The organism is Janthinobacterium kochi (genome assembly GCF_051380715.1).
Lineage (GTDB): Bacteria > Pseudomonadota > Gammaproteobacteria > Burkholderiales > Burkholderiaceae_D > Janthinobacterium.
Window position 1 is genome coordinate 170,854 of the sequence record NZ_JBNYXO010000009.1, and the last position, 57,671, is coordinate 228,524.

44 protein-coding genes and 1 pseudogene (2 of these 45 only partly in view) are annotated in these 57,671 nt (G+C 62.0%); 16 read left to right on the forward strand and 29 right to left on the reverse strand.

Going from position 1 to position 57,671, the window contains the following annotated elements; translation table 11 throughout:
* The 9 genes from ACQ4WL_RS19650 to ACQ4WL_RS19690 form a co-directional block, all read right to left on the reverse strand.
* Positions 1-489 carry the start of a PepSY-associated TM helix domain-containing protein gene (locus ACQ4WL_RS19650; RefSeq protein WP_436511248.1) on the reverse strand. 861 nt of this gene lie to the left of the window's left edge, so the window shows 489 of its 1,350 coding nt (coding positions 1-489); it begins with the start codon at positions 487-489; its stop codon lies off the left edge, out of view.
* Between the two features lie 8 nt (positions 490-497).
* Entirely contained in the window at positions 498-2,621 is a 2,124-nt protein-coding gene (locus ACQ4WL_RS19655) for a TonB-dependent receptor family protein (RefSeq protein WP_436511249.1), read from the reverse strand.
* Between the two features lie 77 nt (positions 2,622-2,698).
* The gene (locus ACQ4WL_RS19660; RefSeq protein ID WP_436511250.1) at positions 2,699-3,094 is read right to left on the reverse strand and encodes a DUF2946 domain-containing protein; all 396 of its coding nucleotides are present in this window, start codon (positions 3,092-3,094) and stop codon (positions 2,699-2,701) included.
* 47 nt (positions 3,095-3,141) lie between these two features.
* On the reverse strand, positions 3,142-3,738 hold the full coding sequence (locus ACQ4WL_RS19665) for a PqiC family protein (RefSeq protein ID WP_436511251.1): 597 nt from the start codon (positions 3,736-3,738) through the stop codon (positions 3,142-3,144).
* A complete protein-coding gene (locus ACQ4WL_RS19670; protein WP_436511252.1) occupies positions 3,735-5,375 on the reverse strand; it encodes a PqiB family protein in 1,641 nt (546 codons plus the stop codon). Before ACQ4WL_RS19670 ends, ACQ4WL_RS19665 begins: the two co-directional genes overlap by 4 nt.
* Positions 5,368-6,699 (reverse strand): paraquat-inducible protein A, encoded by a 1,332-nt coding sequence (locus tag ACQ4WL_RS19675; RefSeq protein WP_436511253.1) that lies wholly within the window; start codon positions 6,697-6,699, stop codon positions 5,368-5,370. Before ACQ4WL_RS19675 ends, ACQ4WL_RS19670 begins: the two co-directional genes overlap by 8 nt.
* 94 nt (positions 6,700-6,793) lie before the next feature.
* On the reverse strand, positions 6,794-8,149 hold the full coding sequence (locus ACQ4WL_RS19680; protein ID WP_436511254.1) for an amidase: 1,356 nt from the start codon (positions 8,147-8,149) through the stop codon (positions 6,794-6,796).
* A 63-nt stretch (positions 8,150-8,212) separates the two neighbouring features.
* A complete protein-coding gene (locus ACQ4WL_RS19685) occupies positions 8,213-9,445 on the reverse strand; it encodes a M20/M25/M40 family metallo-hydrolase (protein WP_436511255.1) in 1,233 nt (410 codons plus the stop codon).
* Positions 9,442-10,674: a urate hydroxylase PuuD gene (locus ACQ4WL_RS19690; RefSeq protein ID WP_436511256.1), complete on the reverse strand. Its 1,233-nt coding sequence runs from the start codon at positions 10,672-10,674 to the stop codon at positions 9,442-9,444. Before ACQ4WL_RS19690 ends, ACQ4WL_RS19685 begins: the two co-directional genes overlap by 4 nt.
* A 131-nt stretch (positions 10,675-10,805) precedes the next feature.
* Here ACQ4WL_RS19690 and ACQ4WL_RS19695 point away from each other — a divergent pair, with 131 nt between their 5' ends.
* Together ACQ4WL_RS19695 and ACQ4WL_RS19700 are read left to right on the forward strand one after the other, a co-directional pair.
* Positions 10,806-11,744, forward strand: coding sequence for a LysR substrate-binding domain-containing protein (locus ACQ4WL_RS19695; RefSeq protein WP_436511257.1), 939 nt, complete (start codon positions 10,806-10,808; stop codon positions 11,742-11,744).
* 73 nt (positions 11,745-11,817) lie between these two features.
* Positions 11,818-13,572, forward strand: coding sequence for an allantoate amidohydrolase (locus ACQ4WL_RS19700; protein ID WP_436511258.1), 1,755 nt, complete (start codon positions 11,818-11,820; stop codon positions 13,570-13,572).
* A 22-nt stretch (positions 13,573-13,594) separates the two neighbouring features.
* Here the strand turns inward: ACQ4WL_RS19700 and ACQ4WL_RS19705 are convergent, their stop codons facing one another.
* From ACQ4WL_RS19705 to aptA, 7 genes are all read right to left on the reverse strand, one after another.
* A complete protein-coding gene (locus ACQ4WL_RS19705; protein WP_436511259.1) occupies positions 13,595-14,830 on the reverse strand; it encodes a Zn-dependent hydrolase in 1,236 nt (411 codons plus the stop codon).
* A 15-nt stretch (positions 14,831-14,845) separates the two neighbouring features.
* Positions 14,846-16,237: a dihydropyrimidinase gene (gene hydA / locus ACQ4WL_RS19710; RefSeq protein ID WP_436511260.1), complete on the reverse strand. Its 1,392-nt coding sequence runs from the start codon at positions 16,235-16,237 to the stop codon at positions 14,846-14,848.
* A gap of 21 nt (positions 16,238-16,258) precedes the next feature.
* On the reverse strand, positions 16,259-17,743 hold the full coding sequence (locus ACQ4WL_RS19715; RefSeq protein WP_436511261.1) for an NCS1 family nucleobase:cation symporter-1: 1,485 nt from the start codon (positions 17,741-17,743) through the stop codon (positions 16,259-16,261).
* Between the two features lie 134 nt (positions 17,744-17,877).
* Positions 17,878-19,158, reverse strand: coding sequence for an NAD-dependent dihydropyrimidine dehydrogenase subunit PreA (gene preA, locus ACQ4WL_RS19720; RefSeq protein WP_436511262.1), 1,281 nt, complete (start codon positions 19,156-19,158; stop codon positions 17,878-17,880).
* Positions 19,158-20,525 (reverse strand): NAD(P)-dependent oxidoreductase, encoded by a 1,368-nt coding sequence (locus ACQ4WL_RS19725; protein ID WP_436511263.1) that lies wholly within the window; start codon positions 20,523-20,525, stop codon positions 19,158-19,160. Before ACQ4WL_RS19725 ends, preA begins: the two co-directional genes overlap by 1 nt.
* A 46-nt stretch (positions 20,526-20,571) precedes the next feature.
* Positions 20,572-22,074, reverse strand: coding sequence for a CoA-acylating methylmalonate-semialdehyde dehydrogenase (locus ACQ4WL_RS19730; protein ID WP_436511264.1), 1,503 nt, complete (start codon positions 22,072-22,074; stop codon positions 20,572-20,574).
* Positions 22,075-22,188: 114 nt separating this feature from the next.
* Positions 22,189-23,505, reverse strand: a complete 1,317-nt coding sequence (aptA, locus tag ACQ4WL_RS19735; protein ID WP_436511265.1) for an omega-aminotransferase AptA — start codon at positions 23,503-23,505, stop codon at positions 22,189-22,191.
* A 359-nt stretch (positions 23,506-23,864) separates the two neighbouring features.
* On the opposite strand from aptA, the gene ACQ4WL_RS19740 reads away from it, so the two are divergent.
* The 6 genes from ACQ4WL_RS19740 to ACQ4WL_RS19765 all read left to right on the forward strand — a co-directional run bounded on the left by ACQ4WL_RS19740 (position 23,865) and on the right by ACQ4WL_RS19765 (position 28,794).
* Positions 23,865-25,334 (forward strand): aminotransferase-like domain-containing protein, encoded by a 1,470-nt coding sequence (locus ACQ4WL_RS19740; protein ID WP_436511266.1) that lies wholly within the window; start codon positions 23,865-23,867, stop codon positions 25,332-25,334.
* Positions 25,335-25,344: 10 nt separating this feature from the next.
* Positions 25,345-26,022: a TetR/AcrR family transcriptional regulator gene (locus ACQ4WL_RS19745; RefSeq protein ID WP_436511267.1), complete on the forward strand. Its 678-nt coding sequence runs from the start codon at positions 25,345-25,347 to the stop codon at positions 26,020-26,022.
* A 91-nt stretch (positions 26,023-26,113) separates the two neighbouring features.
* Entirely contained in the window at positions 26,114-26,629 is a 516-nt protein-coding gene (locus ACQ4WL_RS19750) for a hypothetical protein (RefSeq protein WP_436511268.1), read from the forward strand.
* A 137-nt stretch (positions 26,630-26,766) separates the two neighbouring features.
* Entirely contained in the window at positions 26,767-27,036 is a 270-nt protein-coding gene (locus ACQ4WL_RS19755; protein ID WP_436511269.1) for a hypothetical protein, read from the forward strand.
* A 160-nt stretch (positions 27,037-27,196) separates the two neighbouring features.
* On the forward strand, positions 27,197-27,619 hold the full coding sequence (locus tag ACQ4WL_RS19760; RefSeq protein WP_436511270.1) for a VOC family protein: 423 nt from the start codon (positions 27,197-27,199) through the stop codon (positions 27,617-27,619).
* Between the two features lie 11 nt (positions 27,620-27,630).
* Positions 27,631-28,794 (forward strand): dipeptidase, encoded by a 1,164-nt coding sequence (locus tag ACQ4WL_RS19765; protein WP_436511271.1) that lies wholly within the window; start codon positions 27,631-27,633, stop codon positions 28,792-28,794.
* On the opposite strand, the gene ACQ4WL_RS19770 is transcribed toward ACQ4WL_RS19765, so the two are convergent.
* From ACQ4WL_RS19770 to xapA, 7 genes are all read right to left on the reverse strand, one after another.
* Positions 28,791-30,002, reverse strand: a complete 1,212-nt coding sequence (locus ACQ4WL_RS19770) for a nucleoside deaminase (protein WP_436511272.1) — start codon at positions 30,000-30,002, stop codon at positions 28,791-28,793. The two genes, ACQ4WL_RS19765 and ACQ4WL_RS19770, sit on opposite strands and share 4 nt — an antisense overlap.
* Before the next feature lie 10 nt (positions 30,003-30,012).
* The gene (locus tag ACQ4WL_RS19775) at positions 30,013-30,420 is read right to left on the reverse strand and encodes a cytidine deaminase (RefSeq protein ID WP_077400044.1); all 408 of its coding nucleotides are present in this window, start codon (positions 30,418-30,420) and stop codon (positions 30,013-30,015) included.
* A gap of 82 nt (positions 30,421-30,502) precedes the next feature.
* Positions 30,503-31,825, reverse strand: a complete 1,323-nt coding sequence (deoA, locus tag ACQ4WL_RS19780) for a thymidine phosphorylase (protein ID WP_436511273.1) — start codon at positions 31,823-31,825, stop codon at positions 30,503-30,505.
* Positions 31,826-31,941: 116 nt separating this feature from the next.
* On the reverse strand, positions 31,942-34,323 hold the full coding sequence (locus ACQ4WL_RS19785; RefSeq protein ID WP_436511274.1) for an aldehyde dehydrogenase family protein: 2,382 nt from the start codon (positions 34,321-34,323) through the stop codon (positions 31,942-31,944).
* A gap of 12 nt (positions 34,324-34,335) precedes the next feature.
* On the reverse strand, positions 34,336-35,295 hold the full coding sequence (gene deoC / locus ACQ4WL_RS19790) for a deoxyribose-phosphate aldolase (protein ID WP_298406685.1): 960 nt from the start codon (positions 35,293-35,295) through the stop codon (positions 34,336-34,338).
* Positions 35,292-36,485 (reverse strand): phosphopentomutase, encoded by a 1,194-nt coding sequence (locus tag ACQ4WL_RS19795; protein ID WP_298406683.1) that lies wholly within the window; start codon positions 36,483-36,485, stop codon positions 35,292-35,294. The genes deoC and ACQ4WL_RS19795 overlap by 4 nt, the downstream gene beginning before the upstream one ends.
* A gap of 117 nt (positions 36,486-36,602) precedes the next feature.
* On the reverse strand, positions 36,603-37,442 hold the full coding sequence (xapA, locus tag ACQ4WL_RS19800) for a xanthosine phosphorylase (protein WP_436511275.1): 840 nt from the start codon (positions 37,440-37,442) through the stop codon (positions 36,603-36,605).
* 368 nt (positions 37,443-37,810) lie between these two features.
* Here xapA and ACQ4WL_RS19805 point away from each other — a divergent pair, with 368 nt between their 5' ends.
* The 7 genes from ACQ4WL_RS19805 to ACQ4WL_RS19835 all read left to right on the forward strand — a co-directional run bounded on the left by ACQ4WL_RS19805 (position 37,811) and on the right by ACQ4WL_RS19835 (position 45,946).
* Positions 37,811-38,968, forward strand: a complete 1,158-nt coding sequence (locus ACQ4WL_RS19805; protein ID WP_426054449.1) for a carbohydrate kinase — start codon at positions 37,811-37,813, stop codon at positions 38,966-38,968.
* Positions 38,969-38,971: 3 nt separating this feature from the next.
* Complete coding sequence (locus tag ACQ4WL_RS19810) at positions 38,972-39,901, forward strand: pseudouridine-5'-phosphate glycosidase (protein WP_436511276.1); 930 nt, start codon at positions 38,972-38,974, stop codon at positions 39,899-39,901.
* A gap of 87 nt (positions 39,902-39,988) precedes the next feature.
* The gene (locus tag ACQ4WL_RS19815) at positions 39,989-40,891 is read left to right on the forward strand and encodes a LysR family transcriptional regulator (protein ID WP_436511277.1); all 903 of its coding nucleotides are present in this window, start codon (positions 39,989-39,991) and stop codon (positions 40,889-40,891) included.
* Positions 40,892-41,287: 396 nt separating this feature from the next.
* The gene (locus ACQ4WL_RS19820) at positions 41,288-42,283 is read left to right on the forward strand and encodes a BMP family lipoprotein (protein WP_426074210.1); all 996 of its coding nucleotides are present in this window, start codon (positions 41,288-41,290) and stop codon (positions 42,281-42,283) included.
* An 81-nt stretch (positions 42,284-42,364) separates the two neighbouring features.
* The gene (locus ACQ4WL_RS19825) at positions 42,365-43,894 is read left to right on the forward strand and encodes an ABC transporter ATP-binding protein (protein ID WP_436511278.1); all 1,530 of its coding nucleotides are present in this window, start codon (positions 42,365-42,367) and stop codon (positions 43,892-43,894) included.
* Complete coding sequence (locus ACQ4WL_RS19830; protein WP_141171837.1) at positions 43,891-44,970, forward strand: ABC transporter permease; 1,080 nt, start codon at positions 43,891-43,893, stop codon at positions 44,968-44,970. The genes ACQ4WL_RS19825 and ACQ4WL_RS19830 overlap by 4 nt, the downstream gene beginning before the upstream one ends.
* Before the next feature lie 4 nt (positions 44,971-44,974).
* Entirely contained in the window at positions 44,975-45,946 is a 972-nt protein-coding gene (locus ACQ4WL_RS19835) for an ABC transporter permease (RefSeq protein WP_086145100.1), read from the forward strand.
* Between the two features lie 419 nt (positions 45,947-46,365).
* On the opposite strand, the pseudogene ACQ4WL_RS19840 reads toward ACQ4WL_RS19835, so the two are convergent.
* Positions 46,366-46,950 (reverse strand): annotated as a pseudogene (locus tag ACQ4WL_RS19840) (ADP-ribose pyrophosphatase); the annotation flags it as partial.
* Positions 46,951-47,036: 86 nt separating this feature from the next.
* On the opposite strand from ACQ4WL_RS19840, the gene ACQ4WL_RS19845 reads away from it, so the two are divergent.
* Entirely contained in the window at positions 47,037-47,801 is a 765-nt protein-coding gene (locus tag ACQ4WL_RS19845; protein ID WP_436511279.1) for a DeoR/GlpR family DNA-binding transcription regulator, read from the forward strand.
* Between the two features lie 36 nt (positions 47,802-47,837).
* On the opposite strand, the gene ACQ4WL_RS19850 is transcribed toward ACQ4WL_RS19845, so the two are convergent.
* From ACQ4WL_RS19850 to ACQ4WL_RS19870, 5 genes are all read right to left on the reverse strand, one after another.
* The gene (locus ACQ4WL_RS19850) at positions 47,838-48,908 is read right to left on the reverse strand and encodes a S1/P1 nuclease (RefSeq protein ID WP_436511280.1); all 1,071 of its coding nucleotides are present in this window, start codon (positions 48,906-48,908) and stop codon (positions 47,838-47,840) included.
* Between the two features lie 2 nt (positions 48,909-48,910).
* Positions 48,911-50,140, reverse strand: coding sequence for a phospholipase D-like domain-containing protein (locus ACQ4WL_RS19855; RefSeq protein WP_436511281.1), 1,230 nt, complete (start codon positions 50,138-50,140; stop codon positions 48,911-48,913).
* A 16-nt stretch (positions 50,141-50,156) separates the two neighbouring features.
* The gene (locus tag ACQ4WL_RS19860; RefSeq protein WP_436511282.1) at positions 50,157-51,863 is read right to left on the reverse strand and encodes a bifunctional metallophosphatase/5'-nucleotidase; all 1,707 of its coding nucleotides are present in this window, start codon (positions 51,861-51,863) and stop codon (positions 50,157-50,159) included.
* Positions 51,864-52,018: 155 nt separating this feature from the next.
* Positions 52,019-55,465: a TonB-dependent receptor gene (locus ACQ4WL_RS19865; protein WP_436511283.1), complete on the reverse strand. Its 3,447-nt coding sequence runs from the start codon at positions 55,463-55,465 to the stop codon at positions 52,019-52,021.
* 794 nt (positions 55,466-56,259) lie between these two features.
* Positions 56,260-57,671: the 3' portion of an adenosine deaminase family protein gene (locus tag ACQ4WL_RS19870; RefSeq protein ID WP_436511284.1), read on the reverse strand. The gene runs 85 nt beyond the window's last position; only the last 1,412 of its 1,497 coding nucleotides appear in the window; its start codon lies off the right edge, out of view; its stop codon occupies positions 56,260-56,262.

A 57,671-nucleotide genomic window follows, 5' to 3' on the forward strand; every position in this document is an offset into this window, starting at 1 on the left:
ATGCAGCTTTTTCGCCCAGTTGCCGAAGCGCTCACTGCTGGCCAGGCTGCCCAGCACGCGCGCATCATACGGATTCACGTAGACGATGATGGCTTGCGCGGGCAGGCCGAACTTCGGCCTGGGGGGTGTGGCCGGCGCGGCATGTCCGCCATGTCCCGCATGCTCGTCCTGCGCGCCGCCGGGCGGGGCGAACGCCACCTGCACCGCGTCGTCCTGTTGAAACGGCGGCACCACGTGCTGCACCGCCCAGCCGCGCGGCGCCGCCCGTTCGGCTGCCGCCACGGCGGCGTCCAGCGGCAGCATGGACGCCTGCGGCGTCACATGATCGAGCTGCTGGTACAGCCGTGCCTCGATCTGCGGCGTAAATACATACAAAATGCCCGTCAGGGTAGCCACCAGTGCAAACGGAGAAGCGATCAGCGCGGCCCAGAAGTGGATACGCCAGTACAGGCTTTTGCGCCGTGCGATGAGAAAGGTGTGATCGTCCATGACCATCCTCACAGTGCGTTGAAGGTATAGCCCAGGCCCAGCATCACGCTGCGCGGCGCACCGGGCGTGTACTGATTCTGGCTGTTCGGCGCATAGTTGCCCACGCCCGCGTAACTGCTGCTGGCCGAATCGGCATAGCGTTTATCGGCCAGGTTGCGCACCTGCGCCCACGCTTCCAGCCCGCGCGCGACCTGATAGCTGGCGCGCAGGTTCAGCAAGGCGTGGCCCTTGTACTCCACCGTATTGGCATTGTTCATCCAGTAACGGCCCTGGTGCACGGCTTCGAGCGCGATACGCGCGCCGGCCATGGGCTTGTAGCCGATCTCGAACGAGGTGATGTCGCGCGGCGCCTGCGGCATGGTGCGGCCGCTGTAATCGAGGCTGGCAGACACCTGGTAGCGCAGGTAGCGGTGGCGCGCGATGGCCGTGGCGAAGCGCGCGTCGAACGGGCCGCTGTCGTAATTCAGCCCAAGCTCCAGGCCTTCGCTGCGCGTGCGTCCCGCATTGCGGTTTTCGCTGCTGCCCGGCGAAAGCGTATAGCTGACGATGGTGTCACGCCCGTCGAGGCGGTACAGGGCCGTGTCGAGTTTCAAGCGGCCCTGCAAAAAGGCCCAGCGCAAACCCAGTTCATAGTTGTTGTAGACGGACGGCTGCAGGTCGGCGATGCCCGTCTTGCCATACAGCTGGCTGACCTCGGGCGGGGTAAAGCCCTGGCTGACGTTCGCATACGCGCTGCCCGCCTGGCCGAGGGCGTAGGTGGCGCCCAGCTTCGGGCTGACGTGCGAAAAGCTGCGCGACTCGTCGGGCGCGCCGTAATTGACGCTGCCGCCCGGCGCCAGCTTGTTGTGGTAATCGTAGCGGATGGCGTCCGAGCGTCCGCCCAGCACCACGCGCGTGCCGGCCAGCGGAGAAAATTCCCATTGCGCGAAGACGGCCGTGTTGAGGATATCCGTCTGGTAGTCGCGCACGCCCTGCGGATTGGACGCATTGGCCAGCGTATAGCGCAGATAGCGGCCCGTGGCCGCATCGCGCACAATGGACAGGTTATCGCTGACAAAGGGATTATCACTCTTGTCGACATACACGCCGGCAATCAGGCGCGAACGCAGCCACGTGAATTCCTGCTGGTGTTTCACGTCCAGCCCCAGCGAATCGACGTGGTTGTTGTTGATGACGCCCTTGCACAGCATGCCTGCGCAGCTGCCGATGGAATACGCGGGAATCTGCCCATGGTCATTTTTGCGCGTAAACACGGTAACGGTGCTAGTGCCATTGGCCGTCGTCGCGCCCTCCCACGCCAGATTCATGCGCGTGGTCTTGTCCTTGCGGTAGGTGAACGTGTTCAGGCTCTTGCCCGGATTGGCGCGGTAGTCATTCTCAAACAGACTACCCGTCATGGCCGCATCGAGATCCGTGTGGACGATGGTGGCGCGCAGCTGCGAGGTGGGGCTGAGCGCATAATCGGCGCGCAGCGAGAACGAATCCTTGTCGCCATAGCTGTACTCTTGCCAGTTGTCGCGCGAACGGCGCGAGCTGTAATGAGAAAAGCGCAATCCCAGCGGCCCCCAGGTATCGCTGGCGGAGGTGTCGTAGCGGGTAAAACCGCCCACGTTATCGCGCCGCACACCCACCTTGGCCGTCGGCGTGGCACTGGCGCCGGCCGTCAGGAAATTGACGGCGCCACCCACGGCATTGCTGCCATACAGCGAGGAAGCAGCGCCCTTCACCACTTCCACGCCGCTGGCCCCCGCCATGTTCATTTCATTGAGCGAGTTGTGGTTAAAGACGCCCAGCGGACGGATGGGGATGCCGTCTTCCAGGTACTGGTAGACGGCATTCGTACCGATGGGCTGGCGGATGCTCATGCTGTGCTGCTCGTTGCCCAGGTCATTCCAGTACACGCCGGCGATGCGGTTGAGGATATCGCCCATGGTCTTGGGCTTGTCGCGTTCCAGGGTTTTGGCATTGACGACGCCGATGGCCTGCGGCGTCTCGGACAGCCATGATTGCGCGCGCGAACCGGAAACGACGACGGTGTCGATGGCGTGGTCGGTTTGGTCAAGTTGCTGCGCCCGCGCGCAGGGGTAGGCCAAGGTGATGGCGACGGCCAGTACCAATAATTTCTTGTTCATGTGATTCTCGTATAAGTGTGCGGATGCGGCGCGTCACACCGCAAGGTGGACAGCGCCAGCACTAAAAATGCAAAGACTTAGACGAGGGTGGGCGGCGCGCGAGACTGCGCGGTGGACCAGATGAACAGCGGGGATGGCGACTGGTAATACAACGCCGGGAAAATCGCCGTACCGCTGGCAACGGGCAGCGGCAACACGGGACTGGGCGGCAGGCCCACGGAACCCGCATGCGTGGAACAGAAGGCGCAATGCTCCATCTGCATGGCCTTGGCGCCCGATTTTTCATCGGCGGCGCCATCATCGACCTGGACAAAACGGATGCCGGCCACCGAGCAGATTTCCGCCCAACCGGAACCCGACTCCTGCTTGGCGTTGGCGACGGCTTGGGAAATCGATGGCGCGAGCGCCGCCAGCAGGATCGCAAAGCAGGCGATCCAGGCGGCAAAGCGGCGCGTGAACAAGGTCATTCCCATGGCCGCATTTTACCAGCGGCCGCCGGGACTGGGTAGCGAAAAGCGGCTCAGGCGGCCGGGCAGGCGGCATTGCCGATGTCGAAAGCACGCACCACGCTCGCAGTATCGGCGGCGATGCGGCCCACGGCGCGGCGGTGGCCCAGCACCAGTTCATCGTAGCCGGCACCCACCTTTTCATTGGCGATCGTGCGGCAAGTGACTACCTTGTTGCTGGCCAGCTGGCGCACGCTCCACACGGCGTCGATCAGCGCGTACTGGCCCATCACGGATTCGAAGCGCTGCACATTGGTGCTGATACGGTACACGGGCAGGTTGTCGGGGTGCGGCGTGCGGAACACATCGATGGCGCCCAGGTCGTTCGTCACGGCCGTCGACAAGGCCTGGCCGATTTCGCCGGCCAGCGGTCCCGCCCAGCGCTGCTGCTCCAGCAATTCGATGCGTCCCGACGGCGCCGTGACGACAAACTGGTTGCGGCTCACCTGCTGCGGCACGCTGACGGCCAGCACCTCGACATAGTATTTGACGGGTTTGGCCGGCTGCGCGTCGGCGCCGCCGCTGAGCGTATAGAAATGCTCGGGCTGGGGCGTGGAGCAGGCGCCCAGCAGGACGGTCGCCAGCAGCGCGGAAAAAATCGGTTTCATCATTTTTTTTCATCTCCTTTTTTACCGCGGATCAGGGACTCGGGGTGACGCTCAAGGTAGTCCGACAGGGCATTGAGCGATTGCAGGGTTTGCGTCAGTTGCTGCAAGGCCTGGCGCACGTCTGACTGCAGCGGCGAATCTTTTTGCAGCACCTGTTCGGCCGTGCCGAAGGTCTGTTTCGCCGCCGTCAGGGTATCGCGCATTTCCGGCACAACCTGGCCATCGAGCTGCTTGAACAGGGTATTGGCCTGCTTGATGGTGGCGTTCAGGTTATTGCCGATCTCCGCGTATGGCACCTGGTCGAGCTTGCGGGCGATGCTGGCGATCTGCGTCTGCAGTTCGTCGAGGGTATTGGGCACGGTGGGCACTTCCAGCGGATACCTGTTCAAGTCCAGCGCCACCTTCGGCGCTTTCGGGAAGAAGTCCAGCGCGATGTACAGCTGGCTGGTGAGCAGGTTACCCGTGCGCAGCTGGGCGCGCAAGCCACGGCTGACCATGCGTTCGAGCAGCTGGTGGCCAGCCGAGCCTTCCGCATCGTCGACGGCCGTCTTGAAGCGCATCCCCAGGCGGGCAGGATACAGATTGACGGTAACGGGCATGCGGAAGTTCTTCTTCACGGGGTCGAACTCGATACCCACCGAGCGCACTTCGCCCAGCACGATACCGCGGAAGTCCACCGTGGCGCCGGGCTGCAAGCCACGCAGGGACTGGTCGAAATAGAATACGGTGGTGATCGCCTCTCCATCGGGTTCGCGCATGGCGCTGGCCTCGTCGGCCGCCAGACGGAAATTGGTATTGGCCGGCGCCGGCTCCTCGGGCTTGCGGCCGTTTTCCGCCTCGAAGGCGATGCCGCCTACCAGCATGGCCGCCAGCGACTGCGTATTCAGTTTGAAACCGCTCGAATCGAGGCGCACGTCGACGCCGCTGGCATGCCACCAGCGCGCATTCTTGCCGACGAACTGGTCATACGGGGCGTTCACGAAGACTGACATGGTGATGCCGTTGCCATCCTTGTCCAGCGCGAAGCTGACCACCTTGCCCACGCGCAGGCGGTGGAAGAACAGGGGCGAGCCTACGTCGACGGAGCCGAGGCTGTCCGCATGCAGCGTGTACAACTTGCCCTTCTGGTCACCGGCCACGGCGGGCGGGTTTTCCATGCCGACGAAGTTCTCTTTTTTGGCTTCCGACTTGCCCGTATCGACGCCGATGTAGGCACCCGACAGCAAGGTACCCAGCCCCGTCACGCCGCTGGCACCGATCTGCGGGCGCACCACCCAGAAGCGCGAATCGGCGGTGGCGAAGCGCCGCGCTTCCTTGCTCATGTCGATCGTCACCAGCACCTTGCTCAAGTCCTCGCCGAGGGTAATGGCGCGTACCTGGCCGATGTCGACATCCTTGTACTTGACCTTGGTCTTGCCCGGCTCCAGCCCTTCGGCGCTCTTGAAGCTGACCGTCACCGTGGGGCCCTGGTCAAGGATGGACTTGGCGGCCAGGCCGGCGCCGATCAGCGCGGCCAGCAGTGGAATGAGCCAGACCAGCGATGGCAGCCAGCGGCTGCCCTGTTCCACATCGGGTTCCGGCAACGGGGGGACGCCCTGGCCACCCGTTTCGGCAAGGTCGCCTGCTTCTTTGTCAGACATGCTGTTCTCCAATCACTGTATTGTTTCCGGTATTTTCCACCACCACGGGTTCTTCCTCTCCCGGTACCTGCCCGTCGACGGGGTCCCAGATCAGGCGCGGGTCGAACTGCATCGCCGCCAGCATGGTCAGCACCACCACGGCGCCAAAGGCCAGCGCGCCGGGGCCGGCCGTGATCACGGCCAGCGACTTGAAGCGCACCAGCGCCACCGTCAGGGTGACGACAAAGATGTCGAGCATGGACCAGCGGCCGATGAATTCGACCATGCGGTACAAGATGGTGCGCTGGCGCGGCCGCCAGCGCGAACGCCGCTGCGCCGTAAACGCCAGCAGCGCCAGCACGCCCAGTTTCAACATCGGCACGACCACGCTGGCAATGAAAATGATGATGGCCAGGCCTTTCGAACCGCTGGTCCAGAACAGCACCACGCCGCTCATGATGGTGTCGTTTTGTGCGCCAAACAAGGAATAGGTCACCATCACGGGCAGCAGGTTGGCGGGAATGTAGAGGATCATGGCGGCGATCAGCAAGGCCCAGGTGCGGTTGATGCTGTCCGGTTTGCGTACGTGCAGGGCCGTGCCGCAGCGCACGCACGCCAGGTGCTTGCCCTTGCCCAGCGGCGGCGCCACCAGGCCGCAGGCGTGGCAGGGCACGACCTTCGCGCCCGGCGCGAAGGCCTTGTAGCGGATGCCGGGCAGCGCCTGACGGGTCAGGTCGTCGCCCAGGTTCCACAGGGCCTTGGGATCGAACGAAACGACGATGGCCAGCATCAGGGTCAGCGCGCCAAACGCGAACAAGCCCGGTTGCGGCAGCACTGTGGCCAGGCTGGTCATCTTCACGACGGTGATCAGGATGCCTATCATCAGCACCTCCGTCATACCCCATTCGCGCGCCGTCTGCACAGCGCGCAGCACGCGGTTAAAGCCGGGCACCTTGACGCCGCCGCGCAAGCCCAGCGCCACATACAGCAGGGAACCGAGTTCGATGGCGGGAAAGAGGATGGTAAACAGGAAGACCATCGTCGCCACGATGTGCATCTGCTCGGACCACAGCACGCGGATGGAACCGAGCAAGGTGGCGCTGGAAGTGAGTCCATTGACGTCGAGTTCGACGATGGGGAAAAACTGGGCGATCAAAAAGACGAAGGCGGCGCCCAGGGTCAGCGCCACCACCTTGCTCAATTCGGCCGAAGCGCCCCGCGCGTGGGCGCCCCGGTATAGCACCGAGCGGCAACGGATGCAGCGCGCCTTTTCGCGGGGACGCAGCGGACGTTTGCGGTACAGCACGCCGCAGTCATGACAGCTAATCAGCTCGTATCGGTGCACAGTGTGAAGTTTGCCGGCGCAGGAAAGCGCGACTATCCCATGTCAATGCCAGCCATCATGACAGAGTTGGCATTTTCCTGCACCTCAGCACTATTTATTGTTGTGCGCCTAACAATGTCTCGACCGCCCGGCCAATTTGCAGCACTCTTTCATCGGCGCCGGCCAGGCCGCAAATGCCCAGTCCCACGGGCAGTTCACCGTCGGCATGGCACGGCAGCGACAGCGCGCAGCCATCGAGGAAGTTGATCACGCTGGCATTGCGCAGCACCAGGCCATTCGTGGCAAAGAAGGTGGCATCGTCCGCTTCCAGCGGCGCGACTTCCGGCGCCAGAATAGCCACGCTGGGCATCAGCCAGGCGTCGAACGGCGCCAGACGCCGCCGGGCGATGGCGATCAGGCGCGCGCGCGCATCGAGCAAATCGATGTAGTCAAACGCGCCTTGCTGCTGGCCGCGGCGGATGCGCGCCGCCACGCGCTGGTCGTACTGCGCGCCCTTCTCTTCAAGTAGTACCCTGTGCCAGTGCCACGCTTCTGCCGCCACCAGGCCGCCGCCGCCATTGATCGTTGGCAGCTCCAGCAATTCCGGGAAATCGAACTGTTCCACCAGGGCGCCGGCTTGCCGCAGCTTGTCCAGCGCGGCGTCGAAAGCCTGCTGCACCTGCGGCTCCAGGTGCGTGCCGACGTAGTCAAGGGTAAAACCGAAGCGCAAGCCTTTCAGGGCTGGCGCGCCATCGGGGATATCGTGGCCGGACAAGGCCGCATACAGGATGGCGCAGCAATCGACGCTGTGTGCGATGGGGCCAGCCGAGTCGAGGGAGCGCGACAAGGGCACCGTGCCCGCCAGCGACACGGAAGCCGCCGTCGGCTTGAAGCCCGTCAGGCCACAAAAGGCGGACGGAATGCGGATAGAGCCGCCTGTGTCCGTGCCCAGCGCGCCAGCCGCCATCGCCAAGGCCACCGTGACGGCGCCGCCCGAGGTGGAGCCGCCCGCCACGCGCGCGTCGTCGTGCGGATTGCGCGGCGTGCCGTAATGGGGATTCAAGCCCAGGCCGGAGAATGCAAATTCGCTCATATTGGTGCGGCCCAGCAGGACGGCGCCAGCCACGCGCAGGCGCGCCACGGCAAGCGCATCGGCTGCGGCGGGTGGCGCGTCGGCCAGCGCCAGCGAGGCGGCGCTGCTGACCTGCCCCCTGACATCGAACAGGTCCTTGATCGAGATGGGCACGCCGGCCAGCGGCGAGGCAACGATGCCCGCAGCGCGCGCCGCATCGCTGGCACGCGCTTCCATCAACGCCTGTTCGCCATCGAGGCTGACATAGGCATGGCCACCCTGCGCCCGGTGCACCTCGGCGCGCGCCAGCATCTGCTGTGTCAGTGCCACGCTGGTGATGCGGCCGGCGGCCAGGTTGGCCGCCAGTACCCTTATCGTCGTCTTGCCAGTCAACTCCATGCTGCCTCCTCGATTTTCCAGGCATGCATCTTACCGGATGCAAGCTGCATGGTCGCCGCCCGGTCAGGCGGCCAGGAAGTCGAGCAGGGTCAGGGCGACGATCTTGCTGGCCTTGCGCAAGTCGTCCAATGCCAGGCGTTCATCGGCCTTCTTCGCATTCGATTCGGGCACCGTGCGCGGACCGGCGCCATACAGCACGGCGGGGATGCCCCGTTCGCCATACAGACGCGCATCCGCATACAGGGGCGTGCCGACGGCGGGAATCGTCTCGCCGAGGATGGCTTGCGCATTTTTCTGCAGGCTGCCGACCAGCTGCTCGGAGCCGGGCAAGGGCCGCAGCGCGTGCGACAGCAGCAGGCGGCGGATCTCGATGCGGATGCCAGGCTCGCCGCGCACGGCGTCTTCGATCAGCGCGCGCACCTGTGCTTCCACCGCCACCGGGTCTTCTTCCGGGATCATGCGGCGGTCCATCTTCATGACCACCTTGCCTGGCACCACATTGGTATTCGTGCCGCCGTCGATACGGCCCACCAGCATGGTGGGCGAATCGATACCCGCCACCCTGGACTTGATCTTTTTCAGCTCAGGCAACTGGCCATAGATGGCGTTGAGGATCTTGTTGGCCGCCTGCAGGGCGTCATGCCCCGTCTCCGGCATGGAACCGTGGCCCGACTTGCCGTGCACGGTAATTTCCAGCTGCAGGCAGGCGTTGTGCGCGGTAACGATGCCGTAGCTGAAACCGGCGGCGATGACGAAATCGGGCTTCGTCAACTGCTGTTCCAGCAGCCAGCCAGGTCCCAGCAAGCCGCCGAATTCCTCGTCGTACGTAAAATGCAGTTCCAGCTGGCCTTTGAGTGGAATGCCAAGCGCTTCGAGCGCGCGCGCGGCAAATACATAGGTGGCGAAATCGCCCTTCGAGACAGCCGTCGCGCGGCCATACATATAGCCGCCGTCGATCTGGCCGCCATATGGCGGATACGTCCAGTTGTCGCCGGGCGGCACCACGTCACCATGCGCGTTCAGGGCCACGGTCGGCCCGCCCTCGGCATACGGGCGGCGCACGATCAGGTTGGTGATGCTCTGCATGCCATACGCCACCACTTGGTCCGCAGGCACCGCATGCTTTTCGGCGGTCCAGCCATACGCCTGCAGCAGCTGCGCCACCAGCTCCGCATGCGGCGCGTTGTTGCCGGGCGGCGTATCCGTCGGCTGCTGCACCACCTTCTGTAAAAAGGCGACTTCTTCCTCGAAGTGAGCGTCGATCCAGGCCGTGATCCGTTCTGCGTGCGTTGTCATTTTGCTCCTTGCATGGTCTGTTGCAGCCAGGCGCCAAGTTCACTGCGCTCGGCCTCCGTCATATTGGTCAGGTTCCCGATCGGCATGGCCTTCAATTCGATGGCCTGCTTGTAGATTTGCGCCACGTGCTGGCGAATTTCACCTTCATTGTCCAGCATCATGCCGGCCGGCGCCGTGGCGAAACCCGCTTGCGTGGGCTGGGCCGAATGGCAGGTGGCGCAGCGCTGGGCGATGATGGCATGCACGCGCTTGAACTGCGCTGCCTGGTCCACTGCAGGCGCAGCCCTCACGGCCACGGGCGCTTTCGGCGCGATGGCCACGGCCACGGCCACCAGCAAGGCCAGACCGATGACCGGATAGCGCCACTCGACCCGGCCCTTGTGGCGCAGGTTGAAGAAGTGGCGAATGAAGACGCCAGCCGCCATGATCAGCGCCAGCACCAGCCAGGCGTGATCGTTCCGGTAGGTCATCGCATAGTGGTTGCTGATCATGATGAACAGCACGGGCAAGGTAAAATAATTGTTATGCACGCTGCGCTGCTTGGCCTTCAGGCCGTATTTGGGGTCGGGCAGCTTGCCGGCGGCCATGGCTTCGACCATCTTGCGCTGGCCGGGAATGATCAGCATCAGCACATTGGCCACCATGATGGTGCCGATCATGGCACCCACGTGGATATAGGCGGCGCGCCCGCTGAGCAGGTGCGTGAGCACATACGCAGCGCCGACGATCAGCGCGAACACCGTCACGCCGAACCACAGTTCATATTGCGCCAGCTTGGACCGGCACAGCAGGTCGTACACGGTCCAGCCGATGACGAGGGTGGCGATGCCGATGCCGATGGCCTGGACGCTGGACAAATCAGCCACGGCTTTGTCGATCATCATGGCCTGGGCATTGAAGTAATAGGCGATCGTCAGCAGCGCAAAGCCGGACAGCCAGGTCGAATACGCTTCCCACTTGAACCAGTGCAGTTCCTGCGGCAGTTCTGCGGGCGCCACCAGGTATTTCTGCGGGTTGTAGAAGCCGCCGCCATGCACGGCCCACAACTCTCCCGAGACGCCCTTCTTCGCCAGCTCGGAGCCGGGCGCGGGCGGGCGGATCGAGTTGTCGAGCCAGACGAAATAAAAGGAAGCACCGATCCAGGCGATGCCCGTGATGACGTGCAGCCAGCGGACGATCAGGTTCAGCCACTCCAGGCCGTACGGAATCAGGTAGGCAAATACTTCCATAAATTTCCTCTAGTCAGACCGAAGCCATATTCATGCCAATCTACACAAGATAAACGGATTTACCGCCCTTCACATGAAAAATATCGTATATTTGACATATTCAAATCGATATACAACAGAGGCGCCGCCACATGTCCAGCCTGCCGCAACACCTCGACCTGCACCTGATCCGCATCCTCTACCTGCTGCTGGTGGAAAAAAACGTTTCGCGCGTGGCGCTGAAACTCAATCAGCCGCAGCCGTCGATTTCCGCCTCCTTGCGCAAGCTGCGCGAATTGACGGGTGACCCGCTGCTGGTGCGCGGCGCGCGCGGCATGGTGCCCACCCAGCATGGCGAAAGCCTGCTCAATCCGGCCAAGCGCATCCTCGACCAGACGGAGAGCCTGTTCATCAAGAAGACGCCGTTCGTGGCGCAGGAAGAGGCACGCACCTTCCATATCGCCGCGCCCGACTACCTGGACAGCCAGTTCCTGCCCAATGTGGTGGCCCAGTTGCGCCGCGGCTCGCCGAAAAGCCGCGTCGTGCTGCACAGTCTGGGACCGGGCATCGATCATATCCGGCAATTGTCCGACGGGGGGCTGGATCTGGTCATCGCCAACTGGGATGAACCGCCCGCCCATCTGCACATTTCGAAGCTGTTCGAAGATCCCATCGTCTGCGCCATGCATGCGGAAAACGCCTATGCGCGGCGCACGGCCAGCGACGCCATGACGCTCGACGATTATTTGAGCCTGCCCCACGTGGCGCCGTCGCCCATGATGCCGGGCTACCACGGCGTGATCGATTCCTTCCTCGAACGGCAAAACCTGCAGCGCAACGTGGTGGTGGAATCGGCATATTTCGGCCTGATCCCTTACATGCTGACGCAGACGGACCTGGTACTCACCACGGGCCGCCAGTTCATGCGCTTCTATGAAAAGACCCTGCCGCTGAAAACGTATACCGTGCCCTTGAAATTCCCGCCGATGCGCTTTTACCAGCTGTGGCACCAGCGCGTGCACCAGGCGCCCGAGCATAAATGGCTGCGCGACCAGGTCAGCGCGGCGGCCAAGGCGCTGGTGCAGCGATAGCCGCTATCAGCACGCGCATATAATGAACGCAGGAACGGGGCGCTATCATCACCGCTTGCATGATCGGAAAACCATGACCACCCTTTCAGACCTGAACGCCGGCAGCCAGGCAGATTTTATCGCGCAGCTGTATGGCATCTACGAACATTCGCCCTGGATCGCCCAGCGCGCAGCCCCCGCACGCCCGTTTGCCAGCCTGACGGCGCTCAAGACGGAGCTGCAACGCGTGCTGGCCCTGGCCTCGCCCGAAGAACAACTGGGGCTGATACGCGCCCACCCCGAACTGGCCGGCAAGGCCGCCATCGCGGGACAGCTGACGGCCGAGTCGACGCGCGAACAGGCCAAGTCCGGCCTGAACCTGTGCAGCGCCGACGAATTTGCCACCCTGCAGCGCCTCAACAGCGAGTACAACGCCAAGTTCGGCTTTCCCTTCATTCTGGCCGTCAAGGGCCCGACGGGCGAAGGCTTGACACGCCAGGACATCATCGCCACGTTTGCGCGGCGCCTGAAAAACCGGCGCGCCGATGAACTGGCCGAATCGCTGCGGCAGATCAAGCGCATCGCCGAGCTGCGCCTGAACGACCTGTTCGATGTGCGCCTCGATTTCGGCCCGGCCATCATGCAGCAGGCGGAAACGCTGGCCGGCTGGAGCGACAGCGATTACAACCTGACGTGCGCCTACCTGACGCCAGCGCACCAGAAAACGGCCGCGCAACTGGCCGACTGGATGCGGGAAGCGGGCATGCAGGTGCACATCGACGCCGTCGGCAATGTGGTCGGCCGTTATCTGTCCGACGTACCCGGCGCAAAAACCCTGATGACGGGATCGCATTACGACACGGTGCGCAATGGCGGCAAGTACGATGGCCGGCTGGGTATCGCACTGCCGATCGCCGTCGTGCGCCACCTGCACGAACGGGGTGAAAAGCTGCCCTTCCACCTCGAGATCGTCGGCTTCGCCGAGGAGGAAGGCGTGCGCTTCAAGAGCACGTTTTTGGGTAGCACGGCCGTCACGGGCAGGTTCGACTTGTCGCTATTGGAACAATGCGACACGGATGGCGTGAGCATGCGCGACGCGCTGGCCGGCGCCGGTCACGAGGCGAGCGCCATCGGCGCCATCGCGCGTGACCCTGCCAGCTTGCTCGGCTATGTGGAAGTGCATATCGAACAAGGCCCCGTGCTGCTCGAGCGCGACCTGCCACTGGGCATCGTCACGGCGATTGCCGGCAGCTCGCGCTACCTGGTCAATCTTGGTGGCGTGGCCAGCCACGCGGGGACCACGCCCATGAACATGCGCAAGGATGCTGCCAGCGCTGCTGCCGAAATCATCCTGCTGGTGGAACAGCGCTGCAGCCAGGGCGAAGCGCTGGTGGGCACCGTGGGCCAGTTGCAGGTGCCCAATGGCTCCGTCAACGTGATCGCCGGCGCCTGCACCCTGTCGCTCGATATCCGCGCAGCCGTTGACGCCGTGCGCCAGGCGGCCGTCGACGATATTTTGGATGGCATCACCGCCATCTGCGCGCGGCGGCAGATCGACTATCAGCTGGAACTGCTGCTGTCGGCGCCTGCGGCGCCATGCGCGCCATGGCTGATGGCGCAGCTGGCGCAAGCCGTGGAATCGGTGGGCATCGAACCGTACGCGCTGCTGTCGGGCGCCGGCCACGACGCCATGGCCATGGCCGCCATCACCGATGTGGCCATGTTGTTTACCCGCTGCGGCAATGGCGGCATCAGCCACAATCCGCTGGAAACCATGACGGCGGACGACGCCGACATCGCGGCGCGCGCGCTGCTGGCGTTTTTACGCAACTTCCAGCCCAAGCCCTGAGTGGGGACGTGGGCCGATGTCGCTACACGGCCACGGCCCGCTCCAGCATCGCGTGCAGCAGCACATTGCAGCCCGCTTCCAGGTGCTCGGGCTTGGCGTCCTCGATTTCATTGTGGCTGATGCCGTCCTTGCATGGCACGAAGATCATGCAGGCCGGCGCCAGCCGGGCCGCGTAGATGGCGTCGTGGCCGGCGCCTGACACCACGTCCATCACGGAGTAGCCCAGCTTTGCCGTGGCGTTGCGCACGGCGCCCACGCAATCGGGGTGGAACGGGCATGGCGGGTAATAGGAAACCCGTTCAAGAGATATATCCAGTCCCGTGCCGGTGCGCGTGGCGTCGATGAAGGCCGTGATTTCGCCATGCATGGTGTCGAGCAGTTCATCGTTCACGTTGCGCAGGTCGATGCTGAATGTCACTTCACCGGGGATCACGTTGCGGCTGTTCGGAAAGACCTGCACCATGCCCACCGTGCCACGGCCATACGGCGGATAGCGGTTGGCAATGGCCACCACCTCCTGCATGATGCTGGTGGCTACCTGCAGCGCATCCTTGCGCAAGCCCATGGGCGTGGGGCCCGCATGCGCTTCCATGCCGGTCACCACGCAGTCGTACCACGACAGGCCCATCACGGCAGGCACCACGCCGATGACTTTATCGGCGTCTTCCAGCACGGGGCCCTGCTCGATATGCGTTTCGAAATAGGCGCCGATCGGATGCTCGCCCGGTACCTGCTCGCCCTTGTATCCGATGCGCGCCAGCTCCTCGCCCACCGTTTTCCCCTCCGTATCCTTGGCTGCATACGCGGTTTCGAGCGAGAAGGCGCCGCAAAATACGCCGGACCCCATCATCACGGGCACAAAGCGCGAACCTTCCTCGTTGGTCCAGAACGCCACCTCGATGGGTGCCCGCGTCTTGATATTGAGGTCGTTCAAGGTGCGCACCACTTCCAGGCCGGCCAGCACGCCGTAATTGCCATCGAACTTGCCGCCCGTAGGTTGCGTATCGATATGGCTGCCCGTCATCACGGGCGGCAGGCTATTGTCGGTGCCGTCACGGCGCATGAAGACATTGCCGATCTGGTCGATGGTGATGCTCATGCCCGCGTCCGTGCCCCAGCGCACCACCAGATCGCGCCCCTGCTTGTCCAGGTCTGTCAGGGCCAGGCGCTTGACGCCGCCCTTCACTGTCGCGCCGATCTGCGCCAGTTCCATCAGGGCTGCCCACAATCGTTCGCCATTGATGCGTAGATCATCCATTATTGTCTCCTGACTTCATGCGGTGGTGGCGGCAAACGCCGGGCGCTCGATATAGCGCCCTGCCCCTTCGACGGCCGTCAGCTCGCCCTGGTGGAACACCACCTTGCCGGCGGCAATCGTGGTGCGGGGAATGCCGCGCACGGTGCGCCCTTCGAAGACGTTAAAGCCCCCTTTGGCAAACTGCGTGGCGGCGGAAATGGTGCGCGTGCCCTGCGGGTCCCACAGCACGATGTCGGCATCGCTGCCTGCGGCGATGACGCCCTTGCGCGGATACATATTGAAGATTTGCGCGGCATTGGTCGACGATACCTTGACGAATTCGGAGGGCGTGAGCATGCCGGAATTGACACCCGCATCCCACACCACGGCCATGCGCTCCTCGACGCCGCCGCAGCCGTTCGGGATGCGCGTGAAGTCCTGCTTGCCGGCCGCTTTCTGCTCCACGCAAAAGGTGCAATGGTCGGTGGCCGTCGTGTGCAGGTTGCCGCTTTGCAGACCGTGCCACAAGGCCGCCTGATGGTGCTTGCCGCGGAACGGCGGGCTCATGACGTGGCCCGCAACATAATCGAAATCATCGCTCTGGTAGACGCTGTCGTCGATCACCAGATGGCCCGCCAGCGCTTCGCCATACACGCGCTGGCCGTTGGCGCGTGCCCGCGTGATGGCGTCGAGCGACTCGGCGCACGAGACGTGCACGATGTACACGGGGGTATTGAGCACATTGGCAATGGCGATGGCGCGGTTGGCCGCCTCCGCTTCCACGGCGGGAGGGCGCGACAAGGGGTGCGCCTGCGGCCCGGTAATCCCCTTTTTCAGCAAGGCTTGCTGCAACTGAAAAACCAGCTCGCCATTTTCCGCATGCACGGTGGGCAGCGCGCCCAGCTCCAGCGAGCGGGTAAAGCTATTCACCAGCGTTTCATCGTCGGCCATGATGGCGTTTTTATAGGCCATGAAGTGCTTGAAGCTGTTCACGCCATGCTCGCGCACCAGCACTCCCATCTCTTCATGAACCTGCTCGCTCCACCAGGTGATCGCCACGTGGAAGGTGTAGTCGCCGGCCGCCTTGGCCGACCATACGCGCCACTGGTGATACGCCTCGATCAGCGACTGCTTCGGGGCAGGAATGACAAAATCCATGATGGTGGTGGTGCCGCCCGCCAGTCCCGCCGCCGTGCCCGTAAAAAAATCGTCGGACGTCACGGTACCCATGAAGGGCAAATTCATGTGCGTGTGCGTGTCTATCCCGCCCGGCATCAGGTACAAGCCGCCCGCGTCGATCACGGTGGCGCCAGCTGGCACCGGCAAGTTCTCGCCGACGGCGGCTATCGTGTCGCCCTCGATCAGCACATCGGCGCGGAAGGCCCGGTCGGCGTTGACGACAGTACCGCCACGTATCAGTGTAGTCATCTTGTCTCCTTCTCGAAAAGATCAGGACTGCGGCGCCTGCTGCACGCGTGCCGCTACCTTGCCCTTCATCATGACGCCGTAGACGACGGCGGCGATGGCCACGCCCACGAACCAGGCGTAGGTGTAAATGGTTTTAAAGCCTTCGGCCACGTCGGGAAACGCCGTGGGAAAGGCCGCGTTCAGAAAGCCCGGGATATTCGGCAGCACGGCGATGACAAAGGCGATCAGCGCCGCCATGTTCCAGCCATTGCCATACGAGTAGATGCCATCGTCGCGGTACAACTGCCTGACATCGAGCTGCGTCTTGCGCACAAAGTAGTAGTCGACGATGAGGATGCCGGCGATGGGGCCCAGCAGGGCCGAATAGCCGATCAGCCACGTGAAGATATAGCCCTGCGTCGATTCGAGCACCTTCCACGGCATCATGACGATGGCGATGAAGGCCGTGATGTAGCCGCCCATCTTGTACGAAATCTGCTTCGGCGCCAGCGAGGAAAAGTCGTACGCCGGGCCCACCAGGTTGGCCGCCAGGTTGACGCTGACCGTGTCGATCAGCAGGATGATCAGGGCGATCAGCACGGCGGCGCCCGTCATGCGGCTGGCCAGGTCGACCGGGTCCCAGATGGCCTTGCCGTACATGACCACGGAGCCTGCCGTGACGATCACGGCCAGCATGGCCAGCAATCCCATGGGCACGGGCAAGCCGATCGACTGGCCGAGCACCTGATCGCGCTGCGTCTTGGCGAAGCGCGTGAAGTCGGGAATGTTCAGTGCCAGGGTGGCCCAGAAACCCACCATGGCCGTCAACGATGGCCAGAAGACGCTCCAGAACTGGCCCGCCTTCTTACCGCCCGGGATGAATTGCGATGGCTGGTCCAGCAGGCTGGCCACGCCGCCGGCCTTGCTGTGCACCCAGTACAGCAGCACGAAGCAGATGAGGATTTTCAAGGGCGCCGTATAGGTTTCGAGTTTGCGGATCGACTCCATGCCGTGGAGGATGTAATAGAACTGGATGGCCCAGAAAGCCAGGAAGCACAGCAACTGGCTGCCGTTGATGCCCAGGCCTGCGATCTTTTCGCCGCCCAGCTCATGGCCCATCAACACGCCCATCAGGGTGTAGATCATCTGGCCGCCAAACCAGGTCTGGATGCCGTACCAGCCGCAGGCGACGATGGCGCGCATCAGCGCCGGCAGGCGCGCGCCCATGGTGCCGAACGAGGCGCGCGCCAGCACGGCATACGGGATGCCGTACTTGGTGCCCGCATGGCCGATCAAGAGCATGGGCAAGAGCACGATGGCGTTGGCGAGAAATACCGTGAGCACGGCCTGGTAACCGGACATGCCGCTGTCGATCAGGCTGGCCGACAGGGTGTAGGCGGGAATGCACATCACCATGCCCACCCACAGCGCGGCAAAGTGATACCAGCGCCAGGTGCGCTGCGCTGCCGTGGTGGGCGCAAGATCTTCATTCCACAGCTGCGTATTGCCTGAATAGTCGTGGTTCACAGGTATTCTCCATCGGTTAGGCCGCCGGCATCTTGAATGACGCCAGGGATACGGCATTGTGTAAACTGCGGCAGTCTAGCTTACTGCAAAGACAGGCAACAGTTTATAAAATAAACGTACGCAAAAAACGTGCCCTACGCCGTTTCCGCCAATGCCCGTGGATTCCTGGGATCCTGCGTCCAGTTCATGTATGGCTTGCCCGTGGCCTGCGGCACCATCGTGATGCAGCCCTGCACCGGACAGGTGATTTCGCACAGGTTGCAGCCTACGCATTCCTCCTTGATCACCTCATATGTGCGCGTGCCGGCAGCGTCGATCAGTTGCGCAATCGACTGGTGCGAGGTGTCTTCGCAGGCCACATAGCACTTGCCGCATTTGATGCAGTCATCCTGGTTGATGTGCGCGATGACCTGGTAATTCATATCCAGGTATTTCCAGTCGGTCGTGTTGGCCACGGCCTTGCCGGAAAAATCGCTGATGCGCTCGTAGCCCTTCTCGTCCATCCAGCGCGACAAGCCATCCTTCATCTCTTCGACGATGCGAAAACCATGCAGCATGGCCGCCGTGCACACCTGCACGCAGCCGGCGCCCAGGGCGATGAACTCGGCCGCGTCGCGCCAGTTGCCGATGCCGCCGATACCGGAAATGGGCAAGCCGCGCGTCTGCGGATCGCGGGCGATTTCCGCCACCATGTTCAGGGCGATGGGCTTGACGGCCGCGCCGCAATAGCCGCCGTGCGTGCTGGCGCCGCCCACGATGGGCAAGGCCACCATGCGGTCCAGGTCGAGTGAGGTAATCGAGTTGATGGTGTTGATCAGCGAGACGGCGTCGGCGCCGCCTGCCTTGGCGGCGCGCGCCGGCATGCGCACGTCCGTGATGTTCGGCGTGAGCTTGACGATGACGGGTAGACGGCTGTGCTTCTTGCACCAGGCGGTGACCATCTGCACATACTCGGGCACCTGGCCCACGGCCGCGCCCATGCCCCGCTCCGGCATGCCGTGCGGGCAGCCGAAATTGAGCTCGATGCCGTCCGCGCCTGTCGCTTCCACCTTCGGCAAAATGTCGGCCCAGTAGTGCTCTTCGCACGGCAGCATCAGCGAGACGATCATGGCGCGGTCGGGCCAGTCCTTCTTCACCTGCGTGATTTCGCGCAGGTTGATCTCCAGCGAGCGGTCGGTGATCAGTTCAATGTTATTGAAGCCCACCACTTCGCGGTTCTTGCCATACAGGGCAGAATAACGCGACGAGACGTTGACGGCGGCCGGGTCTTCACCCAGGGTTTTCCACACCACGCCGCCCCACCCCGCTTCGAAGGCGCGCACCACGTTGTAGGCCTTGTCGGTCGGCGGTGCGGACGCCAGCCAGAAGGGATTCGGCGCCTTGATGCCGCAAAATTCGATGCTGAGATCAGCCATTATGCAGCCTCCACTTTATTCAATAAATCGGAATGGATGGCCAGTGCGGCCAGCTTGCCATGCTGGACGGCTTGCACCGTCAAGTCCTGCCCCGGCGCCACGCAGTCGCCACCCGCGTAGATCCCCGGCAGCACCGTGCGAAAACCCGCATCGACGGCGATCTTGTCGCCTTCGCGCTGCAGCAGCGACGCCATCGGGTCGTGCAGCACGCCGGTGTCGAGGCTCTGGCCGATGGCCTTGAAGATGGCGTCGGCCGCCACATCGAACGTTTCGCCCGTACCCGCCAGGCGCGTGCCCTGTATGCGCGTTTTCTCGAAACGCATGCCGGCGACATGGCCAGCCGCGTCGAGCAGCACCTGTTGCGGCTGGGCCCACGTCAGCATGCGAACCTGGTTGGCCTTGGCGATTTCCTGCTCATGGCGGGTGGCCGTCATGGCGTCGAAGCCGCGCCGGTAGACCAGGGTGACTTCCTCGGCGCCCAGGCGCTGGATCTGCACGGCCATGTCGATGGCCGTATTGCCGGCGCCGATCACGATGGCGCGTTTCGGCACGGGCAGCGCGGCCAGGTCGGCGGCCTGGCGCAGCGCGGCGATGTAATCGACGGCGGCCAAAAGACCCGGCGCATCCTCGCCCGTCAGGCCCAGCTTGCGGCTGGCGCCCAGGCCCAGGCCGAGGAACACGGCGTCGTACTGCGCGTGCAGGTCGCGCAGCTGCAGGTTCTCGCCCAGCACCTGGCGACATCGGATCTCGATGCCGCCGATGTCCAGCAGGAAGTCGATTTCCTTTTGCGCGAAGTCGTCCGTCAGCTTGTACTTGGCGATGCCGTATTCGTTCAAGCCGCCGGCCTTGCCCTCTTTTTCAAAGATCACCACGTCGTGGCCCAGCATGGCCAAGCGGTGCGCGCAGGACAGGCCCGCCGGTCCCGCGCCGACGATGGCTATCGTCTTGCCCGTGCTGGCCGCCCGCTGGAACGGGTGCGCCGCAAAATGCATGTGGTCGACGGCGTAGCGCTGCAACAGGCCAATCTTGACGGGCTGGCCTTCGGCATCGTGGTTGCGCACGCAGACGTCTTCGCAGAGGATTTCCGTGGGGCAGACGCGGGCGCAGCTGCCGCCCAGGATGTTCTGTTTCAGGATGCCGGCGGCGGCGCCGTTGATATTCTTGTCGTGGATGTTGCGGATGAAGCTGGCCACGTCGATTTCCGACGGACAGATGCGGCTGCACGGCGCGTCATAGCAATACAGGCAGCGGGCGCTTTCGATGGCCGCCTGGCGCGGCGTCAGGGGCGGCGCCAGGTCGGTGAAATGACCCGCCAGTTCCTCGTTGGGCAGGGCGGGATGCGGCAAATAGTTCAAAGACTCGATCATCGCGTATTCCTCTTGTTATGTGCGGCCGGCTCGTAATTTGAAACCTTTACTTCATCTGGGGAAAAGCAAATTCCACACCAGCGCTTGCCGTGTTCGGCCAGCGCTGCATCACGGCCTTGTGGCGCGTGTAGAAACGCACGCCTTCAGGACCATAGGCGTGGTGATCGCCGAACATGCTGCGCTTCCAGCCGCCAAAGCTGTTGAAGGCCATCGGCACGGGCAAGGGGATGTTGACGCCCACCATGCCAACCTGGATCTGGCGCACGAACTCGCGCGCCACGCCGCCATCGCGCGTGTAGATGGCCACGCCGTTGCCATACTCATTGGCGTTGATCAGCTCCACCGCATGCACCACGTCAGGACACCGGAGCACGCACAGCACGGGACCGAAAATCTCTTCCTTGTAGATGCTCATGTCGCGCGTGACGTGGTCAAATAAAGTACCGCCGACAAAGAAGCCGTTCTCGCGGCCCGCCACCACATGGTTGCGGCCATCGACCACCAAAGTCGCGCCCTGCTCCACGCCCGAAGCGATGAGCTTTTCGATGCGCTGCTTGGCGGCCAGCGACACGACCGGTCCCATTTCCGCACCGTCAGCCATGCCGTCGCGCACTTTCAGTGCGGCCGTGCGCGTTGCCAGTGCATCGATCAACTTGTCGCCAGCGTCGCCCACGGCCACCACCACCGAGATGGCCATGCAGCGTTCGCCCGCCGAACCGTAGGCCGCACCGATCAACGCATCGACCGTCATCTCCATGTCCGCGTCGGGCATCACCACCATGTGATTCTTCGCGCCACCCAGGGCTTGCACGCGCTTGCCGCTGGCGCTGCCGCGCGCATAGATGTATTCGGCGATCGGCGTCGAGCCGACAAAGCTGATCGCCTGCACGACAGGGTGGTCGAGCAAGGCATCAACAGTGACTTTATCGCCCTGCACCACGTTGAAGACGCCGTCGGGCAAGCCCGCCTCCTTCAGCAATTTCGCGTGCAGCAGGGAGGCCGACGGATCGCGTTCGGACGGTTTCAAGACGAAGGTATTACCGCAGGCGATAGCGACGGGGAACATCCACATCGGCACCATCACGGGAAAATTAAATGGCGTGATGCCGGCCACCACGCCCAGCGCCTGGCGCATGGACCAGGCGTCGATGCCGCGCGAAATCTGGTCCGTGAATTCGCCCTTTAACAATTGCGGGATACCGACGGCAAATTCCACCATCTCGATGCCGCGCGCCACCTCGCCCTGGGCATCGGCAAACGTCTTGCCATGCTCGCGCGTGAGCATGGCGGCAAAGTCGTCCGTGTGCTGCTGGCATAGCTGCAGGTAGCGAAACAGCACGCGCGCGCGGGTCAATGGCGGCGTGGCCGACCAGGAGGGAAAGGCTGCGGCGGCGGCCTGCACGGCCGCATCCACGTCTTCCACAGTACCGAGCGCCACGCGGGCCACGGGTACGCCCATTGCGGGGTTGTAGACGTCGCCGTAGCGGCCACTCCGGGTGTCGACGTTGGCGCCGTTGATGTAGTGGGTGATGGTGTCGAGAGTGTTCATGGTGTTCCTGTTTTTTTAACCCAAGGGCAAAGGCTGGGGTCAGACCCTCAATACCGCTAACGCAAAGGTCGACGCTAAAGGATGAGGGGGTCTGACCCCGGGTTCAATCGCAGTTCAATCGAGATTTTTGAGTACCTTGGCCAGCTTGCCGAACAGCTCGTCGACATGCTGTTTTTCCAGCACCAGCGGCGGCGACAGGGCGATGATGTCGCCCGTCGTGCGTATCAACACGCCGTCGGCAAATGCCTGCTTGAAGGCGTTGAAGGCCCTCGTGCCCGGTTTGCCGGCGATGGGGGCCAGTTCGATGCCGGCGATCAGGCCGATGCTGCGCAGGTCGATCACGTGCGGCAAGCCTTTCAGCGAATGCACGGCATCCTGCCAATACGCCTGCATCGCTTTAGCGTGGCCCAGGATGTCCTGCTCCTCGAACACTTGCAGGGTGGCCAGCGAAGCGGCGCAGGCGAGCGGATGGCCTGAATACGTGTAGCCGTGGAACAGTTCGATGCCGGGTGGCGCATCCATGAAGGCGTCGTAGATATACTTTTTGCTGAACACGGCGCCCATCGGTACCATGCCGTTGGTCAGGCCCTTGGCTGTCGTCATCAGGTCCGGCTCGACGTCGAAATAATCAAAGGCGAACGGCGTCGTCATGCGGCCGAAACCCGTGATCACTTCATCGAAGATGAGCAGGATGCCGTGTTTGGTACACAGCTCGCGCAAGCGTTTCAAATAGCCTTTCGGCGGGATCAGCACGCCCGTGGAACCGGCCACCGGCTCGACGATGACGGCGGCAATCGTTGACGCGTCGTGCAGGGCGACGATGCGTTCGAGTTCATCGGCCAGGTGGGTGCCGTATTCGGGCTCGCCCACCGTATAGGCGTTCTTGTCCAGGTTGTGCGTGTGCGGCAGGTGGTCCACGCCCGGCAACAAGGGGCCGAAGGTCTTGCGGTTGCCGCCGATACCGCCCACGGAAATGCCGCCGAAGCCCACGCCGTGATAACCGCGTTCGCGGCCGATCAGGCGCGTGCGTGCGCCCTCGCCACGTACGCGGTGGTAGGCCAGCGCGATCTTCAGGGCCGTGTCGACGGCTTCGGAGCCGGAGTTGGTGTAGAAGACGTGGCCAAATTTATGCCCCGTGTAGTCCATCAGTTTTTCCGCCAGGTCGAAGGCGGCCGGATGGCCCATCTGGAAGGTGGGAGCGAAATCGAGCTGGCCCACCATCTCGCGGATGGCGCCGACGATTTTTGGCTGCGCATGGCCGCACGGCACACACCACAGGCCGGCCGTGCCATCGAGGATGGCGTTGCCATCGACATCCTTGTAGTACATGCCTTCGGCCGAGACCAGCAGGCGCGGATGGGCCTTGAAATCGCGGTTGTTGGTAAATGGCATCCAGAATGCCGACATCGATTCTGGCCTGGTTTCGTTCATGACCTTCTCCTTGGGATGGGCTGGCGCAGGGCCAGGATCGTTTTTTGACGATGCGTAAAATAATTTACCAGTTGGCAAAAAGCTGATGTAATAATAGACAGGCCATCCCCAATGGCACAGATACACAAACGGCAAAGTATCCCAACCGTACAGGTCGAAAAACCACTACAGTTTTGTGTTAAGTAATCCTCGGGAAATTATTGTGAATTTATGACGAACAGAACCGGATGCTATGCAAGGCGCCTGTTGCGACGCAGTGCGAGCACTGCTAGCAGCAGGCAACGCTGCAGAGCGCAGGTTATGGAAGTCAGAAAGCACAAGAATTTATTGGGGGTTACTTGAGCAGCAAAGGAGCCACCGTGAAGCACAGCGACAGCACAGACGATGCCCCCGAGCAAGGCAGTGGCTGGCCCGTGCTGGACATCGACCGCCAAAAAAAGGGCGGCCTTGTCGAGCAGATCGTCATCGCCATCAGCGTCATGGTGGGCAGCCGCGCCCTGCGCATCGGCACGCGCATGCCGTCCGTGCGCCAGTTCGCCCGCTGCAATGGCGTGTCGACGTTCACCGTCGTCGAATCGTATGACCGCCTGGTCAATCTGGGCCTGCTGTCGTCGCGGCGCGGCTCCGGCTATTTCGTCGCGCGCCACGATATCGCCGCCTCGCCGCAGGCAGCCCTGATTGCCAACACCCTTGCGAGCCCCACCGCCATCGACGCCCTCACGCCGGACCTGTATTCGGGCGTATCCGATGCCCTGCCCGTGGGCGCGGGCTGGCTGCCGCCCGAGATGTATGGCGAAGCGACCGTGCTCGATGCCGTGCGCCAGGCCATGCGCATTCCCGCCAGCCGCCTGCGCGGCTATGGCCATCCGCTGGGCTTTGCTTCGCTGCGCCAGCACCTGGCCGCCAGCCTGTCGGAAGAGCTGTTCCAGGTGGAGCCGGACCAGGTCTTGCTGACGCATGGCGCCACGCACGCTTTTGACTTGATCCTGCGCAGCCTGACCAAGCCGGGCGACACGGTGCTGGTGGAGGACCCCGGCTACAGCAATCTGCAGTCGCTGATACGCCACCACGGCTGCATCCCCGTGGGCATTGCGCGTGGCGAGGCAGGCCTCGATCTCGATGCGCTGGCCGTTGAAGCCGCGCGCACGCAGCCCAAGCTGATGTTTGTCAACACGGTGCTGCAAAATCCACTGGGTACCTCGCTCAGCCAGGCGCAGACGCACCGCCTGCTGGCGCTGGCCGAGCAATTCGATTTCTGGCTGGTGGAAGACGATATCTACCGCGAACTGGCGGCGCGCGGCGACGCCTCGCTGGCGGCGATGGACGGCTTGCGCCGCGTGATCCGCGTGGGCAGTTTTTCCAAGACCCTGTCGCCCGTGCTGCGCGTGGGGTCGATTTGCGCCTCACCGCCGCTGGTGGCCGAACTGGTGCGCGTGAAAATGCTGGCGGGACTGACGACGTCGGAAATCAACGAGCGCGCCGTCTACCACGCCATCTCCGCGCGGCCCTACAAGCGCATGGTCGAGCGCCTGGTGGCGCAGCTCGAGGCGGCCCGCGAGCGCAGCATCGATTGCCTGGCGCAAACGGGCATGGCGCCGGTGGCGCGACCGCGTGGCGGCATGTTCGTCAGCGCCGGCTGGCCCGACCTGCAGACGCCGGAATGGAGTGGCAAGATCATCGCCGACATGGCCTTGAAGGCCGGCATCCTGCTGTCGCCGAACGAATTTTTCATGCTGCGCGCGCCCGAGACGGTATGGTTCCGCTTCAACGTAGCCTACACCGACAACCCCGTGCTGCAAGCCTTCCTGCAATCGATACGCCCACGCTAAAGAATCCGCCATGGCCAGCGAAAAATCCCCTGCCCTTCCCTTGAAAAATGCCGGCGGCCGGCGCCTGCAAAACCGCGACCGCCTCGAAGCGGACATCCTGGAGCAGGCAGTGCGCGCGTTCGCGGAAAGCGGCTACGAGGGCGCCTCGATCGCCACCATCGCCGAGCGGGCCGGCCTGTCGAAGCAAAACCTGATGTATTACTTCCCGTCCAAGCAGCTGCTGTACCAGCGCGTGCTCGACGATGTGCTCGACGACTGGCTGGCGCGCATGGCGTCGCTGGCCAATGAACACGACGAGCCGCGCGACGTGCTGCGCGCGTATATCGGCGCCAAGCTGCGTTTTTCGCGCGAGCAGCCATGGGCCTCGCGCGTGTATGCGCTGGAAGTAATCAATGGCGCTCCCCTGTACGGCGCGCAGATACGCGACAGGGTCGTGCCCCTGCTGCGCAAGGATATCGCCGTCTTCGAAGCCTGGATCGCCACCGGCCGGATCGCGCCCGTCAACGCCACGCACCTGATGTTCGCCATCTGGGCCATGACGCAATCGTATGCGGATTTTTCAGCGCAGATGGCCCTGGTGCTGGAACGCAAGCAGCTCACGCGCAAGGATTACGAGGACGCTGAAGTCCTGCTCACGCACATGGTGCAAGCGGCCATCGCCCTGCCTGCGGCAGCGCCCGGCACGTGATGAAATTTCCAATGAACAATCCAGCAGTGATAGCATGGCGCGCTGGAGCGTTTGCAATCGCGGCGCCATAGCGACAGGATAAGGAACAGGCATGAAACAATGGTCATCGGCGCGCACCGCGTCATTGCTGAGCAAAGCTGCCTGCGCGGCGCTGCTGGCAGTGGCTTCCACGGCGCAGGCGCAGACAGTGGGCATGATAGAGAATCAGCCGCTGAGCGAAACCTGGCTCAACGCGGGCTTTTATTCGTATCACTTTCAGCGCGACAAGAACCTGAACGACAGCAATCCGGGCCTGGGCGCCGAATACCGTTTTTCCACGGTCGCCTCGGCCACGGCCGGGCGCTTCTACAATAGCGACCGCGCCTACTCGAACTACCTGGGCGTGTACTACCAGCCCATCAAGGTGGGCCCGCTGCGCATCGGCGCCGTCGTTGGCGGCTTCAGCGGCTATCCAAAGATGCGCGATGGCGGCTGGTTCCCGGCCCTGGTCCCCACCATCAGCTATGAATACCAGCGCGTAGGCGTGAATATCGCCATCGTGCCTTCCTACAAGGACCGCCTGTATGGCGCCCTCAGTTTCCAGCTGAAACTCAAGGTGTTTGAATAACCGCTTGTCCTAGCCTGTCGCCGTTCGCTCCGCCATTCCTGCCATTCGTCGCATACGCGATGTTCGGCAGCAAGGTTTTGCCTATAGTGGATTCATCGCCAGCCTGCATACGGCAGCGGCAACCACAGGAGAACGGCATGAAAGACATCAATTCGGCACCGGGCAGCACTTCCTTCAGCGCTTTCTGGAGCGAGCTGTGCGCTTACGCGCGCCAGGGCATGGCCGCCCTGCGCGCCATGTCCTGGCCCATGTTGCTGGGGTGCTGCCTGGGACTGGCGTTCGTGATCACCATCTTGCCACTGGCCATCATGCTGTTTGTCCTCGTCATGCTGCTGAGATGGGCAAGCAACAGCGACGACACGGGCAAGGACACGAAGGCGGCAAATTCTCCGCAATCAACGCAATAAAAATTTGCGTCGTGGCAAGAGTGCAATGATTATTCTATGGCACTATGAGTGCGCGCAGCATTGACGGGCATCAAACCCATCCCGATGGATGGGTTTGATACGGAACGCTACGCTGGATAGACGATCAAAGCTACTCCCCCTCAGCCATAGGAGTTTTCTGATGACCACGACAGCAAAAGCTACAACAAACACGACCATTCCCTGCCTGCGCTACCGCGATGCACCCGCCGCCATCGAATGGCTATGCTCCGCGCTCGGTTTTGAAAAACAATTAATCGTGCCTGACGGCAATGGTGGCGTCGCCCATGCGCAACTGAGCTTTGGCAATGGCATGGTCATGGTGGCACCGGCCCTCGACAGCGACTATGGCCGCCTGATGAAGCTGCCTGGCGACGTCGGCGGCGCCAACACGCAAAACTGCTACCTGGTCGTCAACGATGCCGACGCCGTCTACCGCAGCGCGCGCGAAGCCGGCGCCGAGATCGTGCTCGACATCAAGGATGAAGATTACGGCGGACGGGGTTTTACGTGCCGCGACCCGGAAGGCCATATCTGGAGCCTGGGCACCTACGATCCATGGTAAAACGGAGAACAATGATTATCAGTACCCTCACCGCCGCCGGCCTTGCGCTGATCGGCGGCTTCCTGTCCGCTCCCGTCCTCGTCGACGAACATCTCAACCGCATTCATCCCCCCTCCGGCAAGGCGCCGTCGACAGCCACTGTTGCCCTGCACCAGAGCCTGTGGATCGCCGACCTGCACGCCGACAGCCTGCTGTGGCAACGCAATCTGAACCGCGACAGCCAGCGCGGGCATGTCGATTTTCCCCGCCTGCAGCGGGCCAACGTGGCGCTGCAAGCCTTTTCCGTCGTCACCAAGACGCCGCGCAAGATGAATATCGAGCGCAATGGCAGCGACACGGACAACATCACGGCACTGGTGGTGGCACAAGGTTTGCCTCCCGCCACCTGGAACAGCCTGCTGGCGCGCGCCACCTACCAGGCCGACGAACTGCGCCAGCAAGCGGCCAAGAGCCATGGCAAGGTCCGCGTGATCGGCAGCCGCGCCCAGCTGCGCAGCTTCATCGCCGCGCGCGAGAACGATCCCGGCCTGCTGGCCGGCTGGCTGACACTGGAAGGCGCACATGCGCTCGAAGGCAAGCTGGACAACCTCGATACCTTGTATCGGGCGGGCTTCCGCATGGCCGCACCCACGCATTTCTTCGACACGGAGCTATCCGGCTCGCAGCATGGCCTGAAAAAAGGCGGCCTGACGCCGCTGGGCCGGAAATGGTTGCGCGCCATGGAGCAGCGCAAGATGATCGTCGACCTGGCACACGCCTCGCCGGCCACCATCGACGACGTGTTAACTTTGGCGAAACGCCCCGTGATGGTGTCGCACACGGGTGTGCGCGGCACCTGCGCCAACGGGCGCAACCTCAGCGACGGCCAGTTGAAACGCATCGCCGCCCAGGGTGGCCTGGTGGGCATCGGCTTCTGGAATACGGCCGTCTGCGGCAAGGACGTGGCGTCGATCGCGCGCGCCATTCGCTACACGGTCAAGCTGATCGGCGCGGAACATGTGGCCTATGGTTCGGACTTCGACGGCGCTGTTACCACCGCCATCGATGCAAACGGCCTGCCGCGCCTGACGCAGGCGCTGCTCGATGCGGGCTTGTCGGAGGCGCAGATCCGCCGCGTGGCGGGCGAAAACGTGCGCGACTTTTTACTCAAGAACCTGCCCGACGACGACGCCTAGGACAGGGCAACGATCAGGCCCTGGTCCGCCACCTGGCGCGGCCGGATGCGTATCAGCTTGCGGTACAGCGGCGGCATGGCGTCGCACAACGACAGCAGCGCATCTTGCGCCATGGCCGCGTGCACGTACTGGAATTGCGCCGGATTATTCTCCGGCAGCGCCCCTTCCATGGTGGAGCCGTAGGCACCCAGAGTCATGAAACTGGCGGCGCTGTCGTCCGGGCCGATGGCCAGCACGAAAGTGCCGTGCTTGGGGTGGCTCAGATAGCTTTTGATTTCTTCCTGCAGCGCCGGCTCGGCATTCGCCATCAATTCAAAGCGCAATTGCGCGTACTGGCGTGTGCATTCCATGAACGGCGTGCGGATGGCCGACTGCGCCAGTTTTCCCGGCATGCACAGCAGCAAGTTGCCAAAGGAATCGAGCAAGGCGGCTGCGTCGCCCCGACCGCCATCGCGCATATCCTGCTCCATGGCAGCCTGCAGGAATGGCGCCAGGCCCGCGTCGGGCGCATGCGGCTCGCAGCGGTAGGTCAGGGCGTCGGGATAGCGGCGGCGCAGAGCGCGCACCACGGCATGCTCGGACGGCAAGGTGGCGGGATCGCGCCGGTGCACGTCGTCGCCGGCGTTCAGCAACTGCATTACCTGCGCCGATGTCGCTTCGAACACGAGCGAGCACAGTGCCTGCGTCGCCTCGTGGATGCTCTTGCCGATGAAAAAAGATTTGGGCGCGGCGCCGGAAGGCAGGCGCGCATACTCGGTGGCGCCACGCACGGCCGGATAGCAAAAGCTGCGGCCGGCCTGCGCCTGCAGCGGCGCCGGCAAGGCCGCAAACGTGGCGCCGCCATCGTAATTGATACCCGCCTTGACGTCGGGCGCGGCCACCACCACGTTGAAGCCGGCCGCCAGAATCGCCCCCGTGCACATGCAGCACGGGTCGAGCGAAGTGACGATGGTCAGTTCACCGGGCGGCGGCAAGGGCGTGCCCTTGGCCCGCTCGGCGAAATACCAGTCCACCAGCTGGCGCTCGCCATGCGCGGTGGGATCGAACACCAGACCCTGGCGCACGACGTTGTTATGCATCGATTGCAGCACATTGCCGGCGCCGTCGAGCAGCACCCCGCCCACGCCGAAGGTGCCCTGCGTCTTGGCTGCCATGGCTTCGGCCGCGGCAATCGCCACGGCGGCCTGGATGTCGATCGTCTTGTTCAAGCGTATCCTGTTACTGCATGTCCAGGTCGGAATTGCCGAAGCCGTGCGGCAGCAGCCAGCCCGCCGTCACCTCCATGACGTCGTTTTTCAGGTTCGTCAGGATCACCGGCAGGTCGGCGCCGCCCATCTCGAAGATCACCTGGCGGCAGGCGCCGCATGGCGAGATGGGTTCTGCCGTGTCGCCCGTGACGGCCAGCCTGGCGAAATCGCCTGGTTTACAGCCATGCGCAATGGCGCTGAAAAACGCTGTGCGTTCGGCGCAGTTGCACAGACCATACGCGGCGTTTTCCACGTTACAGCCACGGAAGACCCGGCCATCCTTGCACAGGAGCGCTGCGCCCACCTTGAAACGCGAATACGGCGCGTAGGCCAGTTCACGGCCGGCATTGGCTTCGGCGATCAGTTCTTGGTTGTTCATTTGCTTATCTATCTGTAAAACCCGCGAAAGGCCGGGGTCAGACCCTCAGGGTCTGACCCCAGATTTTGCTTCTAGGGTTAAGTTATGGTCGAATCGTACGGTAAATCACCGGCTTGGCCGCCAGCGCCACCGCGCTGATGGCATACGCGTCCTGTATTTCCCTGACGGCTTGCTGCGCCGCCGCTGCCGTGCGCGCATGCACCATGGCCAGCGGCTGGCCGACGGATACTTGCTCGCCCAGGCCCACCAGGTCCGTCAGGCCGACAGCGAAATCGATGCTGTCGGTCGGACGGCGGCGGCCACCACCGAGAGCGACGACGGCCAGGCCGATGGCGCGGCAATCGCGTACGTTGGCAAAGCCGGCGGTGAGCGCCGGTGCCGGCACGACGAACGGCGCTTTGTCCAGGTGCTTGTCCGGATGTTCGACCAGATCAGACGGGCCGCCCAGGGCGGACACCATGCGCGAGAAGCGCTCGGCCGCTGCGCCCGAATCGAGGGCCGCCATCAATTTCACGCGCGCTTCCTCTTCGGTGGCGGCCAGGCCGCCCAGCACCAGCATCTCGGCGCACAGCGACAAAGTGACTTCGTGCAGGCGCGCGGGACGCGAACGGCCCGTCAGGTAATCCATGGCGCCCCGCACTTCCAGCGCATTGCCCGCGTATGGCGCCAGCGATTCATTCATGTCCGTCAAAATCGCCGACGTCTGCATGCCCGCGCCATTGCCGACGGCGACGATGCTCTCGGCCAGTTCCACCGATTTGTCGTAGGTCGGCATGAAGGCGCCCGTGCCCACTTTGACGTCCATCACCAGCGCATCCAGCCCGGCCGACAATTTCTTCGACAGGATGGAGCCGGTAATCATGGCCACCGATTCCACCGTGGCGGTGACGTCGCGGATGCTGTAAAAACGCTTGTCGGCCGGCGCCAGCTGGGCCGTCTGGCCGATGATGGCCACGCCAACTTCCTTGACCACCTTGCGGAACAGTTCATTGTCCGGCACCGTGCAATAGCCGGGAATGGCGTCGAACTTGTCCAGGGTGCCGCCCGTGTGGCCCAGGCCACGGCCCGAGATCATCGGCACGTAGCCGCCGCATGCGGCGACCATGGGGCCCAGCAGCAGGGAAACCACATCGCCCACGCCGCCCGTCGAATGCTTGTCGACGACGGGGCCAGGCAGGTTCAGCGAACGCCAGTCCAGCACCTGGCCGGAATCGCGCATGGCCAGCGTGAACGCCACGCGCTCGTCCATGTTCATGTCGTTGAAATAGACGGCCATGCCCAGCGCCGCGATCTGGCCTTCGCTGACGCTGCCGTCAGTGATACCGCGCACGAAAAACTGGATTTCCTCGGCGCTCAGCACGCCCTTGTCGCGCTTCTTGCGAATGATTTCCTGGGTTAACAACATGGAATAACTCCAATAAAAATAGGTTTGGGGTCAGTCCCTGCGGGATCGGGATACGCCCATTGGCGTATCCCCCCGACGGGTCTGACCCCAGCTTTACAATTCCAATTATCAGTCAGTTAAACACCGTAAGGTATCCACACGTTTTTCACTTGCGACGCATGCGCCAGCACGGCACGGCCGCCGCTTTGCGCGGCGCTGTACCAATCGCGGCCTTTGCCGCCGCCGACCCAGGTGCGCTTCAGGGTGCCGGCCGACAGGCGCTCGACTTCCGCGCAACCGTCAAGCGAGCCGTCATGGCGCCAGACGGCGTCGATATCGGCGTGCGTGGCCAGGGTGCGCGCCAGTTCATCGGCGTTGCCGCTGATGATGTTGACGACGCCGCCCGGCAAGTCGGACGTATCGAACACCTGGTACAGGTCCAGCGCGGAGAGCGGATGCGCTTCCGACGGCACCACCACCACGCGGTTGCCCAGCGCGATGGCCGGCGCCACCAGCGAAATGAAGCCGAGCAAAGGCGCTTCATTCGGGCAAACGATGCCGATTACGCCGACCGCTTCGTTCAGCGCCACGGTGATGCCCTTGGTAGGCGGCTGGTGCGCCAGGCCATCGTACTTGTCGGCCCAGGCGGCGTAGTAGAACAGGCGTTCGATCGATGCCTGCACTTCCTTCTCAGGATTTTTACTGCCCGTCATGGCGGCGATGCGGGCGGCGAATTCGTCGGCGCGTGCTGCCAGATTTTCAGCGATGTAGTACAGCACTTGCGCGCGGTTGTGCGCCGTGGCGCTGGTCCAGCCAGACGCCTTATGCGCCGCTTCGACGGCATTGCGGATATCCTTGCGGCTGCCCACGCCCACTTCGGCCAGCAGGGCGCCATTCGCGCCGAACACAGGTGCGCTGTAGGCGCTGTCAGGGCGTGCCTGCTTGCCGCCGATGTACATCTTGGCCGTGCGATCGATGGCAAACGGATCGGCTGCCGCCGGCTTCACATTGGCCTTGGCCTTCGCTTCCACCACCGGCAAGGCCGGGCGCGCATCTTCGGCCAGGGCCGTCATGTATTCCAGCATGCCTTCGCGGCCGCCTTCACGGCCGAAGCCCGATTCGCGGTAGCCGCCGAAGCCGCAGGCCGCATCGAACTGATTCGCGCTGTTGATCCACACCACGCCAGCCTTGATGGCGGGAGCGATGTCCAACGCGAGACTGATCGACTCGGTCCACACGCTGGCGGCCAGGCCGTACACCGTGTTGTTCGCCAGTTGCACCGCTTCGGGCGGCGTGCGGAAGCTCATGGCGACGAGCACGGGGCCGAAGATTTCAGCCTGCGCCACGGCGGCAGAGGTCGACGCGCCCGTGATCAGGGTGGGTGGGAACCACGAGCCGTCAACGGGCAATTCGCACGCCGGTTGCCACACGTCGCAGCCTTCGGCACGGGCGGTATCGACCAGCGCGGCGATGCGCTGACGCTGCACGGGGTCGACCAGCGCGCCCACGTCCATCGATTTATCGAGAGGCGAACCGAGACGCAGGTTTTCCATGCGCGCGCGCACCTTGTTCAGGAAACGCTCCTGTATCGATTCCTGCACCAACAGGCGCGAACCGGCGCAGCACACTTGTCCCTGGTTGAACCAGATCGAATCGACCAGGCCTTCCACGGCGCCGTCCAGGTCCGCATCTTCAAAGACGATGAATGGCGACTTGCCGCCCAATTCGAGGGACAGCTTCTTACCGCTGCCAGCTGTCGCCTCGCGGATCAAACGGCCCACTTCGGTGGAACCCGTAAACGCGATCTTGTCGACGCCAGGATGGTTGACGATGGCCGAACCCACGCGGCCGTCGCCGGTGACGATATTGACCACGCCGGCCGGCACGCCCGCCTGCACGCACAATTCGGCGAACAGCATGGCGGTGAGCGACGTGAATTCGGCCGGCTTGAAGACCACCGTGTTACCGGCCGCCAGGGCCGGGGCGATTTTCCACGACAGCATCAGCAGGGGGAAATTCCACGGCACGATCTGCCCCACCACGCCCACGGCGCGGTAGTCGGCAAATTCTTCCGACTGCAGCTGCGCCCAGCCGGCGTGATGATAGAAATGGCGCGCGGCCAGCGGCAGGTCGATGTCGCGCGTTTCGCGGATGGTCTTGCCGTTGTCCAGGGTTTCGAGCACGGCGAACAGGCGCGCATGCTTTTGCAGCAGACGGGCCAGCGCGTACATGACTTTCGCGCGGCCGTGGCCACCCATGCCCTGCCATACGGGCAGCGCGCGGCGCGCTGCTGCCACGGCGCGTTCCACATCGGCGTCGGTGGCTTGCGTCAGTTCGGCCAGCTGGCTTCCATCGGCGGGATTGGTCGAGGCGAACAGCTCGGCCGGCTCGCTCCAGGCATTGTCGATGAACAGACCGAATGTGCGCTGGTGGCCATCGAGCCACGCCTGCGCTTCTTTTTGACTTTCGGGAGCAGGGCCGTAGTCCATAGTAGTGAGAATCTCGTTAATTGTTGGCATGACGATTGTTCTTTAAGGTTGTGCGTGACGATGATTGGCCGAGTAGCTGCCGGTGACGTAGTGCTCGAGCTGGCGCTCGATGTCGGTCAGCAGGCTGGAAGCGCCGATGCGGAACAGGTGCGGCTGCAGCCATTCGTTGCCCAGTTCTTCCTTCATCAGGGTCAGGTATTGCAGCGCGCTCTTGGCCGAGCTGACGCCGCCGGCCGGCTTGAAGCCCACCTGGAAACCCGTCTGCTCGTGGTATTCGCGGATCGTGCGCACCATCGTCAGGGCCACGGGGATGGTGGCGTTGACGCCCTCTTTACCGGTGGAGGTCTTGATGAAATCGGCACCGGCCATCATGCAGACCCACGACGCCTTGGCCACGTTTTCCATGGTCAGCAAGTCGCCCGTGGCGAGAATCGCCTTCACGTGCGCGTCACCGCAAGCCTTGCGGTAAGCCAGCATTTCGTCGTACAGCACTTGCCAGTTGCCGTTCAGGACGTGCTGGCGCGTGATGACGATATCGATCTCGGAAGCGCCGGCGGCGACCGACAGTTCGATCTCGCGCAGCTTCGTTTCCATGCTCGTCAAACCGGCCGGGAAACCCGTCGACACGGCGGCGATGGGCAAGCGCCCCTGGATGACCTTCACGGCCGGGGCAATCATCTCGTGGTACACGCACACGGCGCCGGTGCTCAGTTGCGTCAGGCCCAGCGCGTCCATCAGGTCGGCGCGCAGCGGGCGCATGGCCTTCATGCACAGGCGTTCCACGCGGCCCGGCGTATCGTCGCCGCCCAGGGTGGTCAGGTCGATCATCTGGATGGCTTTGACCAGCCAGGCAGCCTGGTATTCCTTTTTCACCGTACGGCGGTTCGCCAGGCTGGCCGCGCGGCGGTCCGTCGCGGCGCGGTTGACGCGGATCTGGTTGATCCAGCCCAGGTCGAGGCCAACGGCCTCGTTACGCTTGAATTCGGGGTGCATGAGTGTCATAACAAGCTGGTTCCATTAGCAAGTGGTGGTACGCCAAGGTGCTTGGCGAGGGTTTGGCCAATATCGGAGAAGGTCTCGGAAATACCCAGTGCGCGCGGGGCGACGCCGGGGCCGAAGAAGATCATCGGAATGTGTTCGCGGGTGTGGTCGGAGCCGTGCCAGGTGGGGTCGCAGCCATGGTCGGCGGTGATCACGACCAGGTCGCCTTCCTTGAGCTTGGCCATGAATTCCGGCAGGCGACCATCCATTTCGCGCAGCGCGTCAGCATAGCCTTCGACGTTGCGGCGGTGGCCGAAGGCCTGGTCGAAATCGACGAAGTTCACGAACGTGAGCGACTTGTCCTGCACTTCATCGGCCGTCTTCAACAGCGCTTCGAACAGCGCCATGTTGTCGACGCCCTTCACGACGCGCGAGATGCCCTGGGTGGCGAAAATGTCGCTGATCTTGCCCAGGCCGACGACTTCGCCGCCCGCATCCTTGACGTGGTCGAGCAGGGTCTTGCTTGGCGGCGCCACCGCATAGTCGTGGCGATTGGACGTGCGCGTGTAGTTGCCATTGCTGCCCGTGAACGGGCGGGCGATGACGCGGCCGATGTTGTACGGTTCGACCAGCTTGAAGGCCATTTCGCACACTGCATACAGGCGTTCAAGGCCGAACGATTCTTCGTGCGCGGCGATCTGCATCACCGAGTCGCCCGAGGTATAGATAATCAGCTTGCCGGTGGCGACGTGCTCGTCACCATGCTTGTTGATGATGTCCGTGCCCGAGGCATGGCAGTCGCCGAGGAAGCCGGGCACGCCGGACAGGGCTTTGAGTTTGTCGGTCAGGTCGGCCGGGAACGATGGCGTGGTGCGGGGAAAATATCCCCAGTCGAATTCGACGGGCACGCCGGCGATTTCCCAGTGGCCGCTCTGCGTGTCCTTGCCGGTGGAGCGCTCGCGCGCCGCGCCGTAGGCGCCGGTAAAACCGTCGCGCTGGTCGAAGCCAGCGGCCCATTCGCCGCTGGCCAGGTGCGCCGCGGCGCCCAGGCCCAGGCGTTCCATGTTCGGGAGTTTCAAGGTCTTGCCGCTTTTGGCGACAGTGCTGGCAATGTGGCCAAAGGTATTGGCACCTGCGTCGCCATACTTGGCGGCGTCTGGCGTCGCGCCAAGGCCGAAGGAATCAAGCAGGAGGATAAATGCGCGTGACATGATAAGGCTCGCTTTATGGAGTGATGCAAAGATGATGCGGACAGTGTAGGCCGGATTTTCCCGGCCTGCCGCGCGGCAGCGCCGGTGGCCGGCACGCCGCTACTGCGTAAAAAGTACTCAGGCTTGCGGCTTTTCAGCAACCTTGGCGAGGAAAGCGAGGATCAGCTTGACCAGGTCTTTCGCGCCGATGGCCGCGTATTTCAGGGTTTGTTCGTGCGACAGGGCGAATGGCGACATGCCTTCGGCCAGGTTGGTGATGACGGATACGCCCACCACTTTCAGGTCGCAATGACGGGCCGAGACCACTTCCGGCACCACGGACATGCCGACCGTGTCGGCGCCCAGGCGGGCCATCATGCGGATTTCGGCGGCCGTTTCGAAGTTCGGGCCCGGGTAGGCGACGAACACGCCTTCGTGCAGGGTGATGCCGCTGGCGGCCGCCGTGTCCTTGACTTGCTGGCGCAGATCGGCATCGTAGGCGTTGGCCATGCTGAAGAAGCGCGGGCCGAAGCGGTCGTCGTTCGGGCCGACCATCGGCGTGCCTGGCAGCAGGTTGATATGGTCGCTGATGGCCACCAGGCTGCCGGCGTCCACTTCAGGGCGCAGGGAACCGGCGGCGTTGGTGACGAACAGCATTTCGCAGCCCAGCAGCTTCAGGGTGCGGATGGCGCTCGTCATCACGCCCATGCCATAGCCTTCATAGAAGTGGCCACGGCCCTTCATGCAGACGACGGCGACGCCCGACAGGGTGCCGATTACCAGTTCGCCGGCATGGCCGTGCACGGTGCTGATCGGGAAACCTGGCAATTCGTCAAAGCTGATGCTGACGGCGTCCGTCATCTGCTCGGCCAACACGCCCAGGCCGGAGCCGAGGATCATCGCCACGCGCGGCTTGAAATTTTCAGGAGCGCGGGCACGGATGATTTCGGCGGCGTGGAAAGGGGTGTTGTTCGACATGGTTATCCTCTGATTGACTAATGATGATGGTTGCTGCCTGCGCGGCAGTACAAGGCAAAATGCTGCGGCCCAGGTATCGGGTAAGTATGGTGTTACAGGTATATCGAAATGCGTATTGCCACTATTTGCCGCCACTATGCATCAAACGAAATATGTATGGCAAATACCATTTTTCTTGCCCATTTATACAATTCAAATATAAATGGCCGATATTATAGTCGAGGCTAGCCCAGGCCTGCCAGGCCCGGGAAATCCATGCATACAAGCTCCATACGAAGGTTTTTTATACCCACTTGGCACAAGCTTGACACCAAACAGACAAATGTTTACAGTTTCAGACAAATGTTTAATCCTTCAGCGAAACCCTTGTGACCGATACCACTAAAAAAGACCAGCTGTACGCACTGATCCGCAACAATCCCTTCATCTCGCAGCAAGACCTGGCGAGCGAGCTGGGCTTGTCGCGCTCGGCCGTGGCCGGCCACATCGCCGGCCTGATCCGCGAGCGGCGTCTGCTGGGACGCGCCTATGTGCTGCCCGACAGCCGCCCCGTGCTGTGCATCGGCGCCGCCAACCTCGACCGCAAGATGCGCACCCTGGCCACCCTGCAGATGGGCACCTCGAATCCCGTGCGCTCGGAAGAGGTGTTTGGCGGCGTGGGCCGCAACATCGCGGAAAACCTCGCCCGCCTGGCCATCCCCGTGGCCCTGCTGACGGCGCTGGGCGACGACGCGGCCGGCCACGCCCTGCAGACGCACGCGGAAGACGCGGGCATCGACATGCGAGGCAGCTTGCATCTGAGCAACACCAGCAGCGGCACCTATACGGCCGTGCTCGATGAGCATGGCGAAATGCTGCTGGCGATGGCCAACATGCAACTCTACGAACAGCTGACCCCGGCCTTCTTGCACAGCCGCCAGCCGCAGCGCGCCGCCGCCGCCCTCACCGTCTGCGACCTGAACCTGGGCCACGACAGCGTGCAGGCACTGCTGGCCGATGCACGCCAGGACGCCGCCCACGCGACGCCGCTGGTCATCGTCGCCGTCTCGCAGCCGAAGATGGCGCATTTGCCGCAAGACCTGACGGGCTTGCATCTGCTGATCCTGAACCGGGGCGAACTGGAAACGCGCGTGGCGCGCGCCTTGCCCACGGCATTCGAGGTGCGCGCCGCCTGCCGCGAAGTGCAGCGCCAAGGCGCGCGCCAGGTGATCGTCACCTGCGGCGGCGAAGGCGTGTACTTCACCGATGGCGACGGCCCGGACGCGCCTGTCGTGCACCTGGCCGCGCGCGAAGTGGACGCCGTCGACGTGACGGGCGCCGGTGACGCGTTTTCCGCCGCCGTCTGCTGGTCGCTCTACCACGACAGCAGCGACTTGAAACTGGCGTGCCGGCGCGGCCTGAAGCTGGCCGCCATGACCCTGGAATCGGCCGCCACCGTCTCCCCCCAGATTTCCGCCGGCGCGCTCGACGACATCGACGATGCCGACCTGGCGCCGCCTCCCCCTACCCTCTTTCAACAGGATTGACACATGACCCAATTACAGAATTTCCTCTTGTTCTCGCAAGAAGTGCTCGCCGCGCGCGCCGCCGGCAAGGCCATCGTGGCGCTGGAATCGACCATCATTTCGCATGGCATGCCGTATCCGCAAAACGTGGAAATGGCGCGCGAAGTGGAACAGATCATCCGTGACGGCGGCGCCGTGCCGGCCACCATCGCCATCATCGGCGGCAAGATCTGCGTGGGCCTGTCGCCCGAGCAGCTGGAATTGCTGGGCACCTCGCCCGACGCCATGAAGGTCAGCCGCCGCGACCTGCCGTTCGTGCTGTCGCAGGGTAAACTGGGCGCCACCACCGTGGCCGCCACCATGATCTGCGCGGAACTGGCCGGTATTTCCGTGTTCGTCACGGGCGGCATCGGCGGCGTGCACCGCGGCGCGGAAACCAGCTTCGACATTTCCGCCGACTTGCAGGAGCTGGCGCACACGTCGGTGGCCGTCGTCTGCGCGGGCGTCAAATCCATCCTCGATATCGGCCTGACCCTGGAATACCTGGAAACCCACGGCGTGCCCGTCATCAGCGTAGGCCAGGAAGGTTTTCCTGCCTTCTTCACGCGCGAAAGCGGCTTCAAGGCCGATTTCCGCCTCGACACGGCCGCCGAGCAGGCTGCTTTCATCGATACGAAATGGCAGCTGGGCTTGAAAGGCGGCGTGATCGTCAGCAACCCCGTGCCGGCCGCGCAAGCGATGCCCAAGGAAGAAATCGATGCCATCACCACGCAGGCGCTGCAGGAAGCGGACGCGGGCGGCGTGAAGGGCAAGCAAGTCACGCCGTTCCTGTTGTCGCGCATCAAGCAATTGACGGATGGCCGCAGCCTGGCGACGAATATCGCGCTGGTCAAGCACAATGCCCAGGTGGGCACCGCGCTGGCCATTGCCATGCAGGCAGTGGTGGCACGATAATAGGACCGCTGTAAAGAAAGCGCGCATGCCTGCATCAAGGTCTGCGCGCCGTTCCATCGCCAGGCACCACGCAACGCCAAGGAAAGCATGTCCATCGATCTGAAACAGTTAAAGTATTTTCTTGCCGTCGCCGAGGAGAAAAGCTTCAGCCGCGCCGCCGAGCGCCTGCATATCTCGCAGCCGCCGTTGAGCCAGCAGATCATGAAACTGGAAAGCGAACTGGGCGTGCGCCTGTTTGCGCGCACCACGCGCACGTTCGAACTGACCGTGGCGGGCAAGGCACTGATGAATGAAGCGGCCGAGCTGCTGGCCAAGATGCGCATGACCATCGACACCATCCGCCAGATCGACCGCGGCGAAGTGGGCCGCTTGCGCGTGGGCATCGTCGGCTCGGCCATGTGGGGCCCCATCCCCAGCCTGCTGGAAGAGTTCCAGAGCAAATTTCCCCGCGTCAGCTGGACCATCCATGAATTCGGCCCCACGGTGCAGTACGAGGCGCTGCGCGCCAAGCAGATCGACGTGGGTTTCTGGCGCGAACCGAAACTCAATGACGACGACTTGCGCCACGATAATCTGCGCCAGGAACTGTGCTTCCGCGAAAACGTCTGCGTGGCCGTCAACGAACACCATCCGCTGGCCAAAAACACGGCCATCGAGCTGATCGACATCGCCCACGAGCCGATGCTCACCCTGAACCTCGACAAATCCGCGTTTCCCCGCTATCTGGTGCAATGCTGCATCAATGCCGGTTTCGAACCCGTGATTTTCCAGGAAGCGAGCGAGCCGCAAACCCTGCTGGCCATGGTGGGCGCGGGCCTGGGCGTGACCCTGGTGCCGGAAACGACGAGCCGCATCGGCTGGCCCGGCGTCGTCTTCCTGCCGATCAAGACCAATCCGCCGTCGGCCAACCTGTACATCAGCTACACCACGCTCGACGACGCTCCCGTCGTGCGCGCCTTCCTGAATATCATCAATCCCCCGTCAGCCTGACGCGACCCGGTCTGACGCGGCCAATTTATATGACTTTCATATAAATAGTTAAACAAAAACGTATTTGTCATACATATCTGGCATGATGCATAGTGATTCGGACGCCCATCGTGGCGCCGGTCCTGCGCCTGCCCTGCCCGTCCATTGACGGCGTATTCCAGCCCGCTCCGGCAGCCCCATTCGATGTTGTAACTATAAAAGAGACGGGGTGCGACTGTTGCATGAGCATCACACTGTCGACATAAAAGCACGCAAGGCCGGCAATGATCTTGTTCAATACGGTGCAATGTTGATAAGGAATCATTATCTCGTGCATCAAAAACAGGCTAAATCGGCCCCAAATTATATGTTTCACCTATAAAAAATATACAATATCGATCTTCCAGGAGCCAATTCATGAAACTTACACAATTTAGTTTGACGATCGCAGCCGTATTTCTGACTGCTCAAGCGTCCGCGGCTACCCCAAAACTGGGTGTCGTGTATGACGCGGGCGGCAAGTTCGACAAGTCGTTCAACCAATCCGCTTTCGAAGGCGCCTCGCGCTTCAAAAAAGACACAGGCATTTCCTTCATCGAAGTGCAAGCCTCAAGCGATACGCAGGCCGAGCAAGTCATGCGCGGCCTGGCCCGCAAGAAACTCGACATGATCGCCGCCATCGGCTTTGCGCAAACGCAAGCCGTGCAAAAGGTCGCAAAAGAATTCCCGAACGTAAAATTCGTGCTGATCGACGGCCAGGCCGCCGGCAGCAACGTCAATTCCGTCGTCTTCAAGGAAGAAGAAGGCTCCTACCTGGTGGGCGTGGCTGCAGCCATGGCTAGCAAGAGCAAGAAGGTCGGCTTCATCGGCGGTATCGATATTCCCCTGATCCGCAACTTCGCCTGCGGCTACGCGCAAGGCGTCAAGGCAGTCAATGCGAAGACGGAAATCACGCAAAACATGGTCGGCACCACGTCCGGCGCCTGGAATGACCCGGCCAAGGGTGGCGAACTGGCCCGCTCGCAATTCGAACGCGGCGTCGATGTCGTCTTCGCCGTGGCTGGAGGCAGCGGCATGGGCACGCTGCAAATGGCCAAGGAAAAAGGCAAGCTGGCGATCGGTGTCGATTCGAACCAGAATGGTTTGTACCCGGGCAGCATCCTGACTTCGATGGTCAAGCGCGTCGACAACACCGTGTATGACAGTTTCATGCAAGTCAAGAACGGCACCTGGAAGGGCGGCGTCAGCTATAAAGGCTTGAAAGAAGGCGGCGTGGATTGGGCGCTCGACGCCAACAACCGCAAGCTGATTACGCCAGAAATCGAAAAGCGCGTGTTGGGTGCGCGTAAGGACATTATCGATGGCAAGATCAAAGTGATCGATTACCGCGTCGGCAGCAGCTGCCCGGTTTAATTTTTCTCCGTATCTTCTAGCGCGCCGCCGGGGCCTGTCTCCGCGCGGCGCGTTTCCATGAAACTATCCAGTTATGAACCTATGCAGCCAGCAGTAGAATTTCGCAGCATTTCCAAGCAGTTTGGACATGTGAAGGCGAACGCCGACGTCAGCTTCTCCATCGCCAAGGGCAGTATCCACGGCCTGGTGGGGGAAAACGGCGCCGGCAAATCGACCTTGATGAGCATCCTGTACGGGTATTACCGTGCCGACGGCGGAGAAATCCTGCTCGACGGAAAAGTACAGCCTATCCGCAACAGCCAGGAAGCGATCAATCTCGGCATCGGCATGGTGCACCAGCATTTCATGCTGGTCGAGAACTTCACCGTCCTCGACAATATCATGCTGGGCACGGAGGGCGGGTTTCGCCTGGCCAGCCACCGTGCCGAAGCGGAAGCCAAGCTGCGCGACATTTGCGCGCGCTACCGCCTCGACGTGGACCCGCTGGCGAAGATCGAAGACCTCTCCGTCGGTGCGCAGCAACGCGTGGAAATTCTCAAGCAGATTTACCGCAGCGCCAACATCCTGATCCTCGACGAGCCGACGGCCGTGCTGACGGCGCAGGAAACGGCATCGCTGTTTGAAATCCTGCGCCTGTTCAAGGAGCAAGGCAAGACCATCATCCTGATCACGCACAAGCTGCAAGAGATCCTGGAAATCACCGACAACGTCACCGTCATGCGCGGCGGCACGGTGGTGGGCGCCGTTGCCACTGCGACCACCTCGAAAGAGGAACTGGCCAATATGATGGTGGGCCGCCCCATCCAGAGCCACTTGCCGCGCGCGCCCTACAATCCGGGCGCCACGGTGCTGGAAGTGGACGGTTTGCAACTGGCCGACGCGCAACAGGTCAAACTGCTGGCCGACATCGGTTTCAACTTGCGCGCCGGCGAAATCGTCGCCATTGCGGGTGTTTCCGGCAATGGCCAGAGCGAACTGCTGGAAATTCTGTCCGGCATGCGCTTGCCTACTTCGGGCAAGCTGCGCTTCCTGGGCAAGGACTTGCCGTTTGCCAAGCGCACTGACGCCGACGGCTTGCCGCTGGCCTTCCGCGACCTGGGCATCGCCCATATTCCGGAAGACCGCTTGCGCGATGGCGTGGTGAAAAATTTCTCCGTCATGCAAAACACCATCCTCGGTTACCAGGACCACCTGAAAAACCGCTGGGGCCTGTTCAACTTCAAGGCCATCGGCGCGCGCTGCGCGGAGCTGCTGAAGACCTTCGACGTGCGTCCGGCCAATCCGGACCTGCGCATCGGTTTATTGTCAGGCGGTAACCAGCAAAAGGTGGTGATCGCGCGCGAAGTGCTGGCCAAGCCGAAACTGATGCTGGTGGGGCAACCCACGCGCGGCGTCGACATCGGCACCATCGAAAGTATCCATACGCAATTGCTGGCCCTGCGCGACGCGGGCGTGGCGATCCTGCTGGTGTCCGTCGAACTGGAAGAAGTGCGGGCGCTGGCCGATCGCATTCTGGTCATGTGCGGCGGACGCATCACCGGCGAACTGAAAATTGAAGAATTCGATACCACCCGCATCGGTCTGTTGATGGGGGGAATGCATAAATCATGAATAACGACTTGCCACGCTGGGCGACAGCCTTTGTCATGCCCATGTTAAACCTGCTGTCGGCCTTGCTGGTCGCAGCCCTGGTGATTTATATGCTGGGCGAAGACCCGGCCGAATCGCTGGGTATCCTCGTCAACAGCGCCATCCTCAACCCGGAAGGCTTGAGTTATACGCTGTTCTACGCCAGCACCTTCATTTTCACGGGCCTGTCGGTCTCCGTGGCGATGCAGGCCGGCCTGTTCAATATCGGTTCCGAAGGCCAGATGTATATCGGCGGCCTGGGCTTGACGGTGGCCATGCTGGCCTTCGACCAGACCCTGCCCGCCTGGCTCCTGATTCCGGCGGCCATGCTCGGTGCGGCCCTGTTCGGCGCGCTGTGGGGCTTCTTGCCCGGCTATCTGCAAGCCAAGCGCGGCAGCCACATTGTGGTGACCACCATCATGTTCAACTTCATCGCCGCCAGCCTGATGAACTTCATTATCGTGAAATATCTGATTCCGCCGGGCGAGCAAAACACGGCCAGCCGCGTGTTTGCGGAAAGCGGCGAAATGCCGCGCCTCTCCACCTGGTTCCCATCCTTGGGCGACACGCCGCTGAACATCAGTTTTATTCTGGCGATCGCCGCGCTGGTCATCTATGGCGTGATGGTCTGGCGCTCGTCGTGGGGCTTCAAGCTGCGCGCCACGGGTCTCAACAAGCATGCGGCCCACTATGCGGGCGTATCGATCAGCAAGATGATCATCATCGTCATGCTCATTTCCGGCGCGCTGGCGGGCCTAGGCTCCGTCAATTCCATCATGGGTTCGACGCATTATCTGTCGCTCAATTTTGTGGGCGGCGCCGGCTTCATCGGCATCGCCATCGCCCTGATGGGCCGCCAGCATCCGGTCGGCATCTTCCTGTCGGCCGTGCTGTTCGGCGCACTGATACAGGGCGGTTTTGATTTGTCGCTGGAAAAACCGAATATCCCGACGGAAACGTTCATTTTCATCCAGGGCTTGATCATCCTGTTCTGCGGCGCCATGGAAAACTTCTACGCACCGGCCATTTCCGCCCTGCTCAAGCGCACCAAAGGCTAACACCATGACACTCGACGACTTTCATTTCGCCAGCATCCTGGTATCGACCGTGCGCAATGCGCCCGTCCTGATCTTTGCCGCCATGGCTGGCCTGTTTGCCGAACGCAGCGGCATGATCGACATCGGCCTGGAAGGCAAGATCCTGGCCAGCGCCTTCGCTTCCGCCGCCGTGGCCTACACGACGCAAAACCCGTATTACGGCATGGCTGCCGGCATGCTGGTCTGCGTCGCCCTGGCCCTGCTGCAGGCTTACGTCAGCATCACGCAAAAGGGCAATCAGCTGGTGGCCGGCATGGCCATCAACATCGCCATGAGCGGCCTGACGTTTGTGCTGGCGCAGTTTTTCTTCCAGCAAGGCGGCCGCACGCCCGACCTCGGTTCAGCGCGGCTGTTCGACGTGGTCTTGCCAGGTACGCAGTATGTGGAACACATTCCCTTCATCGGCTGGGTATATGCCCATCTGATCGGCGGCCATTCCATCCTCGTCTACGTGGCCTTCCTCCTGATTCCGCTCGTGCACTGGCTGCTGTACCACACGCGCTTCGGCCTGCGCCTGCGTGCCTGCGGCGAAAACCCGCATGCGGCCGACTCGGCTGGCGTGAGCGTGGAAGCGACGCGCTACCTGGCCATGCTGGTGGCCGGCATCCTGTGCTCGTTCTCGGGCGCGTATCTTGCCATCGTGCAAAGCGGCTTCTTCCTGCGCGACATGTCGGCCGGCGCCGGCTACCTGGCCCTGACGGCCATGGTGTTCGGCAACTGGCGTCCCGTCTACACCTTCCTCGGCTGTCTGATGTTCGGCTTCTTCGCCGCCATCCAGATCCAGATCGAAGGCGTGGACTTGCCTGTCGTGGGCCGCATCCCCGGCTCCTTGATCCAGATGGTGCCGTACGTGGTCACGGTGATCGTGCTGGCAGGCTTGATGGCAAAATCCATCGCCCCAAAAGCCATTGGTATCCCATTCGTCAAATCTCGTTAAATTTCAACGAGCGAATGCAAAAGCGAAGCCCGCGGGCTTCGCTTTTTTTATGCCTGTGCAATCTCGTCCAGCGAACAATACACGGGCAAACCCAGGCTGCGCGCTACAGCCACCATCTGGTCCGCTCCGCCAGACGCACCGCCTATCCTCAGCACGGCATCGCAGTGGCTGAGCAGGCGCGTCGCATGCGCGTGGAACAGTTCCTCATACACGGCGTCGCCCACCTGACGCGAACCAGCCAGCGCCAGCATGGGCAAGGCCAGCCATTCGCCGAGCACGGGCATGTGGCCAGCTGCGTACAAGGGCAGGCAGACGGCTTGCATGGCCGCCACATTTTCCGCCATCAGGGCGGGATCGTCACCCGTGCCCGAGCGGTAGGGGCCGGCAACCAGTATCTGCATGCCCTGATTCACCGGCATCAAGTGCAATTGCGCATGCTGCAGCAGCATGATGGTCTTGCCGTCGCAGATGCGGCCATCGGCCACCATCCGCATGGCTTGCGCCAGGGGCAATTCCAGCACTTCGATATCCTCGCCCTCGTGCGCCAGGCCGCCGCCTTCGCCGATGCGGCTGGCAGGGTCGTATTCGGCGACAAAGAAATGCAAGCGCTCCGTCACGGAACCGGGGCTCATGAAGGCTTCGAAGACCTTGTGCACGGCGCCCACCGCATAGCCCGTTTCCTCCTCCACTTCGGCGCGGATGCGCTGCTCCGCACTGGCCTCTTCCAGCAAGCCGGCCGCTGATTCAATCAGGAAACCATCGTGGCCGTCGCGGTAGGTGGGAAAGCGGAACTGGCGGATCAGAATCACCGTGCGCTTGATTTTGTTGTACAGCAGGATAGTGGCCCCATCGCCGCGGTCATAGGTTTCCCGCGTCTGCGTTTGCCATTCGCCATCGTGGCGCAGATAGTCGAACGTAGTCTTTTGCAGCAGATACCAGTCGTGCGACAGGGTCTGCACTCCCTGGATGCGTACCCGCTCCGATCCCAGATTGTCTTCGCGCATGTCGTCTCCTTGTGCTTGCGTTGTGCTTGCCTTGATCGACTTTATCATGCAAACTCGTGCAATATCAAGAAAATACAAGAAAAATCATGCTCACACAGCAACGCAAACAATACCTGCTGGACTTGCTCCAGCGCGAAGGCCAGCTCGTCGCCAGGGCCGTCAGCGATGCCTTGGGCTTGTCGGAAGACACGATACGGCGCGACCTGCGCGAACTGGCGAAGGAGGGATTATTGGAGCGCGTGCACGGCGGCGCCCTGCCCTTGCTGTCCCGTTCGCCTGCGCTGGCACCGTTTGCGGCCCGCGAACATATTTCGCCACAAGCCAAGCCCGCCATCGGCCGCGCGGCAGGCGCCATGATACAAACGGGGCAGGTGGTGTTCCTCGACGGCGGCACGACCGCAGTGCAACTGGCCCGCCAGCTGCCGCGCGAATTGCACGCCACCATCGTCACGCACAGTCCGTCGATTGCCGTCGAGCTGGTGAATCACCCATCGATCGAGGTACTGATGCTGGGCGGGCGCCTGTACAAGCACTCGATCGTGGGTGTCGGCGCGGCGACAGTGGAAGCCATCGGCCGCATTCGCGCCGACCTGTATTTCATGGGCGTGTCCAGCCTGCATCCGCAAGCGGGCATCACCACCGGCGACTATGAAGAAGCGTGCGTGAAACGCGCGCTGAGCGAGGCGTCAAGCCGCACCATCGTGCTGGCCTCGCCGGAAAAGTTCAATACGGCCTCGCCGTTCCAAATTGCTCCCTTGAGCCAGGTCAACGACATCATCGTGCACCGCGACGTGGACGACGCCCTCGTCGCGCCCTACCGCGAGATGGGAATCAACATCACCCTGGCATGAAAAAAGCGGCCCGCAGGCCGTTCTCGAATGACATTTTTATTGCGGCCAAATCGATTGCAACACGGCCGCCAGGTGATAGCCGCCCTCGATCAGCTGCTGCTTCGCCAGCGCCGAGCTGGGCACGGGATAGTTGTCCGGCACCGTCAAGGTCCACACGTTATAGACATCGCCCTTGCGGCTGGTCTGCTGCGTGGCCGGGCCGGCCACCACGTCCGTGAAAGCAATCTTCGACGCCGCCAGCGAGGCATTGGCCCACTGATACGGCCAGGTGGCGGGGTCGCCAGTATTGCCGCTCACATCGGGCGCGCTGGCGATCACGGTGCGGGCGAACTGCTGCGGCGTGCGCGTGCTCAGGCGGCGCATGGCGTAGTCGACCACGGTCGTGTCCCAGTACGCATGCAGGGGCTTGGTGGGCGACTTCGGGTATGCGCTGGCAAGCTTGGCTTCGCCCTCTTCTGCCGGCAGCGGCGCGGGGATCACGGCGTCCGACAGCGCCGTCATCTTCGCATCGTCGAGCAACAAGTCGTTGCCGCCGCGTGCATTGAAAATGGCGACGTCGTCAATCTGCGCCTGCATGGCGGGCACGAAAAACTGGCCATCCTTGCCGAGAAACGCATTGCCCACATGCAAAGGCTGGTGGATATCGCCCACCAGGTGGGTGATCAGGATCAGTGCTTCGCGCTGGCTGAAGCCGTGCGGATTGCTGGACGCATCAGCCTTGCCCTGCAATACCAGGATCGCCTGTTTCAAGGTTTGCACGATATCGTCGTCAGCCGTGCCCACGCCATGGTCATGGTAGTGCGCATTCTGGAAAGGCACGTTCGTGTAATGGTATTGGCCATGCTTGGGGTTTGCCGCCACATACGTCAGCATTTCCGGCGATTGCGGGCCGCAATACGTGCCCTTCACGCAATCGGGCCAGTTGGCGATCTTTTCCAGGCTTTCGCCGGGCAACAGCAACTTGGCCACTTGCGCCTGTGCCGCGCTACCCTTGAGCAATTGATCGGCGATGGCACCCACGGCGCGGTGGCCGTCATTGCCCCAGGCCAGGACGTTGCCGGAAGCAAAAGCGGCACCTAGCGCCAGCACGGTCATCAATTTTTTCACGCTTACTCCTTTGCTTGCGGCGCTGCCTTGGCCGGTTTCGGATACTGCCTGTTGATGTCGATGGGCTGCGCATACGCCGAGCTCCACGTCTGCTCATGCAGGGCGGCGATGCGCTGCGCCATGGCATCGTTGCGCAATACCACTTCCAGGTTGCGCGACAAGTCGAAATAACCGCCCGCCCAGTTGCTCGTGCCGACCCAGGCCAGCTTGCCATCGATGCTCATGGTCTTGCTGTGGATCACGCGCGCAAATGGAATGAAGCCCGTCGAGGCCGTGGGAATCGTCACGATGCGGATTTCCACGTTCGGCACCAGGGCCAGGCTTTTCAGGTAGGCAATGGCAGGCGCTTCCGTGTTCCAGCTTGACACCATCAGCTTGATCTTGACGCCACGCTGGGCGGCGGCGCGCACGGCGTTGTCGATCACGGCGTAGTAAGGCCGCGTGCGGTTCGGGCCATACGACAGTGGCGCGTAATCGAGCAACTGGATGCGCACTTCATTTTTCGCTTCCGCCAGCAAGGCGGGCAAACCCGTTTCCGAGTCGCCCACGCCAGCCGGGTTGTACGCATTCGGGCTGGCCAGCAGGAAAGCGTTCTGCGCGTAATTGGCGGGCACCACCTTACTGTTGAGCACCGTGGCCCGGCCGCCTTGCGACGTCAGCGCCTGGGCTTGCCAATCCTGCTCGAAGATGGCTTGCACCTGGCTCACCATCGTCGCTTCCGTGATCTTCAAGCCCGTTTCATGGATGTGCTCGAACGAGCGCCAGTCGAAGTTCTGGCTGCCGATATATGCGACCTCACCATCGACGGCCAGGTATTTCGCGTGCACGATGCCATTGCCCGTGATTTTATTGAAATCGATCAGGCGCAAGTCCAGGTTCGGAATCGCCTTGATCCGGGCGATGGTCGCCACTTCCGACAGGCCCACGCCCTTCTGGTCCAGCAGGAAGCGGATCTTCACGCCACGCTGGCCGGCGGCCGTCAGGCTCGCCAGCACCTTTTCAAAAGCCGTACCTGGTTTACTGACGGCATAGAACTGGGCGATGACGATCTCTTTTTTTGCCGAATCGAACAGCTCGCGCCACACGGCGACGGGCTCGCGCAGGTCGGGATTCGTCAAGCTCGTTTCCACGGGCGAGGTGTGCACCAGCTCAAAGCCGGGAATGGTGAAATCGGCGTGGGCCGTGCCCGCGAACAGGGTAGTGACGAACAGGGAAACAGATAAACGACGCATGGTTATTCCTTGTAAATTATTTGACGCGCACGATGCGGCCCGCTGGCGTGGCGCTGCCGGCCGGCTTGCCTGCGCGCGCACGGGCGATCAGGTAATCGCTGAAGGCGTCGATGTCGCGCACGCCCGTGTCGAGTCGGCGCGTGCCCGCCGCCAGCACGGTGAAACGGTCGCCGCCGCCAGCGAGGAAACTGTTAGCAGCGACACGGTATTGTTGATTGTCTTCAAGAGCAATGCCATTGAGCATGATGCTGCCCGGTAGCACGCGCTGGCCTTGCGGCTGCGTGCTGTCCCAGCGATACGTAAAACCTTCGGACACTTGCAACAGGTTGTTGTCTTCCGCTACCGCGCCCGGCCATTGCTGCTCAAGCAAGGTACGGATTTGCGCGCCAGAAAGACTCACCACGATCAGCGTATTGCCGAACGGGACAACTGCCTGGTTCTGACCCACGTTCGTCATCAGGTCGGCGCCCGCTTCCAGGTCCTTGCGGATGCCGCCATTGTTCATCAAGCCGATTTGCGCGCCAAAAGCGCGCGCGCCGAACAGGGTGCTGTCGGCCACCAGGTCGCCCAGCGCGGAAGCGCCACTGCCCTTGGTACTGCGGCCCACGTTCGGCACGGCGATGGCGGCCACGGGACGCGACAATTCTTGCGCGCTGCGCTGCTTGACCGATTCCAGGTAGGCAGCGACGGCCGGGTCCGGCTCATACATGCCTGGCAACATGACGACGTTGTGCGCGCTGGCATCGATCAGCGCATTCTTGACGGGATCGACCTTGAGCTTGATGCGCGTCAGCATGTGCCCGCCCATCTGTGCCTGCGTCACGAGGCGGCCATCGACGCGACACAGATAACCCTGGTGCGAATGACCGCTGATGACCAGTTGAATGGCCGGGTCGAGGCGTTTCACCACGTCGACCACTTCGCCTTTCAGGTGGCTGCAATCGGGCTGGTCGACCGCTTCCTTCGTCTCGCCGCCCTGGTGCAGCAGCACGACGAACACGCCCACGCCTTGCGCGCGCAGCTGCGGCAAGGTGGCGTTGATGGCGTCCGCTTCATCGCCAAACTGCAGGCCGGCAATGCCGGCGGCAGTCACCACGGACGGCGTATCTTTCAGCACGGCGCCGATCAGGCCCACCTTGACGCCATGCGCCTCTTCGATGCGGTAGGCCGGCAGCAGCGACTTGCCCGTTTGCGTGTCGATCACGTTGGCGGCCATATAGGTGTAGCTGGCGCCCTTGAAGTCGGGCGTGAACTTGCACGCCTTGTCGGCGCGCGACGACTCGCAACCGCCGCGCTGCTGGCGCAGCAACTCCGCCTTGCCCTGGTCAAATTCATGGTTGCCGACCGAACTGGCCTTCATGCCCAGCATGTTCATGGCCACGATGCTCGGTTCGTCGGCCCACAGCGCCGACATGGCGGGGCTAGCGCCGACCAGGTCGCCATTGCCGACAAAAATCAGCTGCGCATCTTCGCGCCGCCAGGCCTTCAATGCGCCGGACAAGGTATCGATGCCGCCGGCCTGCACCGTCTTGCGCTCGGCATCGGCAACACTCGTGTAGGTAAATTTGCTGCGGTCGAGATTGCCGTGGAAGTCGTTCAGGGCAACCAGGTTGATATCGACAGAGGTCGCGGAAGGCGCGGGAGGCGTGGAAGGTGCGGCACAGGCGGCCAGCAGCAAGGTCAGGGCCGCCGCTGCGGCGAGTGGTGTCAGATGATGTTTCATGGTCCCCACGTAGTCATCGTTGTCAAAAAAATCTGTCTCGTCCGGGGGGACGCCAAGCGCCGCAAGCCCATCAGAGTATCCAAGAAAGCAGAACATAAACGAAAAAACGGCCGGTGTCGCCACCAGCCGTTTGAAACTTCAATCAAGCGCAGAGATTAGAACTCGTACTTGACCGTTGCCTGGATTGCCCATTGGGACTCACCCTTGTTTTGACGCACTTCATAGTTTTCCACCTTGTCGCGGACTTGGTAGATGTAACGGCCTTGAGCATCGAGACCTGCAAAGTCAACAATGCTGCGTGCCTGACCACCGCCCGATTGGAAGCCGATTTCATTGATACGGCCCCACTTGCGGTTGATCATGTTACCCACGTTGAAGAAGTCCATCGTGAACACGCCTTTATTGCCTTTGAAGAAGCCTGGCACTTCCTGGCTGATACGCATATCGAAGCTGTTGGTCCATGGTGCGAAGCTGCCATTACGGGAAGCCACACCACCGGCAGATTTTTTCAGATCCGGGTTGCTGTTGACGAAAGCCCAGAAACGGTCTTCGTTGGCATGGTTGGTGGCGGTGTCGTTACGGAACACCACTTCACCCGAGCCGGGTTTCGATGGAATGTACATCAGGTCGTTACCCTGCACGCCATCGCCGTTCAAGTCATTATTGACGGTCCAGCTGTACGGCTTGCCCTTGCGGCCTTCATAGAACAGACCGAACGTTGTTTTATAGGTGCCGAAGAAACGTTTTTGCCAGTTGATCATGGCATTGAAGCGGTCTTTCACCAGATAGCTCGAGTTCGATGCCACTTCTTCATTCGGATTGAAGATACCGCGGGCATTGAAATTCGAGTTCGACACCGACGACGTCAGTGGTGACACTTCCGTTGCATCCGTGTAAGTGTAGGCAACCGACCAGCCTAAGCCTTTGGTCATTGGCTGGCTCAGCGAGAGGGTCACGAGATTGCCTTCTCCTTTGTCCGTTTTCTTGGCAACGAGTACGTTGTTGTAGTTCGTATTTTTCAGGGCACGAGACACGGCGCCGCCGCAAACCGGAGCCGCCGACGAACTCAGCCCTGCAGTGGCACTCCAGCAATCCGTGTTATAGGCATTCGCCGAGTAGTACAGATTACGTCCATCCGTGCCCTTAGCCGTCGGCGTACCCAGATTCAGGTGCTCGTAGTAAATCGCATCCTTGTTTTTGGTACGCAGGTATTCGGCGCCGAAAACCAAACCCATCCATGGCAATTCATGCTCAAACGCCAGGTTGGCTTTCCAGATCGATGGTTGGCGCAGGTTCGGCGACAGGAAATCGACGTTGGCGGCGGCATCACCCAGATTGGTTGGCTGCTTGTCAGGATCAGGGTTGAACAGACCGCCAACGGTCGTACACGACTTGAAGCTGCCGCCGCAACCGACGACGCGGGTCGCCATGCCGGAGTTCGCAAATGGATTCGACATCCAGACGGCCGCTGCCGCCCCTTGGAACAAGCCGGCACCGCCACGGATTTGCGTCGGACGGGCACTGTCAAACGTGTAGTTGAAGCCGACGCGCGGCTGCACCAGGGTTTGACCATCGATGGTCTGGGTATTATCCAGTCCAAAGCCACCCGTTTGCGCCGTGCCACCCAGGCCAGTGCGGCCGCCCGTGGCAACACCTGCCACCATCGCTGCCGATGCCGCCGCATTGCGCGTAGGACGCTCGCCAATGGCGGCTTTATCCACCCGCACGCCATACTGCACGGTCAGGCGCTTGTTGACAGTCCAGACATCTTGCAAGAACAAGCCATAATTTTTCAGGCTGAAATCAGCAGCGGCCCCCTCAAGCGTGCCTCCCGCGACGGGAATCTGCACCTGGTACGAGCTAGGACGACCAATGCGGAAGTTTTCCAGGATCGCTTGCTGGATAACTTCAGGCGACGAAGCAGTCTTGCCGCCGCAGGTCACGCTACCGAACGAATACTTGTAGGTTGCCGAGCTATTCGTGCAATTGAATGTGTAATTGCCGTTGATATTCTGCGCAAACAGGTTATACACATCGTTCTTGCTGTAATCGCCGCCGAATTTGACTTCGTGGTCACCCAAAGCCCAGTTCGCACCCAGGTAGGCGTCCTTGGTCTTGGTGGTCAGCACATTCAACTGACGGCTCATTTCCGTACCGAAGTTCAGGAAACGGTTATCGGTAGGAACACCGGCTGGCGTGCCGGCAGGATTGGCGCCGCTGAATTGCAGGCCGATCGCTGGCAAGCGTGCGTTGTTCGTTGGCGTGCTTTCATAATCGCGCGACGACACCTTGAACTCGGTCGAGAAAGTTGGCGTCCAGTCAGCAAACCATTGACCAACAACGGTTTCGATCTTCTTGTTCTGGGTGTACCAATAGGAATTGAGCGACAGGCCAGTGGCCGACACGCCTGGGAACATCGGCTCGGACTGGTCGGTTTTCGAATAGCGGACCATGGCACGATGGTTATCGTTGATATTCCAGTCCAGTTTCAACAGGGTATCGTTCACCAGCAGCTGAGTGCCCGCTGGTATCGCAGTGGTGCCGATATCCAGGCCCTGGTAGTTATTCTTGGCGATCGCTTGCGCAGCAGCAATTGCAGCATCGGAAATGCCGACGTTGGTCTTGCCGCTGCCCAGTGGGCCAAACGATGGCGCTGTGCGCGTGCTTTCCAGGCGTTCTTTATTGGCGAAGAAGAACAGCTTGTCCTTGATCAGCGGGCCGCCGACGGTCACGCCCTTGGTCGTTTCGCGGAATGGCTCAGGGGAGCTATACGTGTCCTTGGTATTGTCATAGCGGTCACCGGCCATCTTGTCGTTACGGAAGACGAAATAGGCGCCGCCTTTGAATTCATTGGTACCGGACTTGGTCACGGCATTGATATTGGCGCCCGTATAGCCTTTTTGCGTCACGTCATAGTTGGCGACGTTCACTTGCACGGACTGGATCGCCTCGATCGAAATCGGTTGCTTGGCGGTCGGGCTGCCGTTCGATTCCAGGCCGAAGGTGTCGTTCACTGCCACGCCATCGATGGTCATCGAGTTATAGCGCGAGTTTTGACCGGCAACGGACAATTCGCCACGCTCTTTGTCGGTTTGCGATACGCGTGGGTCGGAGCGGGCGTAATCTTGCAGATTGCGCTGGATCGACGCTTGCATGGCCAGTTCCGTTGGCCCGATGCTGGTGCCGGCGCCCATGTTGGATTTGCTGAATTTATCCGAACGGCCGGCGCTGCCCGTCACGCTCACGGTTTGCATTGGCGCACCCAGGGTGGCGTCCACGCTGGCCGTTTCAGCCAGTTGCACGTACACGCCTTCGCGTTTTTCCACTTCACCATTCTTGGTGATGGTGATGGTGTAAGGACCGCCTGCGCGCAAGCCGCGGGCGACGTAGCGGCCATCCGCATCGGTCGTCACATTGCTGACGGAACCCGATTCGGTGTGCACGATGGTAACAGTGGCACCAGCTGCCGGCTTGCCGTCGGTAGCCGAGATACGGCCGCCGATGGAAGACGTAGTGTTCTGTGCGAACGATGGTGCCGCCGCCAGTGCAATAGACAGGCTTAACGCGATTTGCGTTAGCCGAAGTCGCTTGTGATTGATCATCTTTAACCCCAGAAAAGACTATTATTTTTTGAAAATCCTGGATTGCCCCACTGTCCGGCTGCGCCGCACAGCAACACAAACACAACATTTCCTCTTTACGATACTGCAACTGTTACGCCGGCTGGACTGGCTGTTGGCCCTGACAAGACCTTGCACAAACGCCTTTCCACTCATCACAACCATCGATATTTCAAGCAATAACGGCGAGAAACGTGTTCTCTTCCGTACAACACTGGGCGCTAGCACCTGTGTCATACACCTCCACCTGCTTGCCCGGCTAACATGGCCAGCCGCGAGTGTAATTGTTAAATATTTCAAGACTGTGACACGGCGGCAAGAAGCAGGAAAATGTCGTCATTTATTCCATTGACTGTTCGTTTTCGCCCTGCATCTCACCTTTATTTACTGCAAATACCCATCTTCATACGCTATCAGCCATATGAATTGTGACTTTTTAATATCACACTCATCCCACTATGCATCATCAAAAAATGGATGACAAATACGTTTTTTTTTACATATTTATATATTTAAAGTATAAATAGCATGTGGTAACTAGCTGGATTGATATCGTGTAACAGCGTCCGGGCTTATGGCGCGAGATTATAAATGAGCAATATGTACTTAAAATTGATTCATCCATGAATTTGGATAAAGTCGTGCATCTGCCGTTAATTGTGTCGCATGGCCGCCACAAAACTAACAAAAAAACATCGTAGTGTTTTGAAAGGGAGAATGGAAAACGGCCGGAAGATCCGGCCGTTTAAGAGTATCAGTTGCTAACGTCGTACAACTTACGGTTTTCCGCTCTTGCTTGCCTTGTCGGCAACGGCAATTTGCGCTTCAAAACGGGTGAAACGGGCATCGAGCGCTTTCAGCAAACGTTGCTTGTCCACTTGCGCCAGGAAGGAATAACGCAGGCTGTTATACGACAGCTTTTTGATTTCCGCATAATCGGTCTTGTACTGGCTGGCAAACAGCACGTATTCATTCGACAGGGTATTGCGCGAGACGCCCGCGTCATCGGTGGAGATGACGAAGGGCACGCCATATTTGCGGTACAGGGTGATCGGATGGGCCTGACCCTTGATGCCGAGAATGTAATCGTTGCTGGTCAGGTTCACTTCCACTGGAATGCCCCGTTCGCGCATTTTCTGCATGGTGGCCAGCGCATTGTGCTCGTAGGCGATATCCATGCCATGGCCAATCCGGTCGGCGCCGGCCACGACGACGGCTTCGGCGATATGGAAAGCCATGCCTTCCGGTGGCACCATGCCCAGCGCCAGTTCACCCGCGTGCAAGGCGATCTTGACGTTTGGATACTTTGCCTTAAGGAACTTGAACATTTCCATGTGCAAGCTGTAATCGCGCATGGACACATTCACGCTTTCCTGGCCCACGATGTTCACGCCCACCAACAGCGGATTCAGGCTGGCTGCCTTGAACGCGGCCACCATGGACGAGAATACTTGCGATGGGGACAGAAAACGCAGTACATACGCCTGGTAACGCATGGTGAAGTTCGCGTCGTCGATGCCGGCGCTGCTGGAGTTCACGTTGTCGTTATAGGCAGTGATGCTTTTCTGGAAGCTGGCGTCCTGCTCCAGGCTCTGCGTCCAGTTGGCCAGCACGGCTTGCAACGCTGCAGGCGGCAAGCCCGGCGTCAGCACTTGCTGGTCGAACTGCGCATTCTGCACGAATGGCGACAGCTCGAAAATCGTCTCGATGTAGCTGAGGTTTTCCGCGATGGCGCGCTGCTTCAGGGTTTTCAGGCCGTCCGCCGTGTTGCTCGACGCCACGGGGCCGAAGTAGCCGAAGGTGTCAAAGAAGGTACGGTCCGGCGGCGTCTGGATGGCGCCATGGTTGTAGAAATCCTTGGTCGACCAGCGCTGCAGCAATTGCGCATACAGGCCAGCATCGGCAAACACTTCCGTGGACGACAGGCAGCCACGCTGCGCGGCGGGCTTGGCGCGTTCGGCGGCCACGACGTCCTTGTTGCTTTCGATGCGATACGTCGTCTTGTTGACGCAATAGTTTTCCTTGTCGACCCAGTCGAGGAATTGCTCGGCGTAAATCGCGCCCGAGTAATGGTGATGCAAATCACCGCCCTTGGGCATCATGGAAAAGAACAGGCTCAACTCGGCTGTCTTCGGCTGCGCGCCCGCAACCAACGCCGCAAAATGGCGCGCGGTGGCCGCTTCGTTGG

Bases quoted from the DNA above. Each gene is read 5' to 3' on its own strand.
- ACQ4WL_RS19655 (WP_436511249.1), bottom strand. From the start codon at position 2,621: ATGAACAAGAAATTATTGGTACTGGCCGTCGCCATCACCTTGGCCTAC.
- ACQ4WL_RS19660 (WP_436511250.1), bottom strand. From the start codon at position 3,094: ATGGGAATGACCTTGTTCACGCGCCGCTTTGCCGCCTGGATCGCCTGC.
- ACQ4WL_RS19665 (WP_436511251.1), bottom strand. From the start codon at position 3,738: ATGATGAAACCGATTTTTTCCGCGCTGCTGGCGACCGTCCTGCTGGGC.
- ACQ4WL_RS19670 (WP_436511252.1), bottom strand. From the start codon at position 5,375: ATGTCTGACAAAGAAGCAGGCGACCTTGCCGAAACGGGTGGCCAGGGC.
- ACQ4WL_RS19680 (WP_436511254.1), bottom strand. From the start codon at position 8,149: ATGGAGTTGACTGGCAAGACGACGATAAGGGTACTGGCGGCCAACCTG.
- ACQ4WL_RS19685 (WP_436511255.1), bottom strand. From the start codon at position 9,445: ATGACAACGCACGCAGAACGGATCACGGCCTGGATCGACGCTCACTTC.
- ACQ4WL_RS19690 (WP_436511256.1), bottom strand. From the start codon at position 10,674: ATGGAAGTATTTGCCTACCTGATTCCGTACGGCCTGGAGTGGCTGAAC.
- ACQ4WL_RS19695 (WP_436511257.1), top strand. From the start codon at position 10,806: ATGTCCAGCCTGCCGCAACACCTCGACCTGCACCTGATCCGCATCCTC.
- ACQ4WL_RS19700 (WP_436511258.1), top strand. From the start codon at position 11,818: ATGACCACCCTTTCAGACCTGAACGCCGGCAGCCAGGCAGATTTTATC.
- ACQ4WL_RS19705 (WP_436511259.1), bottom strand. From the start codon at position 14,830: ATGGATGATCTACGCATCAATGGCGAACGATTGTGGGCAGCCCTGATG.
- hydA (WP_436511260.1), bottom strand. From the start codon at position 16,237: ATGACTACACTGATACGTGGCGGTACTGTCGTCAACGCCGACCGGGCC.
- preA (WP_436511262.1), bottom strand. From the start codon at position 19,158: ATGGCTGATCTCAGCATCGAATTTTGCGGCATCAAGGCGCCGAATCCC.
- ACQ4WL_RS19725 (WP_436511263.1), bottom strand. From the start codon at position 20,525: ATGATCGAGTCTTTGAACTATTTGCCGCATCCCGCCCTGCCCAACGAG.
- ACQ4WL_RS19730 (WP_436511264.1), bottom strand. From the start codon at position 22,074: ATGAACACTCTCGACACCATCACCCACTACATCAACGGCGCCAACGTC.
- aptA (WP_436511265.1), bottom strand. From the start codon at position 23,505: ATGAACGAAACCAGGCCAGAATCGATGTCGGCATTCTGGATGCCATTT.
- ACQ4WL_RS19745 (WP_436511267.1), top strand. From the start codon at position 25,345: ATGGCCAGCGAAAAATCCCCTGCCCTTCCCTTGAAAAATGCCGGCGGC.
- ACQ4WL_RS19750 (WP_436511268.1), top strand. From the start codon at position 26,114: ATGAAACAATGGTCATCGGCGCGCACCGCGTCATTGCTGAGCAAAGCT.
- ACQ4WL_RS19755 (WP_436511269.1), top strand. From the start codon at position 26,767: ATGAAAGACATCAATTCGGCACCGGGCAGCACTTCCTTCAGCGCTTTC.
- ACQ4WL_RS19760 (WP_436511270.1), top strand. From the start codon at position 27,197: ATGACCACGACAGCAAAAGCTACAACAAACACGACCATTCCCTGCCTG.
- ACQ4WL_RS19765 (WP_436511271.1), top strand. From the start codon at position 27,631: ATGATTATCAGTACCCTCACCGCCGCCGGCCTTGCGCTGATCGGCGGC.
- ACQ4WL_RS19775 (WP_077400044.1), bottom strand. From the start codon at position 30,420: ATGAACAACCAAGAACTGATCGCCGAAGCCAATGCCGGCCGTGAACTG.
- deoA (WP_436511273.1), bottom strand. From the start codon at position 31,825: ATGTTGTTAACCCAGGAAATCATTCGCAAGAAGCGCGACAAGGGCGTG.
- ACQ4WL_RS19785 (WP_436511274.1), bottom strand. From the start codon at position 34,323: ATGCCAACAATTAACGAGATTCTCACTACTATGGACTACGGCCCTGCT.
- deoC (WP_298406685.1), bottom strand. From the start codon at position 35,295: ATGACACTCATGCACCCCGAATTCAAGCGTAACGAGGCCGTTGGCCTC.
- ACQ4WL_RS19795 (WP_298406683.1), bottom strand. From the start codon at position 36,485: ATGTCACGCGCATTTATCCTCCTGCTTGATTCCTTCGGCCTTGGCGCG.
- xapA (WP_436511275.1), bottom strand. From the start codon at position 37,442: ATGTCGAACAACACCCCTTTCCACGCCGCCGAAATCATCCGTGCCCGC.
- ACQ4WL_RS19810 (WP_436511276.1), top strand. From the start codon at position 38,972: ATGACCCAATTACAGAATTTCCTCTTGTTCTCGCAAGAAGTGCTCGCC.
- ACQ4WL_RS19815 (WP_436511277.1), top strand. From the start codon at position 39,989: ATGTCCATCGATCTGAAACAGTTAAAGTATTTTCTTGCCGTCGCCGAG.
- ACQ4WL_RS19820 (WP_426074210.1), top strand. From the start codon at position 41,288: ATGAAACTTACACAATTTAGTTTGACGATCGCAGCCGTATTTCTGACT.
- ACQ4WL_RS19825 (WP_436511278.1), top strand. From the start codon at position 42,365: ATGCAGCCAGCAGTAGAATTTCGCAGCATTTCCAAGCAGTTTGGACAT.
- ACQ4WL_RS19830 (WP_141171837.1), top strand. From the start codon at position 43,891: ATGAATAACGACTTGCCACGCTGGGCGACAGCCTTTGTCATGCCCATG.
- ACQ4WL_RS19835 (WP_086145100.1), top strand. From the start codon at position 44,975: ATGACACTCGACGACTTTCATTTCGCCAGCATCCTGGTATCGACCGTG.
- ACQ4WL_RS19845 (WP_436511279.1), top strand. From the start codon at position 47,037: ATGCTCACACAGCAACGCAAACAATACCTGCTGGACTTGCTCCAGCGC.
- ACQ4WL_RS19855 (WP_436511281.1), bottom strand. From the start codon at position 50,140: ATGCGTCGTTTATCTGTTTCCCTGTTCGTCACTACCCTGTTCGCGGGC.
- ACQ4WL_RS19860 (WP_436511282.1), bottom strand. From the start codon at position 51,863: ATGAAACATCATCTGACACCACTCGCCGCAGCGGCGGCCCTGACCTTG.
- ACQ4WL_RS19865 (WP_436511283.1), bottom strand. From the start codon at position 55,465: ATGATCAATCACAAGCGACTTCGGCTAACGCAAATCGCGTTAAGCCTG.